Source organism: Rhizobium sp. BK176 (assembly GCF_024808055.1).
Genome location: NZ_JANUBV010000018.1, coordinates 1 through 57,166 on the forward strand (window position 1 = coordinate 1; position 57,166 = coordinate 57,166).

The 57,166-nt window shown below is 58.7% G+C and carries 53 protein-coding genes and 1 pseudogene; 26 read left to right on the plus strand and 28 right to left on the minus strand.

What is annotated here, in order from left to right; translation table 11 throughout:
* Positions 1-109: 109 nt before the first annotated feature.
* The gene (gene putA, locus FHT76_RS32320; protein WP_210281024.1) at positions 110-3,817 is read right to left on the minus strand and encodes a trifunctional transcriptional regulator/proline dehydrogenase/L-glutamate gamma-semialdehyde dehydrogenase; all 3,708 of its coding nucleotides are present in this window, start codon (positions 3,815-3,817) and stop codon (positions 110-112) included.
* 120 nt (positions 3,818-3,937) lie between these two features.
* On the opposite strand from putA, the gene FHT76_RS32325 reads away from it, so the two are divergent.
* Entirely contained in the window at positions 3,938-4,408 is a 471-nt protein-coding gene (locus tag FHT76_RS32325; RefSeq protein WP_183757515.1) for an Lrp/AsnC family transcriptional regulator, read from the plus strand.
* Between the two features lie 256 nt (positions 4,409-4,664).
* Here FHT76_RS32325 and FHT76_RS32330 read toward each other — a convergent pair whose 3' ends face one another.
* Together FHT76_RS32330 and FHT76_RS32335 are read right to left on the minus strand one after the other, a co-directional pair.
* Entirely contained in the window at positions 4,665-5,006 is a 342-nt protein-coding gene (locus tag FHT76_RS32330) for a hypothetical protein (protein WP_259130904.1), read from the minus strand.
* Between the two features lie 256 nt (positions 5,007-5,262).
* Entirely contained in the window at positions 5,263-5,469 is a 207-nt protein-coding gene (locus FHT76_RS32335; protein ID WP_259130902.1) for a hypothetical protein, read from the minus strand.
* Between the two features lie 432 nt (positions 5,470-5,901).
* Here FHT76_RS32335 and FHT76_RS41295 point away from each other — a divergent pair.
* Positions 5,902-6,561 (plus strand): annotated as a pseudogene (locus tag FHT76_RS41295) (ABC transporter ATP-binding protein); the annotation flags it as partial.
* A gap of 47 nt (positions 6,562-6,608) precedes the next feature.
* Here FHT76_RS41295 and FHT76_RS32350 read toward each other — a convergent pair.
* The 4 genes from FHT76_RS32350 to FHT76_RS32365 form a co-directional block, all read right to left on the minus strand.
* Positions 6,609-8,456, minus strand: a complete 1,848-nt coding sequence (locus FHT76_RS32350) for an ABC transporter ATP-binding protein (RefSeq protein WP_183757516.1) — start codon at positions 8,454-8,456, stop codon at positions 6,609-6,611.
* On the minus strand, positions 8,453-9,295 hold the full coding sequence (locus tag FHT76_RS32355; protein WP_183757517.1) for an ABC transporter permease: 843 nt from the start codon (positions 9,293-9,295) through the stop codon (positions 8,453-8,455). Before FHT76_RS32355 ends, FHT76_RS32350 begins: the two co-directional genes overlap by 4 nt.
* Positions 9,292-10,257, minus strand: coding sequence for an ABC transporter permease (locus FHT76_RS32360; RefSeq protein ID WP_183757518.1), 966 nt, complete (start codon positions 10,255-10,257; stop codon positions 9,292-9,294). The genes FHT76_RS32355 and FHT76_RS32360 overlap by 4 nt, the downstream gene beginning before the upstream one ends.
* A 257-nt stretch (positions 10,258-10,514) precedes the next feature.
* Positions 10,515-12,113: an ABC transporter substrate-binding protein gene (locus tag FHT76_RS32365; RefSeq protein WP_183757519.1), complete on the minus strand. Its 1,599-nt coding sequence runs from the start codon at positions 12,111-12,113 to the stop codon at positions 10,515-10,517.
* A 224-nt stretch (positions 12,114-12,337) separates the two neighbouring features.
* Between FHT76_RS32365 and FHT76_RS32370 the strand changes: the two genes are divergently transcribed.
* Positions 12,338-16,015, plus strand: a complete 3,678-nt coding sequence (locus FHT76_RS32370; protein ID WP_183757520.1) for an adenylate/guanylate cyclase domain-containing protein — start codon at positions 12,338-12,340, stop codon at positions 16,013-16,015.
* Between the two features lie 28 nt (positions 16,016-16,043).
* Here FHT76_RS32370 and FHT76_RS32375 read toward each other — a convergent pair whose 3' ends face one another.
* From FHT76_RS32375 to FHT76_RS32395, 5 genes are all read right to left on the minus strand, one after another.
* Positions 16,044-16,427 carry a hypothetical protein gene (locus FHT76_RS32375; RefSeq protein WP_259186233.1) on the minus strand — a complete coding sequence of 128 codons (384 nt, stop codon included), beginning with the start codon at positions 16,425-16,427 and terminating at the stop codon, positions 16,044-16,046.
* A gap of 563 nt (positions 16,428-16,990) precedes the next feature.
* Complete coding sequence (locus FHT76_RS32380; protein ID WP_183757521.1) at positions 16,991-17,308, minus strand: DUF6665 family protein; 318 nt, start codon at positions 17,306-17,308, stop codon at positions 16,991-16,993.
* A gap of 327 nt (positions 17,309-17,635) precedes the next feature.
* Positions 17,636-17,920, minus strand: a complete 285-nt coding sequence (locus FHT76_RS32385; RefSeq protein WP_183757522.1) for a DUF1236 domain-containing protein — start codon at positions 17,918-17,920, stop codon at positions 17,636-17,638.
* Positions 17,921-18,003: 83 nt separating this feature from the next.
* Positions 18,004-19,314 carry a hemolysin family protein gene (locus FHT76_RS32390; protein WP_183757631.1) on the minus strand — a complete coding sequence of 437 codons (1,311 nt, stop codon included), beginning with the start codon at positions 19,312-19,314 and terminating at the stop codon, positions 18,004-18,006.
* Positions 19,315-19,566: 252 nt separating this feature from the next.
* Positions 19,567-20,145, minus strand: a complete 579-nt coding sequence (locus tag FHT76_RS32395) for a DedA family protein (protein WP_183757523.1) — start codon at positions 20,143-20,145, stop codon at positions 19,567-19,569.
* Between the two features lie 169 nt (positions 20,146-20,314).
* Between FHT76_RS32395 and FHT76_RS32400 the strand changes: the two genes are divergently transcribed.
* From FHT76_RS32400 to FHT76_RS32415, 4 genes are all read left to right on the plus strand, one after another.
* Positions 20,315-21,100: a pyrroline-5-carboxylate reductase gene (locus tag FHT76_RS32400; protein WP_183757524.1), complete on the plus strand. Its 786-nt coding sequence runs from the start codon at positions 20,315-20,317 to the stop codon at positions 21,098-21,100.
* A gap of 279 nt (positions 21,101-21,379) precedes the next feature.
* A complete protein-coding gene (locus FHT76_RS32405) occupies positions 21,380-21,895 on the plus strand; it encodes a dimethylsulfonioproprionate lyase family protein (protein WP_246712669.1) in 516 nt (171 codons plus the stop codon).
* Positions 21,896-22,009: 114 nt separating this feature from the next.
* Positions 22,010-23,794 (plus strand): PAS domain S-box protein, encoded by a 1,785-nt coding sequence (locus FHT76_RS32410; protein WP_183757526.1) that lies wholly within the window; start codon positions 22,010-22,012, stop codon positions 23,792-23,794.
* Positions 23,795-24,042: 248 nt separating this feature from the next.
* Positions 24,043-24,330 carry a hypothetical protein gene (locus FHT76_RS32415; protein WP_183757527.1) on the plus strand — a complete coding sequence of 96 codons (288 nt, stop codon included), beginning with the start codon at positions 24,043-24,045 and terminating at the stop codon, positions 24,328-24,330.
* A gap of 455 nt (positions 24,331-24,785) precedes the next feature.
* On the opposite strand, the gene FHT76_RS32420 is transcribed toward FHT76_RS32415, so the two are convergent.
* Positions 24,786-25,526, minus strand: a complete 741-nt coding sequence (locus FHT76_RS32420; protein ID WP_183757528.1) for a L,D-transpeptidase — start codon at positions 25,524-25,526, stop codon at positions 24,786-24,788.
* 361 nt (positions 25,527-25,887) lie between these two features.
* On the opposite strand from FHT76_RS32420, the gene FHT76_RS32425 reads away from it, so the two are divergent.
* Positions 25,888-26,136 (plus strand): PilZ domain-containing protein, encoded by a 249-nt coding sequence (locus tag FHT76_RS32425; RefSeq protein WP_183757529.1) that lies wholly within the window; start codon positions 25,888-25,890, stop codon positions 26,134-26,136.
* Between the two features lie 198 nt (positions 26,137-26,334).
* On the opposite strand, the gene FHT76_RS32430 is transcribed toward FHT76_RS32425, so the two are convergent.
* Both FHT76_RS32430 and FHT76_RS32435 read right to left on the minus strand, forming a co-directional pair.
* The gene (locus tag FHT76_RS32430) at positions 26,335-26,667 is read right to left on the minus strand and encodes a GYD domain-containing protein (protein WP_183757530.1); all 333 of its coding nucleotides are present in this window, start codon (positions 26,665-26,667) and stop codon (positions 26,335-26,337) included.
* A gap of 218 nt (positions 26,668-26,885) precedes the next feature.
* A complete protein-coding gene (locus FHT76_RS32435; protein WP_183757531.1) occupies positions 26,886-27,170 on the minus strand; it encodes an acylphosphatase in 285 nt (94 codons plus the stop codon).
* A gap of 588 nt (positions 27,171-27,758) precedes the next feature.
* Between FHT76_RS32435 and FHT76_RS32440 the strand changes: the two genes are divergently transcribed.
* Positions 27,759-28,430 (plus strand): hypothetical protein, encoded by a 672-nt coding sequence (locus FHT76_RS32440; protein WP_259186235.1) that lies wholly within the window; start codon positions 27,759-27,761, stop codon positions 28,428-28,430.
* Here the strand turns inward: FHT76_RS32440 and FHT76_RS32445 are convergent, their stop codons facing one another.
* The 3 genes from FHT76_RS32445 to FHT76_RS32455 are packed head-to-tail and all read right to left on the minus strand — an operon-like array spanning position 28,431 to position 31,505.
* On the minus strand, positions 28,431-29,225 hold the full coding sequence (locus FHT76_RS32445) for an HpcH/HpaI aldolase/citrate lyase family protein (protein ID WP_183757533.1): 795 nt from the start codon (positions 29,223-29,225) through the stop codon (positions 28,431-28,433).
* A gap of 19 nt (positions 29,226-29,244) precedes the next feature.
* A complete protein-coding gene (locus FHT76_RS32450; RefSeq protein WP_183757534.1) occupies positions 29,245-30,108 on the minus strand; it encodes a sugar phosphate isomerase/epimerase in 864 nt (287 codons plus the stop codon).
* A gap of 26 nt (positions 30,109-30,134) precedes the next feature.
* A complete protein-coding gene (locus tag FHT76_RS32455; protein WP_183757535.1) occupies positions 30,135-31,505 on the minus strand; it encodes an amidase in 1,371 nt (456 codons plus the stop codon).
* A 221-nt stretch (positions 31,506-31,726) separates the two neighbouring features.
* On the opposite strand from FHT76_RS32455, the gene FHT76_RS32460 reads away from it, so the two are divergent.
* Positions 31,727-32,032 carry a hypothetical protein gene (locus tag FHT76_RS32460; protein ID WP_183757536.1) on the plus strand — a complete coding sequence of 102 codons (306 nt, stop codon included), beginning with the start codon at positions 31,727-31,729 and terminating at the stop codon, positions 32,030-32,032.
* A gap of 70 nt (positions 32,033-32,102) precedes the next feature.
* Entirely contained in the window at positions 32,103-32,540 is a 438-nt protein-coding gene (locus tag FHT76_RS32465) for a DUF1810 domain-containing protein (protein WP_183757537.1), read from the plus strand.
* Here the strand turns inward: FHT76_RS32465 and FHT76_RS32470 are convergent.
* Together FHT76_RS32470 and FHT76_RS32475 are read right to left on the minus strand one after the other, a co-directional pair.
* On the minus strand, positions 32,537-32,725 hold the full coding sequence (locus FHT76_RS32470) for a hypothetical protein (RefSeq protein ID WP_183757538.1): 189 nt from the start codon (positions 32,723-32,725) through the stop codon (positions 32,537-32,539). The two genes, FHT76_RS32465 and FHT76_RS32470, sit on opposite strands and share 4 nt — an antisense overlap.
* 64 nt (positions 32,726-32,789) lie before the next feature.
* Positions 32,790-33,413, minus strand: coding sequence for a TetR/AcrR family transcriptional regulator (locus FHT76_RS32475; protein ID WP_183757539.1), 624 nt, complete (start codon positions 33,411-33,413; stop codon positions 32,790-32,792).
* Between the two features lie 140 nt (positions 33,414-33,553).
* Here FHT76_RS32475 and FHT76_RS32480 point away from each other — a divergent pair, with 140 nt between their 5' ends.
* A complete protein-coding gene (locus FHT76_RS32480) occupies positions 33,554-33,760 on the plus strand; it encodes a hypothetical protein (protein WP_183757540.1) in 207 nt (68 codons plus the stop codon).
* A 77-nt stretch (positions 33,761-33,837) separates the two neighbouring features.
* Here FHT76_RS32480 and FHT76_RS32485 read toward each other — a convergent pair whose 3' ends face one another.
* Positions 33,838-34,710 carry a sigma-70 family RNA polymerase sigma factor gene (locus FHT76_RS32485; protein WP_183757541.1) on the minus strand — a complete coding sequence of 291 codons (873 nt, stop codon included), beginning with the start codon at positions 34,708-34,710 and terminating at the stop codon, positions 33,838-33,840.
* A 108-nt stretch (positions 34,711-34,818) separates the two neighbouring features.
* Between FHT76_RS32485 and FHT76_RS32490 the strand changes: the two genes are divergently transcribed.
* Positions 34,819-35,277, plus strand: a complete 459-nt coding sequence (locus FHT76_RS32490) for a carboxymuconolactone decarboxylase family protein (RefSeq protein WP_183757542.1) — start codon at positions 34,819-34,821, stop codon at positions 35,275-35,277.
* Positions 35,278-35,338: 61 nt separating this feature from the next.
* Here FHT76_RS32490 and rhaI read toward each other — a convergent pair whose 3' ends face one another.
* On the minus strand, positions 35,339-36,631 hold the full coding sequence (gene rhaI / locus FHT76_RS32495) for an L-rhamnose catabolism isomerase (RefSeq protein WP_183757543.1): 1,293 nt from the start codon (positions 36,629-36,631) through the stop codon (positions 35,339-35,341).
* An 81-nt stretch (positions 36,632-36,712) separates the two neighbouring features.
* Here rhaI and FHT76_RS32500 point away from each other — a divergent pair, with 81 nt between their 5' ends.
* Positions 36,713-36,871, plus strand: a complete 159-nt coding sequence (locus tag FHT76_RS32500) for a YqaE/Pmp3 family membrane protein (protein WP_183757633.1) — start codon at positions 36,713-36,715, stop codon at positions 36,869-36,871.
* A gap of 3 nt (positions 36,872-36,874) precedes the next feature.
* On the opposite strand, the gene FHT76_RS32505 is transcribed toward FHT76_RS32500, so the two are convergent.
* Positions 36,875-38,971: a bifunctional rhamnulose-1-phosphate aldolase/short-chain dehydrogenase gene (locus FHT76_RS32505; protein ID WP_183757544.1), complete on the minus strand. Its 2,097-nt coding sequence runs from the start codon at positions 38,969-38,971 to the stop codon at positions 36,875-36,877.
* Between the two features lie 199 nt (positions 38,972-39,170).
* On the opposite strand from FHT76_RS32505, the gene FHT76_RS32510 reads away from it, so the two are divergent.
* The 9 genes from FHT76_RS32510 to FHT76_RS32550 all read left to right on the plus strand — a co-directional run bounded on the left by FHT76_RS32510 (position 39,171) and on the right by FHT76_RS32550 (position 47,719).
* Positions 39,171-39,980 (plus strand): DeoR/GlpR family DNA-binding transcription regulator, encoded by an 810-nt coding sequence (locus tag FHT76_RS32510; protein ID WP_183757545.1) that lies wholly within the window; start codon positions 39,171-39,173, stop codon positions 39,978-39,980.
* 50 nt (positions 39,981-40,030) lie between these two features.
* Complete coding sequence (gene rhaS / locus FHT76_RS32515) at positions 40,031-41,026, plus strand: rhamnose ABC transporter substrate-binding protein (RefSeq protein ID WP_183757546.1); 996 nt, start codon at positions 40,031-40,033, stop codon at positions 41,024-41,026.
* Between the two features lie 72 nt (positions 41,027-41,098).
* Positions 41,099-42,634 carry a sugar ABC transporter ATP-binding protein gene (locus FHT76_RS32520; protein ID WP_183757547.1) on the plus strand — a complete coding sequence of 512 codons (1,536 nt, stop codon included), beginning with the start codon at positions 41,099-41,101 and terminating at the stop codon, positions 42,632-42,634.
* 10 nt (positions 42,635-42,644) lie between these two features.
* On the plus strand, positions 42,645-43,646 hold the full coding sequence (locus tag FHT76_RS32525) for an ABC transporter permease (RefSeq protein ID WP_183757548.1): 1,002 nt from the start codon (positions 42,645-42,647) through the stop codon (positions 43,644-43,646).
* Entirely contained in the window at positions 43,643-44,656 is a 1,014-nt protein-coding gene (locus FHT76_RS32530; RefSeq protein ID WP_183757549.1) for an ABC transporter permease, read from the plus strand. Before FHT76_RS32525 ends, FHT76_RS32530 begins: the two co-directional genes overlap by 4 nt.
* An 8-nt stretch (positions 44,657-44,664) precedes the next feature.
* Positions 44,665-44,985: an L-rhamnose mutarotase gene (gene rhaM / locus FHT76_RS32535; protein ID WP_183757550.1), complete on the plus strand. Its 321-nt coding sequence runs from the start codon at positions 44,665-44,667 to the stop codon at positions 44,983-44,985.
* On the plus strand, positions 44,982-46,361 hold the full coding sequence (locus FHT76_RS32540) for an FGGY-family carbohydrate kinase (RefSeq protein WP_183757551.1): 1,380 nt from the start codon (positions 44,982-44,984) through the stop codon (positions 46,359-46,361). The genes rhaM and FHT76_RS32540 overlap by 4 nt, the downstream gene beginning before the upstream one ends.
* Positions 46,362-46,440: 79 nt before the next feature.
* Positions 46,441-47,205: a fumarylacetoacetate hydrolase family protein gene (locus FHT76_RS32545; RefSeq protein ID WP_183757552.1), complete on the plus strand. Its 765-nt coding sequence runs from the start codon at positions 46,441-46,443 to the stop codon at positions 47,203-47,205.
* A gap of 322 nt (positions 47,206-47,527) precedes the next feature.
* The gene (locus FHT76_RS32550) at positions 47,528-47,719 is read left to right on the plus strand and encodes a hypothetical protein (RefSeq protein ID WP_183757553.1); all 192 of its coding nucleotides are present in this window, start codon (positions 47,528-47,530) and stop codon (positions 47,717-47,719) included.
* 95 nt (positions 47,720-47,814) lie between these two features.
* Here the strand turns inward: FHT76_RS32550 and FHT76_RS32555 are convergent, their stop codons facing one another.
* Positions 47,815-48,363: a cupin domain-containing protein gene (locus tag FHT76_RS32555; RefSeq protein WP_183757554.1), complete on the minus strand. Its 549-nt coding sequence runs from the start codon at positions 48,361-48,363 to the stop codon at positions 47,815-47,817.
* Positions 48,364-48,506: 143 nt separating this feature from the next.
* On the opposite strand from FHT76_RS32555, the gene FHT76_RS32560 reads away from it, so the two are divergent.
* Entirely contained in the window at positions 48,507-49,841 is a 1,335-nt protein-coding gene (locus FHT76_RS32560; RefSeq protein WP_183757555.1) for an aspartate aminotransferase family protein, read from the plus strand.
* 171 nt (positions 49,842-50,012) lie between these two features.
* Here FHT76_RS32560 and FHT76_RS32565 read toward each other — a convergent pair whose 3' ends face one another.
* Positions 50,013-50,477 (minus strand): Lrp/AsnC family transcriptional regulator, encoded by a 465-nt coding sequence (locus FHT76_RS32565; RefSeq protein ID WP_183757556.1) that lies wholly within the window; start codon positions 50,475-50,477, stop codon positions 50,013-50,015.
* Between the two features lie 130 nt (positions 50,478-50,607).
* Here FHT76_RS32565 and alr point away from each other — a divergent pair, with 130 nt between their 5' ends.
* A complete protein-coding gene (gene alr, locus FHT76_RS32570) occupies positions 50,608-51,732 on the plus strand; it encodes an alanine racemase (RefSeq protein ID WP_183757557.1) in 1,125 nt (374 codons plus the stop codon).
* Positions 51,733-51,761: 29 nt separating this feature from the next.
* Complete coding sequence (locus FHT76_RS32575; protein WP_183863848.1) at positions 51,762-53,012, plus strand: D-amino acid dehydrogenase; 1,251 nt, start codon at positions 51,762-51,764, stop codon at positions 53,010-53,012.
* Positions 53,013-53,513: 501 nt separating this feature from the next.
* Here FHT76_RS32575 and FHT76_RS32580 read toward each other — a convergent pair.
* From FHT76_RS32580 to FHT76_RS32590, 3 genes are all read right to left on the minus strand, one after another.
* Complete coding sequence (locus tag FHT76_RS32580; protein WP_183863847.1) at positions 53,514-53,897, minus strand: VOC family protein; 384 nt, start codon at positions 53,895-53,897, stop codon at positions 53,514-53,516.
* Positions 53,898-54,202: 305 nt separating this feature from the next.
* On the minus strand, positions 54,203-54,568 hold the full coding sequence (locus FHT76_RS32585) for a hypothetical protein (RefSeq protein ID WP_183863912.1): 366 nt from the start codon (positions 54,566-54,568) through the stop codon (positions 54,203-54,205).
* Between the two features lie 3 nt (positions 54,569-54,571).
* Entirely contained in the window at positions 54,572-56,557 is a 1,986-nt protein-coding gene (locus FHT76_RS32590) for an SUMF1/EgtB/PvdO family nonheme iron enzyme (RefSeq protein ID WP_183863846.1), read from the minus strand.
* Between the last annotated feature and the right edge of the window lie 609 nt (positions 56,558-57,166).

Below are 57,166 nucleotides of genomic sequence, written 5' to 3' on the forward strand. Positions count from 1 at the left end.
TCGTAGCGGCGGCGTGTCATCATAGCTCCTAATTCGGAAGCCTTGAATCACGCCGAACGCAATACGCCAAGAGAATTTATGAGTTTACGGCCTAGCTGCCTCGCCAGTATCACCCGATCGACATCAGGCTTGCGTTGCCCCCTGCCGCAGCGGTGTTGATGGAGGTCGACACCTCCTCGAGAAGCCAGTTCAGGCAGTAGGCATCCGCATCATGCCTGAGCTCCGCTGGCGTCGCAGATTGTGTCAATAGTAGTGGCCCTGGCATTGCTGCTATCTTCGACAGCATAGCGAGAACCCGCGCGTCCTCACCTTCGATGAGCGCTCCGGCCAATGGCTCGGAAATTGCTTTGGTTTCCTTCCAGTCAATGCGTGAGCCGACGCTGGCGGGAAGTCCTTTCAATGTTGGACGCAAGCCTTCATCGCAATCGATAACTGCGCTATTTCCGGTGGCGAGGACAACGGAAATCTGGCGGATGAGACCTGTGCTGGACCACGGCGCGCACAAGATCTTACCGCGAGGGTGAAGCGCATATAGATTACGCTCGCCCACCGGACCGGGAAGCTCCATTTCAAGTCCCAGAGCGGACTGGCTGCCAAGTTGCCGCGCGACTTCCGCATCTTCAGAAAGGCCCTGCTGTTCCAGCCATTTTGCAAAGTCCAGAAGCGAAGGATCGCTGTAGACCGAGCTGTGCTGTGGCGGAATGGGCGGAGATGAAACCAGGCGCCCGAGGTAGAGAGGCCCGCCTGCCTTGGGGCCGGTCCCGGATAGACCGCGACCGCCGAAAGGTTGCACGCCGACGACTGCGCCGATGACGTTGCGGTTGACATAAATATTGCCCGCTTTCACCTGCCTCGTCACATTTGCAATCGTTTCATCGAGGCGCGTATGAAGACCGAACGTAAGACCATAACCCGTCGCATTGATATCGTCTATCAGGCGTCCAAGGTCCTGGCGGCGCCATCGAATAACGTGAAGAACCGGACCAAACACCTCGCGTTTAAGCTGCGAAATGCTGCTGATTTCGATGATGGTTGGGGCGACAAATGTCCCCCTCTCGGTCGCTTCGGACAAATTCACACGTTCGACTTTGCAGCCTGCGCCGCTCATGGCCTCTACGTGCGCTTCGATTGTATCCTTGGCTTCGGCAGTAATGACCGGCCCTATGTCCGAGGCCAGGCGATTGGTATTGGCGATGGAGAGCTCCTTCAAAGCTCCTTTAAGCATCACCAATGTACGGTCGGCGATGTCTTCCTGCAGGCACAGAACGCGCAGTGCCGAGCAGCGCTGCCCGGCGCTGTCGAATGCCGAGGCAATCACATCACCGACAACCTGTTCGGCAAGTGCCGAGGAGTCCACGATCATGGCATTCTGGCCGCCAGTCTCGGCGATAAATGGAATCGGCTTTCCGCCCTTGGATAGTCGCTTGGCGAGCTCGCCCTGGATAATTCGCGCAACCTCTGTGGAGCCTGTGAACATCACGGCAGCGGCTTCGGGAGCTGTCACCAGAGCCGCCCCTACCCTTCCATCACCCGGAACCAACTGGACGACGTCAGTCGGGATACCGGCTCCATGCAGAATTCTAACGGCTTCGGCCGCAATCAACGGCGTTTCTTCCGCAGGTTTGGCTAGAACCGGGTTGCCTGCGACAAGCGCAGCAGCAACCTGCCCGGTAAAGATCGCCAATGGAAAATTCCACGGGCTTATGCACACAACGGGACCAAGTGGTGCATGAGAAGGACCGAGGGTGCGGCGCGTCTGCTCGGCGTAGTAACGTAGGAAGTCGACCGCCTCCCGGACCTCAGCGACGGCATTCAGCAGCGACTTCCCAGCTTCGCGAATGATGAGACCCAACAAGGTCTCCATTTTCGCCTGCATAGCGTCAGCTGCCCGCTCGAGGAGCGCGGCCCGCTCGGCAGGCTGCACTGCAGCCCAGGACGGCGCGGCTTTGAGTGCGATTGCGGCCGCAGCTCCGGCTTCCTCGATCGTTGCCTCGCGCACGGTCCCCACAATGTCCTGCCCGTCGGACGGATTGACGACGTCGCGGGACGGCGCAGCCTCCCTTTCATGGGTTGGCGCTGCCTTCCAACGTAGCGTTGCGCTTGCCTTCAGGCTCTCGGTCAGTTCCGCAAGCGTCGTTTCGTTCGAGACATCGATACCAGCGGAATTGCGGCGCTGACCGTAGAGGTCGCCGGGCAGTGCGATCTTGTCGTGCTTCAGACCAGGTACTTGCATTCCGGCGACAAGATCGACGGGATCCGCAACAAGCTCTTCAACGGAGACGCCCGGATCGGCGATCCGATTCACAAACGACGAGTTTGCCCCATTTTCGAGGAGCCGTCGCACGAGATAGGCGAGCAGTGTTTCATGTGTGCCAACCGGTGCGTAGATGCGGCAGGGACGGTTGAGGTTCTGGCGGCCGACGACCTCGTCGTAGAGCGGTTCCCCCATGCCATGAAGGCATTGGAATTCGTACTTCCCAACATGGAAGTCTGAACCGGCCATGTGATAGATTGTGGCAAGCGTCTGCGCATTGTGGGTTGCGAATTGCGGGAAGACAGCATCTGGTGCAGCCAAGAGCTTCTTTGCGCAGGCCACATAGGACACGTCAGTGTAAATCTTTCGAGTAAAGACGGGAAAGTCTTCAAGACCGTCGAGTTGAGCCCGCTTGATTTCGGCATCCCAATAGGCTCCCTTGACCAGGCGAACCATGATCCGGCGACCAGCGCGACGGGCAAGGTCAATGATAAAATCGAGCACGGACGGGCAGCGCTTGCCATAGGCCTGCACAACAAAACCCATGCCGTTCCATCCGGAAAGATCATCGTCGAGGCATAGTGTCTCAAGGATATCCAGCGACAACTCCAGCCGATCCGCCTCCTCGGCATCGATATTGAGGCCTATATCATAGGACTTGGCAATCAGGGCAAGCGTCTTAACCTTCGGCAGCAGTTCACTGACGACCCTTTCGCTCTGTGCTCTTGAATAGCGCGGATGCAAAGCAGAGAGCTTGATCGAAATCCCAGGCCCTTCATAGATACCACGCCGATCGGACGCTTTGCCGATTGCGTGGATCGCGGCTTCATAGTCCTTGTAGTACCGTTCGGCGTCGGCGCCGGTCGTTGCCGCCTCCCCAAGCATGTCATAGGAGTACCTGAAGCCGCGCTGTTCGAGTGGCTTTGCTCGTTGCAGCGCCTCGTCGATGGTTTCGCCAGTGACAAACTGCTCACCCATCATTCGCATCGCCATGTCGACGCCACGCCTGATAACCGGCTCGCCGCATCGTGCGATCAGGCGCGTGAGCGCAGCCGAAAGGTTACGATCGTTGACCGTCGCTGTGAGCTTGCCGGTTACCACCAGCCCCCAGGTTGCGGCATTGACGAAGAGGGACCGGCCGCCGCCCAGATGCGACTTCCAATCACCCTCGGCGATCTTGTCGCGGATCAGGGCGTCACGGGTAGCCGTATCAGGAATCCGAAGCAAGGCTTCTGCCAGACACATCAGCGCCACGCCCTCCTGGCTCGAAAGCGAATATTCGTGCACGAGGCCCTCAACGCCAGTACCCTTGTGTTTGGCACGGAGTGCTTCGATAAGTCGACGCGCAGTCGTCGCTGCACCCTGGCGAACTTTTTCCGGGAGTGCAGCAGCTTCCACGAGAGCCGGAACGCAAACGGTTTCTGGAATACGGTACGCCGCAGTGATTGTTCGTCGCAAATCACTTTGTGGACGCACCGCCGGTGCAAAACCCTCAAACGGATTGGCGCCACCAGTCACTAAGCTGTTGAGGTTGCTTGCCACCGTCTCGCTGGTGATCGTCATGTCTTTGCTCCAGGTAGAATCTTGACCAACACATAACAGGTCGTGCGAAGGTAATTTCACTTGAAATTGCCACCTCTGACCTATAACTGCCTAATTTAGAGGAACAGTCGAGGGAAAATCGTGAGTATAGTCACAAACGGCAGGGAAATTGACCAATTCGATCACAAGATCATCGAAGCTCTTATCGCAGATGGTCGAATGTCGATAACCGATCTTGCCAAAAAGGTGGGCCTCTCTAACACACCCTGCCAGGTCAGATTAAAGCGATTGATCGAAGATGGCTATATCCTCGGCTTTCGTGCGGTCGTCGACTTGAAGAAACTCGGGAAGAACCACGTCGCATTCACGGAGGTGAAACTCTCGGATACGCGCGAACACGCGCTGAAGGCATTCAACATTGCAGCGCGGAGGCTGCAGGAAGTGGAGGAGTGCCACATGATCGCAGGCGCATTCGACTATCTGCTGAAAATCCGCACCTCCGATATTGCCAACTATCGCCTCGTGCTCGGAGAAAAGATTTCGAGTCTCCCTTTCGTTGCCAGCACCTCGACCTTCGTCGCCATGGAGGCCGTCAAAGAAAGCGGGGCCTGAGAGAACGACCACTCTTTTGGCCGCACTATTTCCGATCCGCCAAAATCGCGCTGTCCGCGATATCACCTATTACAACTAACGTCGGCCGGCGCGCATTGTCACCTAGCTAGTTGCCGGCTCCATTCAGCCGCGATAGCAGCCAAGATCATTGACCGCTCGCAAATGCAACGGCTGCCGTTCTGCGTTTGGAAGCGCTCTTGCACGAATTGCCGCTTCACCTTGGACTTCAGGAAAGGATCTGCAGGATAGTCGTCAGTCAGTACTTAAGCTCAACTTCCTCAGTCCACCAATAGACATGCTGGACGGTGGCGCCCATCACCGTCTTCTTAGTAATTAAAACGGCTGTTCCCAATGCCGGCCCAGGCTTGAATAGTCCACCGCCCCAGGGCGATGGGAAATAATCATCGTCTGCCTTCCATTTCGACCCGGAGGGATTATCTTGGTAAGCCATTTGTATGGCGCCGGTACTTTGCTGCATAAGCCAGACCTCAACCCGTACCGGTTGATACCCGTCAACGTAACCCAACGGTCCCGTTGGCCACTCGACGAATCCAGTGGCAATATTAATTTTTAAGGGTGAATCGAAATTTGCTGGCATGAGATCGCCCTCCGATCTTCTTGCAACAACTTATTCTACTATGTCGTATCTTCCAAAATTCCACAATGGAGTATCAATCGACTTATGTGAGGTTATTTTTTCTTTACTCCGGTCGAATATTACCCTTTGACCAGCTGGGCAGCTTTCTCCATTTCTTGCGGTCAGCTGAAGTGGATAGGCAAGCGATTTTTCTCCTCTCGCCGCTCGCCGTGCAGAGAGGACCGGGTGTTTAAACCTAAGAATGTGCCTTAGTTATTCAGGCGCCGGGAGGCGGTATTTCAGCCCAATGTTCAATATCTTCGTCTCTCACCTTGATGCCAGCGCCACCGTACCAAAGCTCCATCGGCGCATGGTAGAACACAACGTTATAGTGGTACCCCCCCTCATCCTGTGAGCCGATTATAATCTGGCGACCATCTTTAACGTTAGAACGGTCTGAAATCGTATTCCAGTTCAGTTCCATGAGCTTGCCTCCCATCAGGACGTGCGCGCCAGCCCAAAAAGATTCGGCGCTTGGGATGACCTGCTGTCAAATCAATTCTGGCACCGCTAAACCGTGGTTTCTGCCGGTCCCGAGAGCCATCACTCCCGACTCGATTGGGCCGGTGACCGTTCATTTCCTGGGATCATCAGGTGAAATCACGGTTGACATGGGCCGGACAGGTGGCACCGAACACGCGAGCGGCGCCGAATGCTGTGTCGCCAAAAACCAGAAAGATATGCCCACCAATGCAGTTCGACCGACCAGACCTATGTATAGGTCAGAAGACGCCGGGAACAGGATATGCTCGTGGCAAATTATAATGGGGTAACGATGTCCAGAGTGTCGAATTTGCGTCGCGCACGCGATCCGGATGGAGGCCACAACGGGGCATTTGCCTTGGCTGCGGGAGGGCTCGCAGCCGAGCCGGCCCAGCTCTCCGGTGGCCAGCGGTAACGCGTCGCCATGGGACGGGCAGTCGCCCGGGACCCGAAAGTCGTCCTGTTCGACGAACTATTGCCCAATCTTGATGCAAACTTGCGCGTCAAGATGCGGGCCGAGATCAAGGCGCTTCACCAACGCTTGAAAACGACGATCGTCTACGCCGCGCATGACCAGATCGAAGCGATGACCATGGCTGACAAGATCGTCGTGGTCCAGGGCGGCAAGGTGGAGCAGATCGGCAGCTCTCTGGAACTCTACGACAGGCCACGCAACGTATTTGTTGCAGGGTTTCTTGGTTGAGGGAACCATCTAGATCGGCGCCAGCCCTTGGCTCGTGCTTGCAGGCGGGGCCCGCATCCGGCTTTCACGTTGCGTGCCAATTCGGACAAGAGGCCGTTCACACTCGGCATACGTCCCGAGGACATCACGCTTGGCGACCGAAACGGGCATCGAAGCCACTATCAAGGTCGTGGAGCCGACCGGTTCGGAAACCCATGTCGCCGTTGAGCTCGACGGCAGGGAACTGACATGGGTCGTGGGCGATCGCGTTGAGTTACGCGCGAGCAAAAGGTCAGGCTCCCCTTGGAAACGGCAAAGGCTCACTTCTTCGACCGACAGACCCAACAGAGGGCTGGAAACCTGAAGGAGCGCGCACCGTTCGCCGCGCTCTCGCCCCCTCAGCGCGTCAATTTGATTGTTCCGCGGGGGATCGACTTGACAAGCCGGCGTGTATATGGGTGCTGCGGGTCGCCGATGACCTTCTCTGTCGGTCCCTCCTCGACGATCTCGCCGAGATAGAGCACATAAATTCGCTCGGCGATCTGTCGCAGCACAGCGAGATCGTGCGTGATGAAGAGGTATGATAGCGCGTGTTCGACTTGCAGGCGTCGGAAGAGATTAAGCACCTGGCCCTGGACAGACACATCGAGAGCAGAGACGGGTTCGTCGCAGACGAGAATTGCCGGCTCGACCGCAAGCGCACGGGCAATCGCAACGCGCTGGCGTTCGCCGCCGGACAGCGACCTCGAACGGCGGGAAGTGTATGAAGCGGACAAGCCGACCTCGGCAAGCAGCGACACGATCCGTTCGGGTGTCACCGGGTCTGTGGCCCCCACCGACGCCCCGAGTGCCTCTGCCAATGCCTGGCCGACGCTATGTCGGGGATTGAGCGTCGAATAGGCGTCCTGAAAAACCATCTGGATGGTCCGGCGTATTCTCGCAAGGTCCCCCTTGGTCAGGGCGCGATAATCGCCAGCCGAAATGCCGTCGATTACGATGTTGCCGGAGGTCGGGTTCTCGAGGCCAACGAGACAGCGCCCGATGGTCGTCTTGCCCGAACCGGATTCGCCAACCAGCCCCACACATTCCCCAGACCTGATGTGCAATGAAACCTCCCTCACTGCGCGGACCGGCCGTCCACGGGCTCCGGAGAAAGTCTTGCTGAGCGAGTCGACACGGACAAGGCAATCCGTGGTTTCTCCGCGACTCAACGCTTTCGGCTCCTCCGACAGTGCAGTCGCGCGCCGGGCATCGATCTCACTCTGGATCTCGTCCTGACGGAGACATGCGGTGGAGCGCAGAGCGCTGAGAGCACCGAGCGGCGGCTTGCTGGCGCGGCAAACCTCGCTTGCCCAATCACAGCGGTCTGCGAAACCGCAGCGGTCAATAACGTCGGCCGCGCGGGGCACGGAACCCCGCATGGCGACAAGGTTTTGCACACGAATATCAACCGGCGGTTCCGACAGGAGCAGCCCAAGGGTGTAGGGATGGAAAGGTCGACGCTCGACGGAAATGGCGTCGCCGACTTCTAGTACCGAGCCTGCATAGAGGACGTAGACGCGCTGGCAGGTCGCGAAGGCGAGCCGCAGATTGTGGGTGACAAGGATCAGGCCCATATGACGCTCTCGCTGGATATGGCCGAGGAGCTTCATGATATCGGCTTGACTGGTGACGTCGAGCGCCGTCGTGGCCTCATCGGCAATGAGCAGATCCGGGTCGCGCGCAAGCGCGGCAGCCATCGCGACACGCTGACACATGCCGCCCGACAACTCGAATGGCAGGCGGCGCGCCACATCGGGATCCGAAATCCCGACTTCCTCAAGGCGCCTTTGCACCTCGCCCCCCCTTGCCTGACGCGACGCGAACTCCGGCCGATCACGCAGCATCTCGTCAATGTGGTCACCGCAACGCATGAGCGGGTTCAGCATCGTGAAGGGATCCTGCATCAGCATCGAAACGCGATATCCGCGTAATTTGCGACGTTCGCGCTCGGGAAGCGGCATCACGGACATGCCGTCGAAGGTGATCGCACCGGTTGCGTTGAGGCCTGGCGGCAGAAGCCCGGCAATCGCGCGGGCCGTCACAGACTTTCCCGATCCAGACTCGCCAACGATTGCTATGCTCTCGCCGCGCTCCAACGCGATGCTCACTGATGTTGTGATTGCCGCCCTGCCGAACGAGATCGCAAGGCCCTCGACCTTGAGTAGCGGCCCACCTCCGCTAGCCTCGATCGACCCTGTCTTCATCTGGCGAACCGCTCGAGCAACCAGTCGCCGATGAGGTTTATGCTGATGGCGGTGACGATGATCATGCCAGCAGGCAAAAGCAGTGCAGCGGGATTTGAGAAGAGGATATTACGGTTCTCGAAGAGCATCCGGCCCCAGTCGGGGGCACCGGGTTCGATGCCGAGGCCGAGGAACGACAAGCCGGCGAGGTTCACCAGGGCAAAGGCGAAGTCAAGGATCACATACGCAAGGATGATCGGCGCCACATTCGGAAGAACGTGCACGAACAGGATGCGCGTCTTCGAAAGACCGAGCGTGCGCGCAGCTTCTATGTAAGGAAGGGGTCGCTGCTCGAGGACAGCACTGCGAACAATGCGGGTATCGGTAGCGGAAAATAGAACCACAAGAACGGCCACCGCGGTCCAGTAGCCGCCTCCCACGATACCGACGACAACGATCGCCAGAAGCGGTCCCGGCAACGCGAGCGTGACGTCAACCCAGCGCATGATCGCTGTGTCGACCAGGCCGCCGAAATAGCCTGACACCAACCCAAGCACGGTCGCGATCGCAAAGGAGCCGGCGGCGACGATGACCGGACCGACCAGAGCTGTCCGCGCGCCGTAGATGACGCGCGAAAGCACATCGCGCCCGAACAGATCCGTCCCTGCGAGGTGCGCGAGCGATGGCGGTGTATCGCCAGTCCCGAGTCGCTGGAGAAACGGTGAATCGGGGACAATCTTATCTCCAAGGATGGCGCTGACCGCTACTGTCGCGAGAACGAGCATGGCAACGAGCACGCTAGCGGCAACGCGCGGCCGCAGCTCCTCTACACCTCCTTCGTCGGCGGCCGGGCTGCTCATGGCCGAACCCTCCCAAAGCGGATGCGTGGGTCTATCATTGCGTAAATCACGTCGACTCCAAGATTCACCAGCACGACAAAAGTAGAAAATAGCAGAACAGTCCCCTGGATCGTCGGAATGTCGCGCTTCTGGATGGCGTCAACTGTCAAGGCGCCGAGGCCCGGCAACGAAAAGGTGACTTCGACGTAAATCGCCCCTGCCACAATACCGACAATGATGATCCCCGCGGCCGTGACCAGCGAAATGAGGGAATTCCTGAGGACGTAGGCAAAAAGAATACGGTGCGGGGAAAGGCCACGTGACCGTGCAAAGGTGACGTAGTCCTGCCCCAGCTCCTCGATCATCGCTGCACGCGTGATCTTGATGACGATTGCCATGACAGATATCGCCAGCGCCAGCGAAGGAAGTGCCAGGTGCCAGGCCCGGTCGAAAAAACCATCACCTGATCCGAAGATGGGAAACCAGCGCAGCAAAACACCGAAGAGGTAGAGGAGGAAGATACCGGTGACGAAGGCTGGCGAGCTTATCCCGAAAACACCCAGCAACACGACCACCCGGTCCAGGCGCGTACCTTGGCGATAAGCCGCAACGGCGCCAAGCAAGATGCCCGGGCCGAGAACAAGGGCACTGCTCATCAAGGTCAGGAAGACGGTGACGCCTAGCCGATCCTTGATGGTCCGCGTCACCGCCCGATTGCCCTGAATGGAGACGCCAAGGTCCCCCCGGATGACTTGCGACAGCCACTTTCCGTACTGCATCGGCAGCGGGTCATCCAGGTGGTATCGGGCGCGGATCACAGCAATCGTCGCCGGGTCTGCCGCACGCGTGCCAAGCAGAGAGCGCACCGGATCGCCTGGGGCGATATGGACGAGTGCGAAGACACCGAATGAGATGATCAGAAGAAGCGGGATCGCTATTGCGAACCGGCGCGCGAGAAACATGACGAGGGTCGAAGCCGTCATTGTCGTGCCCCACGGGTCCGCCCCAAACAGGTGCAAATGCATGCATCCACTTGATGTCGGTCGTGTGGGTCAAGGCTGTGGCATTGCGGAACGACCTGCATTTCCACGAAGCAGGCGTCTGGCCTCCCCTGCAGGTCCCTCATCTGCCGCCGATCGATGATGCGCGCTAAAAAAAGGTCCATCCGCCGGTACCTTCCGTCTTCGGCCGGTGTCGATCGATGGGGAAACACCCCTCTGTCTTCTTCCGGACAGCAGCGTCACCATGCCGGGCCAAACCCTCTCATGGCCCAGGGAACATTATACCAGAAGGCGGTATAGCCGTTGAGCCTGTACTTATTGCTGAGAGCCATCGCAGAGTTGGGCCAAAATATCGGCACAAGGGGGACTTTGTCGTTGACGATCGTGAACAGTTTCTTCAGCGCCACCGTGCGTTCCGTGGGATCGGACTTCTCGGTCGCAGTCTTCAGGAGCGCATCAACCTCAGCATCCTTGAAGTTCGAACCGTTCAGTCCATCCTTCCTCGCGGTCGAACTCGAGAAGAAGAGGTAGGGATAACTGACGGCGTCGGGATAGTCAGGATAATAGGCCATGATCTGCATTCCGAGCTTCTCATGGCGAAAATACTGGGCGAGCCAGGTGTTGTTGTCGGTTTCCTCGATCCTTGCACGGATACCGATCTGCTTCAGGTTCTCGACCACGGACTGCAGGATATTGACCATGTATGGATCGGCACTCGATGCCGGGATGGAAACGTCAAAACCGTCCGGATGGCCGGATTTTGCCAGTTCAGCCTTCGCTAGCCCTAGGTCGAATGGGTACTGCGCCAAGGTAGCGTAAAAGGCGCGGACCTCCTCGGGCAACATCAGCCCTGACCACATCTGCGGCGGATTGAGAGCCGTTGCTGCCTCTCCCTTGCCTTTGAGCAGAGCCTTAACCAGGCCTTCCCGGTCGACAGCATGGGCCACGGCGCGGCGAACATGGATGTCGTCGAACGGTGGCGCCGATTGGTCCAGGATGAGTGCATAGACGCCAAGAGAAGGCGTCGTCTCGACGTTGCCGAGTGCATCCCACTGGTCCAGGTCAGAAATGGCGATATCGAAGGTACCTGCTATGTCACCGTTCTGCATGGCTAGCAGCCGGGCCTGCCGGTCTGGTATTGCCTGGAAGACGATGCGTTTAGCAAAGGGTGTCCCACCCCAGTAATCATCGCGGGCCTCAAGAACGACGCGATCGGACGGAACAAATTCGGCTAACCTGTAGGGGCCGGTCCCAAGTGGCAGCACCTCCGGCGTTCCGATGCCGTTGTCCGCAAGTTGCTCCTTCTTGAAGACGAAGCCCGCCATGTGTGCAGCGGTATAGACGAACTGTACGTCGGGACCCTTCAACTTGACAGTGACCTGGTCTTTTGCTGTCGCCTTGACGGCTGCCACCGAATTGTAGAAGGAGGCCAGCTGTGAACCGGAGTCCGGGTTCATGTGATATTCCATGGTGGCAACGACATCGTCGGCCGTTAAGGGAGATCCGTCGCCAAAGGTGACGCCACCACGCAGGTGATAATGCAGCGTCGTCGCATTCTCCTGGTTCCAGGTGTCAGCGGCAGCGAGCTCAAGGCTGAGATCGTCTCCGAACGTCAGCAGTCCCTCCTGGACGAGCGACATGATCGCCCCGACATACGTTGTCCAGGCATGTGGGATCAACAGCGTTTCCGCAACGCTGGGCAAGGCCCATGTAACCTCGCCGATCTGATCACCGGCACGTGCCGACGGTATGATCGAACGTGTTCCCGAAAGGGCGACCGCTGTGGTCAGAAGCACGCCGTTCACCATCGCACAACGTCGCGTCAAGCTGATGTCCATTTCGCTCCCCAGTCGCGCAAGGGTACATTAGGCACCATTAATGTACCTGTCTCGTTGCCGGGCCTCAAGAGGCACGTCAGGCACCGTGCAAACCAATTCGAAGCAGTGGACGAACAACGGATGGCGCCGGCCGATTCTGGTCGTCGCATTCGCAGCAATAGGCTATTGTTTTGTTCTGGAACGACGTGTGATGAAGGCAAGTCTGCCAGCAGAAGGGCGATATTATGCCATTGCCTCGGGTCGGACGAAAGCTCGCAGCAATTCTGGTTGCAGATGTCGTCGGCTATTCAGGCCTCGTCGAGGCGGACGAAAGCGGAACGCTCACCGCGTTGAAACATTTACGGCAATCCCTCATGGAGCCGTTGTTTTCCGAGCACCACGGCCGGATCGTCAAGGTCATGGGTGACGGACTGATCGCGGAATTCAACTCCGTCGTCGATGCCGTAGCTTGTGCTGTGACCATGCAGGAAAAGGTGGCCGACTGGCAAAGGCCGGTCAATTCCGAACGCCGGATCGTCTTACGCATCGGCATAAACCTCGGAGATGTCGTGGTCGAGGATGACGACCTGCTCGGCGATGGCATCAACGTCGCCGCTCGTCTCGAACAAATTTGCCCTGCCGGAAGCGTATTGATCACGGGCTCGGCCTACGAGCAACTCCCCGGCAAGATCGATGTCGATTTCGAATATGCCGGCGAGCAGCAACTGAAGAACATCAGCCGGCCTGTCAAGATCTACCGGATGGCAGCCCGAACGGCCGAGGTCAGGCCGCTGGCGCCCGGGCTGCACGAGCCGAGCACCGACATCCGAAAGACGGTCACGATCCTTTTTGCCGACATCGTGGATTCCTCCCGACTCGGGCTTGCGCTTGACCCGGAAGCGCTTCGCAACGTCCTCAAACGCTACTTTGGCGAGATCAGCGCTGTCGTGCAGCGCCATGGCGGAATCGTTGAAAAGTATATCGGGGACGCCATCATGGCCGTTTATGGCACGCCCACAGCCAACGAAGACGACGCTACGCGGGCCGTGCGGGCAGCGGCGGAAATGAGAGAAAGACTTGCCGATCTTAATCAGGAACTGGAGGCTGGGTGGGGAGTACGCCTTGTAAACCGGATAGGCATCAACACGGGTGAGGTTATCGCCAGCGCGGATTCGCGGGGGTTTCTCTCGGTCGCCGGCGAAGCCGTCAATACAGCAAAGCGGCTGGAGGAAGCAGCCCTGCCGAACGAGATCCTGATCGGCAAATCGACACACAGGCTGGTACGCGATGCGGTCGTCGTTTCACCAAGCGGCCCGCGCCTACTCAAGCACGGCGAGACCATCACAGCGCTTGTCGTTAGCGAAGTCCTCCATCACGCGCCGGGGCTTGCGCGCCGCTTCGATTCCCCTTTTGTCGGACGCGAACGCCAGCGCGTCCTGCTGGAAACCGTCTTCCAGAACGCGGTCGGCGACAGGACATGCCATATGGTCAGCGTCCTTGGTGATGCCGGGGTCGGAAAGTCACGGCTCGTACGGGAGTTCTCGCGTGGTCTTGCGGAAGACGTTACGGTCTTGCACGGCAACTGTCTGCCCTACGGCGAAGGCATCACCTATTGGCCATTGGCCGAGATCGTCCGGGAATTCACGCGGGCCGAGGGGCTGGATGGAGGTGAGCAACTCGCAGCTATGATCGAAGCGCAGCTTGCAGGGGACGAAAAGGCCAGCCTCATTGCCGAGCGCGTCGCTGGGGCGCTTGGCCTCGGCGGCGCGGTACAAGGGACCACCGAGGAGACCGCCTGGGCCGTGCGCAAGCTTCTGGAGGCACTCGCCCGATCCGGTCCGCTCGTCGTCGTGGTGGACGATGTTCATTGGGCGGAGCCAACATTCCTGGACCTGCTCGAGCACGTTGCCGACTTCTCCCGCGACGTCCCAATTCTCCTTGTCTGCATCGCGCGGCCGGAACTCTTCGACGCTCGACCCGGCTGGGGAGCGGGCAAGCGCAATGCAACCTCGATCTTTCTCGAGCGGCTGAGCGACGAGGAATGCCATACGCTCATATCCAATCTGCTCGGCGGCGCACCACTCCCGCCGGCTGTCGAATCGAGGATCTTCGGTGCGGCCGGTGGCAATGCACTCTTCGCTGAGGAGCTTGTCGCAATGCTGATTGACGAGAACCTACTGCGTCGCGCGTCCGATGGCTGGGTCACCGTGTCCGATCTCGCCGATCTGCCGGTTCCCTCGTCGATCAACGCTCTTCTCGCTGCCCGGCTCGAGCGGCTCCCATCCGTGGAGCGTTCGATCTTGAGGACCGCAGCGGTGGAGGGCGCAGTTTTCCACCAAGGAGCAGTCAGCGAACTGGCGAAACCCCTGTTAGATGCGCTCGAGGCCGGGCTGCTTGCGCTTGTGCGCCGGGATCTGATCCGGCCGGAGGCTCCGACCTTCCCTGGAGACAAGGCCTATCGCTTCAGGCATGCCCTCATCCGGGATGCCGCATATCGATCCTTGTCGAAAGGTTCGCGGGCCGAGTTGCACGAACACTTCGCCGCCTGGCTTGAACGAGCGACTGCAGACCGTCTTCGCGAATTCGAGGAATTTGTCGGCTATCACCTTGAACAGGCCTTTCAATACCGGACATCACTCGGACCACGCGATACCCGTACTGCCTCTCTTGCCGCCCGTGCAGGCGAACGGCTCGAGGCGGCCGGAAGACGGGCGCTTGTTCGCAGCGACCTTCCGGCGGCAATCAGCCTTCTCGAGCGTGTATCGCGGCTCATTCCAAGGGATGACCCACGCCGGATCGCGCTGCTTGCCGAATTGAGCGGTGCGCAGATCGAGAGCGGCCGACTGGACGATGCGGGCCGTATCCTCGACGAAGCCGAACAGCTTGCCGCCGCCTCCAGAGACCGGCGATTGGTTGCGCATGTCAGCATCCAGCGACAGTTCCTGCAACTCCTCCTCGCCCAGGAGGGCGGGGTAAAGCAAGCAGAAGAGGCCGCAATTGAGGCTGTCCCGATCTTCGAAAGTCTGGGAGACGACCTCGGTCTATGCCGTGCACACCGACTAAAGGCCTGGCTTCGTTTCAACGGCGCCCGGGGCGAGGCGGCAGCCGAAGCTTGGGAGCGCGCTGCAATTCACGCCAGGCATGCGGGCGATTGGCACGAATATCACGAAATCCTGACCTGGATTGCTTCATCGCTCTGGTTTGGCCCCACCCCTGCCGCCGAAGGAATTAGCCGCTGCGAGGCCATGCGTGTGGAAGTGACCGAAAGCCCAGTGTCCGAGGCCGCAATCCTGCGTCAACTCGCTTCCCTCAACGCAATCGCCGGCCGCTTTTCTGTTGCCCGCGACCAAATCGCAAAGAGCAATGCGGCGTACGCCGACTTCGGCCTCAGCCACACCCTTTATGTAGCATCCTCAGAACATGAAGCCGTCGTCGAACTGCTCGCCGGCAATCCTGCCGCTGCAGAAAGGAGCGCGCGCGCTTCCTACCACGCGCTTGAGGCGATGGGCGAGCGCGCCTTTCGTTCGACGATGGCGGCCTCGCTTGCAGCCGTTCTCCTGGAGCAAGGTCGTGACGATGAGGCAGAGGAGTTTACGGCCGTGAGTTCGGAGCTTGCTGCAATCGATGATCTGGTGACGCAGGTTCGCTGGCGGCGTGTGCGCGCACGTATTCTTGCCCGCAGGGCGAAAATCCAGGAGGCCGAAGCCCTTGCGCGCGCCGCAGTGGAGTTCGCCGAAAAGACGGACTTCGTCAACGACAGGGCCGTAGCACTTGTCGATTTGTCCTATGTCCTCGAGGCGTCCGGCCAACATAGCGACGCGTTCGCCGCGGCGTCAGTTGCGTTGCGTCTATACGAGCGCAAGGGAAACGTGGTTGCCGCAGCCAACACAAAGCGTCGACTGGCAGAGTTCGACAAGACGTGACAAATGGCGTACTACCGGCGAGATTGGCCTAGCCACGCTCCTTGCCGCTCGGGCGCCGCTGGACAGGACCGAAGACCGCGTCCATAGCCTCTCCGCGGGCTACCCGCTCAAGCTTTTCTTCGGCTCTGCCGATTGCCTCGGTGACCCTCTTCTGCAAAGTCCGCAGGACGTCGACCTGGGTCTTGTAGCGCTCAATGAATTCGCGCTCCTCCATGGTCATTGTATCCTCCATCTGCGTCTCGCTCGACCATTCCAGATCGGCGCTAATCCCGAAGTGTGACAACATCGAACCACCAATCATACTGGTAATGTCCATCATCATCGCGCAATGCGAGGAGCGAAATTCCGACCGCAGGACCGGGCGCAAAGCGTCCGTTTCTCCACCCAGCTTCGGGCGCGGTCCAGCGCCCACTCTGGAAGCCTGTCCAGGAACTCTGAGCGGAGCTCTGACTTGGTCCGGCCCAAACCTGCCCTGGGCCAATTCCGCCACCCTGTACGACCCAGGCTTCGACCCACCTGGGTTCGTAGTCCGGATCGATGTCGGTCATCGGACCCGTCGGCCATTCAATTCGACCTGTCTCGGAGTCAATATGCTGATTTGGATCCCAATTGGCTGGCATGACGTCTCCCCAATCGCTACCGGGCAATCCGCCCTTTAAACATGAACAAGAGAACAACTGCGCAGTAAGTATGTCCCAACTCGGTGACCAGGGCTAGGTTAAATCTCTCGCCAGAAACAGCATTATATTTCCTCCTGGATCATATCGCGCACAAGTGAACTCCGGCGAATTACTATACGCTAACAATAAGGTTACGCCGAACATTACTCCGACATACTGACGCTTTTGGACGCGCAACCCGACGTTCCGAATAAGACTCAGTCAACGGCTGAGAGCGTGTCTTGGCGTTGTTTCGTCACTCTCGACTTGATCCCCGTTCGACCGAACGGCACACGCTTAGCACCTACTTGTGGTGTCACCTGCGGGTGGCGCCAAGCCTCGCGAGGACCTCGCCGGGAATCTGGTAGCGATCGATGACATCTCCGTTGTTGCGAAGGCCGCAGATCTCCCGCTGGATGAACAGGGCCCATACTGCATCAGAAGCGTCATCCAGAAGCGTCATCCGATCAATTCGTTGAGGGCTTTCCGAAGACCATGCAGCCAAATTCGCCAACGCGGCCTCCGCCTTGCGGCCCTGTCGGCCGAGAGCATCCGCGCGCTCGGAGGCGAGCTCGTAATCAAGTGGGTTGACGAGCGAGTGGCTGGAGATCGATTGTGGCAGCCTGAGTGGCACATTGCCTCACTTCCCGAGCGGTTTGCTCGAAGCGCAACGGGTACCTGATCGACCAAGTCTAATGCTGGTGCGCCCACCAGGAAAGACAAATTGAGCAGACCTATCAATCGAGGACCTGAACCAAAGCAGCAATCAAGAGGAGCATTTTGGCTCCATCGACATCCGAGGACGCAGCGGCGCAGCTGCCGAGGAGCTCCTCAAGGGCTGGCGGTATCTCGGAATGTAACCGGATACAAACAGGGGCGTTGGCCCGCAATACTTACGTTGCGAAAGGCCAACGCAAACAACGTTCAACTTGAATGTCACCTATCGTCGCGAACATGCTGATTAGTTGATGACTTCGATGACGCGGTGGGTATGGGGATCGACGATCACGCGTTGTTTGTTGATTACTGTGTAAGCGTATGCATCATTGCTGGGGATCGTGTGAACTTCGATGGAGGACGGCAGCTCTGTTCCGACAACGATATCGCCGTCATACGTCACCGACGGAACCTCTTGCTCGGTAATGTAAGTCCTTACCTCGCCGGGCACTGTCACGACGGTGGTTTGTGCCATTGCCGGGACACTCAACATCATTGCCGCGATTGCTGCTGTAACATGCACTTTCATAATTACCTCCAATGTTTCTGGAGCGATGAACTCCATCCTCGCTTGAAGGTTCCGACGACACCAGCAACAAGTGTGTTCGGATATTAGTGCAACATCTGGTGCGACCCCTCGTCCGGCGCGACGATTGCAGTCAGCAGCAGTTTGTCGATCCGTCGCCCGTCAAGGTCGACGACCTCGATACGCCAGCCATTCATAATGAAGCTCTCGCCGACCTCGGGTAGATGCTTCATTTCCTCCAGCACAAGACCCGCGACTGTCTGATAGTCCCTGTCGCCATCAATCTGGAAATTCATGAAATCCGCGAACTCGTCGATTGGCGTCCAGCCGGATACGAGGTAACTGCCGTCGTGACGACGCACAATGGCTTGCTCGCCGATCGAGTCTTCCTGGACGGCACCCAGAATTGCCTCCAGGATGTCGCCGGAGGTAATCACCCCCTCGAAGTGGCCATATTCGTCATAGACCAGTACCATGTGACAGCTTGATCGACGAATTGCCTGAATGACGTCCAGTGCGCCTGACAGATCCGATACGATCGGCACCTGCTTAACGAGCGTCCCGATTTCGACATGACCCGAGGATGCCAAGGCGTCATAGAAGTCCTTGGTCAAGAGCACGCCGATAATCTCGTCCGAGCTATTCTTGCGTACCGGCAGTCGCGCCTGCGCGCTCAGGCGGAGTTGCTCCCGGATCTCCGGGAAACTGTCTTCGACATCAATCACCTCCACCTCCCGGCGCGGTGTCATCAAGGCACGTGCGTTTCGGTCGGCCAACCTCATCACCCCGGAGATCATCGCCGACTCTTCCGTCTCGATGACACCGGCGCTGTGCGCTTCTGCCAGAACAGTCTTGATTTCCTCGTCTGTGACGACATCGCCCGACTTGCCTGCCTGGCCGAGAAGGCGAAGGATTGTCCGTCCTGATGCGTCGAGCAGCCAGACGAGCGGCGCGGCAAGCCGGGACAGGAAAATCATCGCCGGTGCGACCTTGCTCGCCACGGTCTCCGGCGCACGAAGCGCAATCTGCTTTGGCACCAGTTCGCCAACAATCAATGAGAGATAGGTGATCGCGACAACGACCGAGCCGACGCCAAGCGCATCAGCAGCTGCTGGCGACAGACCCTGCGTACCAAGCCAGCCGGCCAGTCGAGCGCCAAGCGTCGCGCCCGAGAATGCACCTGATAGCACGCCGACCAGCGTGATGCCGATCTGCACTGTCGACAGAAACCGCCCGGGCTCCTCGCCAAGCCTCATAGCCATGGCGGCCCCGCGACTGCCCTGGTCGGCAAGAACCTTCAAACGAGCCGGCCGCGAGGAAACGACGGCAAGCTCCGACATGGCGAGAACGCCATTCAAGATGGTAAGAATGGCAACGATTGAAATTTCGAGAAGCAAAAATGGAAACCCTGTAACGTCGAAGCTACGCGAAACATAGGCATTCTCAGACAGAACACCAGCGGCAATCCCGTCGCGGTAGCTGTTTCTTTTGCTCAACGCCCACAAGGGAAGGCAGGCCACCGGCGGCAACTTGCTTTCCCGCGTGTCAGGCTTTCCTTGGTACTCCCTCTTCCTGATTTGCAAAATCGGTCTGTTTTCTTGGGAGGCCATATCCAGTCGGCCGGACACCGAGGAGCCAACGCGGGCGTCTCAGCCGCCAAGGCGTGCCGAGCGCCGCGTCATTTCCTTGCGCGCGACATAAGCGCCGAGCGACACAAGCAGGGCGCCGGCGACGAGCGCGATCAACAGGTGCACATGCAGTTGCAAGCGTCCGAGCATGGCTTCGATGGCCTGCCCGGCCAGGAACCCGGCGCCTGTTATCATGATACCCCAGGCCGATGCGGCAATCGCGTTGAGGCTGACAAATTTCCAGCCCGGAACGCTGGATACACCGATCGCAACAGGACTGATCGTGCGAATCCCGTATATGAACCGAAAGGCCAGGATAAAGCTTGTCGGACGCGCTTCGAGGAGGCGAGTCGCCCCGGCGATCGGTGCCGAGTCAAGAAGCCTCTTCACATAGGACCATTTCGCTGCGTGGCGGCCCAACAGGAAGAAGATCTGGTCTGCGGTAAACGAACCAAGACTTGCCGCTAAGGCAACCTGCCAGTAGGCGATGAGGTGGCGGTGGGCAGCGATTCCGCCGAGAAAAGCCGCTGTTTCGCCTTCGATACCAGCGCCAAGAAACACGGCGAACACGCCGTAGTCACCGATCAGCTTTTCCAGCAATGTCTGACCTCCAGTGTTCCACGGACGCAATCTGCATTGGATTCATTCTGGCGGCAATCTGTCCGCTCTACATGCAAGAGCTATAGCTTGCAGGCCATCCCGCGAGACTGTATCCCGCCAGTCAGGTGCGATCCCATTGGACGCATCGTGGCACCTGGGGAGGACGGCAATGAAGATTGAGAAGATCGGTTTCATCGGAACCGGGACGATTTCCGAGGCCATGATCAGGGGACTGCTGGCAGAATCCCCCGCTCTCTTGCATGTCATTGTTTCGCCCCGAAGCGCCGAGATTTCGCAACGTCTCGCCGCCGAATTCGCAGAGGTCTCGATTGCGGCAGACAACCAGTCGGTCATCGATCAGAGCGATATGGTTGTCCTGGCATTCCGACCTCAAATTGCACAGGACGTCATGAGTGAGCTGAAGTTCCGAACCGGGCAATCCGTTCTCAGCGTCATTGCGGCGACCGATCGCCAGACCCTTCTCGGATGGATTGGTGTGGAAGTTCAACTCGTACAGGCCATTCCATTGCCTTTCGTCGCACGTCGCGAAGGTGTGACCGCCATCTTCCCGGCAGATAACGACGTTGCAGACCTTTTTTCCGTTCTTGGGACCACAGTCGAGTGCGACACGAAGCAGGAATATGATCTTCTGGCTGCGGCCAGCTCGCTGATGTCGACCGTTCTCGGGATCATGGACATGTCGGCTGCCTGGCTTGAAGATAATGGCCTCGCCGCCGACAAGGGACGCGCCTATATCGCGGCGTTATTTACCAGTCTGTCGCAAACCGCCATGCGTTCCGACGTCCCGCTTGTCGACCTCAGTCGCGAGTTCGCGACCAAGGGTGGCCTGAACGAACAGGTATTGTCCGATTTCAAGGCAAAAGGCGGACATGACGCGTTGATATCGGCACTTGATCGCGTCCTGAGGCGGATCAAGGGCGACACCGACACTTGACAGCGGGCCCTATGTCTTAGCGATCATTTCGGATACACCAAAATAACGGTGGTGCGGTTTGCTTTTTGATCGCATCGGGATAAGGATCCGGAGGCAAGCAGGGAGTTTCGAGATCCAATGTCAAAGCCCCGGTTGAGAAGGGAAGCTGACCTCCTTCTGCATCGTGGAACAAGAACGGCAAGTGGCGACTATGCCCTGAGCCGTTCACGCAGGCCTGCCAATGTCCAGCGCGTTATCGGCGCGTTGGGTAACATCCTGATGTCGGATGCAGCTCCTTTCATGGAAAAATTCGTCGCCGGCAAGGTATTTCACCTCCTGCAGGAGCCCGGCGCCGTCGCGATGAAGCCGGCTAGCCCTCTGCCCTTGGCGCCGCAGTTGCAATTCGCGCTACGCAACCTGGCCTCCAGGGGGGAGCCTTACGCCGAAGCTGCCGCCGCCATCACCGATGTCGCCAGGAGCCTGGAATGGGTCGCCAGCAAGACCGGCCCGTTTGCCAGCATCAACATCGAGCATACCCACGCTCATGCGGTAATCGCGGGCATGTCTGGCATGGAGGAGCGCAGCGACGTCGCTCTCGGTCTGACCATCATGGCACCCTACAGCCGCTTCCCCGATCACATCCAGTTTCGGTCCCGCGTCTTTCTCTCGCTGTCCGACTGCGAATTCTCATGCGACGATAAGGGATGGCAACGCGGCACGGTCGGTTCGATCTTCTTCAATGAAGCCGGCCATAACGTCGCAATGCGATGCACGTCACGGCCACTCCTGGCGGCCTGGTGCCACGTCGAGAAGTGAAGAGGCACCTTAATTTTCCCCTTGACGTTTGGCCATCAAACCTCTGAATTAAAAGGCCATCGGGTGGAGGAGAAGCCCCTGCACAGCAACGACGCATCACCCGGATCCGACGAGATGTCGGGCCGCATCTACGGTCAGGGCCTGGCCGATAGCAGTCTGGGTCCACCAAGCACATGGCCGCAGTGTCTGAAGTCGACTGTCGATCTGATGTTGCCGTCAAAGGCTCAGATCGTTCTCTTCTGGGGCGAGGATTTCATCGCACTCTACAATGACGCTTACGCCCCGACCATCGGCACCAAGCATCCGCGCGCACTTGGTCGCCCGGCGCGCGAATACTGGGGAGAGTTGTGGAGTGACCTGGAGCCTCTTTTGCGTCGCGTCCTCGATTTCGGAGAAACGGTCTTCGCCAAGGACCGCCCCTTCTACATCGAACGTCACGGCTATCCCGAAACCGTCCATTTCGACATTTCCTACTCGCCGGTACGCGATGAGACAGGCAAGGTGCGCGGCGTATTCTGTATAGTCAACGAGACCACTGAACGAGTCAGGTCTGACACGGCACTGCGCGAGAGCGAGGAGCGGTTCCGCGCCATATTCACACAGACTGCAGCCGGGATCGGGCAATCCGATCTCGCCGGCAGGCTGCATCTGGTAAACAGGCGGTTCTGCGAAATTGTCGGATATTCGGAAACTGAACTGTTAAAGATGCGGGTGCAGGACATAACGTTCCCGACCGATCTCGAAGACTACCTCCGTTCGTTCAGGCAAATGATCGAGACCGGCGAGAGCTTCGACATCGAGAAGCGCTACGTGCGCAAGGATGGAAGTCTTGTCTGGGTCGCGAATTCGGTTTCGCCCCTACGCGACGAGCACGGAGAGATCAAGCAGGCCGCCGCGGTTGTTGTCGACATCACCGAGCGCAAGCGCGCCCAAGAGGTGGAGCGTCGTCTTGCGGCCATCATCGCCTCCTCCAACGATGCCATTCTCAGCATCGATCTGAACATGCGGATCACGAGCTGGAACAGTGGCGCGGAAAAACTCTACGGCTACTCGGCACAAGAAGCCATTGGACGTTCTGTCATGATCCTTGTTCCGGACGACAGGATTGAAGAAGAACCTGCGATCATCAGGCAGGTCAGCGCCGGATTGAGGGTCGATCCCTACGAAACAAAGCGCCGGCGCAGTGATGACGGGCTGGTCGATGTCCTGCTCAGCGTGTCCCCGATTTTCGACGCCTATGGCAGGACGATCGGCGCAGCGAAAATTGCGCACGACATCTCTGCCCGCAAGGAAGCAGAGCGACTTCAGACGGTTCTTGTCGGAGAGCTCAATCATCGGGTCAAGAATGTGCTTGCAACCGTCATGGCCATCGCCCGACAGACGCTTGGGCGTGAGACGGCGAACCGCGCAGGGGTGGATGCATTCGAGGCCAGGATCTCCCTGATGTCGAGGGCTCATGACTTGCTGATGCACGGGAATTGGGAACAGGCAGAGCTGGAAGCGGTGGTAAAGCAAGCCCTGTCGCCCTATTCGCGCGAGAAGATTTCAATATCAGGCCCAAGCGTTCGCCTGGTGCCCCGTGCGGTCGTTTCGATCTCGCTTGCATTGCACGAACTGGCTACGAATGCGGCAAAGTATGGAGCGCTGTCCATGCCGGAAGGACAGATATCCATTCACTGGTCTGTCACCAATGACGAACCGCATAGACTCACCCTGCGATGGCAAGAAATGGGCGGACCAAGGGTCAGCGAGCCTACCCGAAGGGGATTTGGCTCCCGCCTGATCGAAAGCCTGCTTGCGGCTGAACTGAAGGGCGAGGTGAATATCACCTATGATCCGGCAGGCTTGATATGTGAAGTCAATGCCGTTGTAGACGACGATGGGATCCCAAGCGCCTGAACCAACCGTCGCGATAGCGGACCGCATCTCGATAAGCTCCCGTGCCGCTCTTCGAGTGAGGCGGTTGTTTGCTGTTTCAGGCGGTGTTTTCCTCCACTGCTTAACGCTGACGTTTGATGGTATTGTTGTCCCGCTCGCCTCGCGGGACGACCTGGGTGGCGGGATGGTAAATCCTCTTTCGCGCTGAAGGTGTCCTGAAATAAACCTTCGAAATCATCCGCCTGTCATCGAGACGGAGGCAGAAATGCATGCAGTTGTTTCTGGTTCAGGTGGTACCTTTCCAACCTTGCCGCATCGCTTTGGCGGGTTTCATGCTTTCCATTTGTGCAGTGGAAGCATGGGCGGCCCCGATTCTCATCGTTTGTATAGGAGCCGATAACACAGCCGGGAGAGGAACAGGCCGGCGGCATCCTGGCGGCGTCGCCAGAGATCAGGCCTTCCCGTTGAACTGGAACGTCTTCTTCATGGGCGTGAGGTTGATTCCCATGTCGTCAACGCTGGTGTTCCGCACAGCACAAACGCCGGTGGCAGGTTAGACGCGGATGTGCCCACCGGGGCCGGCTTGTCATTATCGACAGGGCCAAGGGAAATGACAAACAATAAAGTGGCCTAAATACCAAGGAATACGTCGCCGAGATCGGATTAAGTGCGCGTCACATTCCACTGATCCGATTACCTGGAGGTGGGCGAACCTTCAGCGCGTATCGTGATCCTGTGGCCGTCATCGCACCGCGGAAGGTCATGAAGAGGTTGCCGAGTATTTGTTGCCGCAGGCATTAAGGGCCCTGGGCAGTAGTTAGCGTCACGGTCACCCGAAGGTCCGCCCCATTGTTCGGCGGCCACGAACGATTTTCATACCCGTTGCCGCCGTCTCAACAGTTGCGTCGTCCTGGTCTAACCCTAGGGGTTCCTGTTCACCAGTCATGTCGAAATGCCCACTGGGGGATGCTCGGTCCGGACGCGCGGCTCGCTTTCACTCATCGCTCACGACCTATTTCACGAGGAGCGGTGCCTTTCCGCGGACACGGTCATAGAGATCGATGACATCCTGGTTGAACATCCGAACGCACCCAGATGACGCGTTCTTTCCGATCGTTTGCCACTCCGGAGAGCCATGGATGCGATAGAGCGTATCCTTGCCGTCCTGAAAGATGTAGAGAGCACGCGCGCCGAGTGGATTTGTCAGGCCGGGCTTCATGCCCCCCTTCCAATGTGCGAGCTTTGGATTTCGCGCAATCATCGAAGGGGTGGGCGTCCACGTCGGAAACTTCCTCTTCCACTGGATGATCGCCCGCCCCTTCCAGGCACGACCCTGCGCGCCCAGACTTACCCCGTATCGCATTGCGCGTCCGTCCTCGAGAACGAGGTAGAGAAATTTCCTCTCGGTGTCGACGATGATTGTGCCCGGTGGCTCGTCCGTTGCGTAGTCGACCTCCTGGCGCAGATAGTCGGGATGAACCGCCCTAGGGTCGATCGCCGGCCAGCGAAACTCCTGATCGTCCAGCTCAGCGTAGGCGATCGAATAGTCTGGCTTCTCAGGAGGCCGATCCGTCGGGACGACGGTTGACTGGGCTGCCGCCGCCCGGCTTGGCTCAAGCGCTGAAAGACTTGCTCCGGTCGGGGGAGTGTCGACGGATGCGACAAGGCGCTCCGAGGGGATTTGCGTACAAGCCGCAAGAAGGGAAGCGCCGGCCGCCACCAGGAGCGGTCGGATCAAGAACGTGGCATGCAACTTCAGGGGTTCCGATTCGAGTTTCGAGAGTGCGAGCCAGTCCTACTCGCCGACACCATGGCCGAAATGTGGTTCCAGCGGGCACAATTGCGCGAGCGGCGCGTCTGGACCACATACTGTTTCAGGAGAGCAACAATCAGTCCGGAACGGCCTCCCGGGATTGACCCGGACAATCAAGTCCTCGCTGTCACTCGCAAAATGGGAACGGTTTCCAGCCGGTCCGCCTCGAGACCGAAGGCATCGACCGATGCCGCAATGCCTCGAGATCTCAGAAGCTTTGTCTGCGACCGTACCTTGACCGTCTCATTAACTTCTCGGTCATCCGCGGGCTAATATACGCTAGACGCAATGAGGTGTGCCAATGGACAGCAGATCGACCCATAGAAAAAGAACGTTTATCGGAGGAAAGGTACTCTTTAACGGCGGCGGGAGTGTACTGGACTGCGTTGTAAAAGACTTGTCCGATGGCGGCGCGCGACTGGCTGTCGAAGCAGCACTCGCGGTTCCTCAGGAGTTCGATCTGAGATTGTCTGACGGCCGTGTGTTTGAGTGCACCGTCAGATGGAGGCAATTCGGCTCCCTCGGCGTACGTTTTGCACCAACCATGTAGCCGTGGCCCTGCAGCCGGATCGCCGATCCTTGCGGGCATGATGGGCCGTCATCAAGGGTCGAAAGGCTGCTCGTCGCGAAGCGAAAGATGGAGCCAGGACAGCGGAAATTTCGACAGCCGGGATCGATGGATGCCACAAAACGAACCGGCAGCGGATTCAACGTCCGCTGCCGACGGTGGTTCGGTGAGTTGGCTGCCTCATCTTGCCGGGGATTTGTAGGCAGATACGATTTTGCCCGCCTTTTCCTGGGCGGCCTTGAATTCCGAACCCGTGTATGCTCGCACGGTTTTGATATTTGTTACTGCTCCCGACGCTCCGATGACCAGGAGTGCGGGGACCAGGTCAGCACCGTCAGGAAATTCAGCGGTTACCATCCAGTCATTTTCTCCGGTCGTAATGTAGAAAGAGTGTAGTTTTCCGCCTGCTGCTTCCATTATGGCTCGCGCCGCCACCTCCCGGTCAGATGGATCGGCGATCATTCCTTTCGCTGCCGTCGTTGAATAGCACCCTGTGATGATGAAGAGTGGCATAAGGAATCCTCCCTCAACAACCGGGCAGATCGGCCGATCTGCCGCGCACCCAATATCTCACATCCGGGCGTTTGCCGCGACAGTTAAACCGGAGTCAATCTCACAGCGCGGGACGTCATGTGGTGCAGGAGGTCGCGCGTCGCCGTCTCCTCCCTCGAACCATCGCGCGACAAATGGATCGGTGTAGCCACGCAGGTGACGGAACCGACGACTTCAAGTCACACCGTGATCTCGAAACTATCTGGAACAGTCTCGGGCCGGGCCTTTTCGACATCGACGGCATCGACAGACGCCCCCGGCGGCCCTTTCCAGAAATCCTTCAGCATGCTCGAAACGGCGGTTTCCTCTCCGGCAATAAGGGCCATGACCGAGCCGTCGTCTTCGTTGCGCACCCACCCCTTCAAGCCCAGTCGACGCGCACGATCCCGCGTCCATACGCGAAAACTGACCCCTTGGACGCGACCGGTTACCCGGACCCTCATCACCATGGAATCTGCATCCATATCGGTCTCCCATCTTCCTGCCTGAGGGCAATATGGCGCTGCCACGCAGGATGTCAGCACGAGGCGCACAGACCGCTGCGCCTCACGTTAATCATTTACCGAATTCCTACGAATTTAGACGGCCTTATGGTTCCGAGCTGCTGGTACAAATAAGAATCGGCTCTATATTCGTAAGTGCTTCAACATGAAGGGATCTCGATCATGCGCAGGCTTATCGCAGTGACTTCAGTGCTCCTTTTCGGTTTTGCTGGTTCGGCCTTCGCGCAAGCGAGCATGGGAATGGACAGCAGCGGCCGCTTCGATGGTTCTCCGCCATTGGGAACATCTCCCGACACCGAGGGCACAGGCGGAGGAGGTCTTTCTATCCCGATCGATTTTGGCACGACCACTATATATTCAGACCAGATCAACTGGACCGTTTGCCCTGGCGGCCAGCGCGTGGAAGCCCAGCCTGGAACCCGTGCAGCCAATCAGGCCTGCCGGAATCTCCAGTAGTCATTGCCCGTACACTGTCCCGCGAGCCGAGATGCGGTTCGCGGGACCGCCATGCTGTGCTAGGGAGTGGCACGCAACGCGAGATACGAGAACATGCTTCCTTGGATTCAACTTGATTCGGCGCCGATCCCTGGCGAAAGCGGCGAATTGCGTCTGAAGCGACGCGGCAGCGAGTTTTCGATCATGCTTGGGTCAAACGAGCTGATGAACAGCCGCCTCAGTGGCTCCGAAGAAGCGCTGGCAACCCTTTCCCATAAGAAGATCAGCAATCATCCGCGCCCGACCGTCCTTATCGGCGGCCCCGGCATGGGCTTCACACTGCGTGCCGCCCTTTCAGTTTTGCCTGAAAATGCGTCGGTCGTGGTTGCCGAACTTGTGCCGGCGGTCGTCGATTGGGCCCGCGGCGCGATGTCAGAGGTCTTCCAGGGTTGCCTTGATGACCCCAGGGTTACCGTCCATCAGGGTGATGTAGGTGAACTGCTGCGGGAGCGCAACGCGAAATTCAATGCCATTCTGCTGGACGTCGACAATGGGCCTGACGGGCTAACGCGCCGTTCCAATGATCGCCTTTACGACAGCGCCGGACTGCGCGCGGCGAGAAATGCCCTTCTGCCTGGCGGGGTTCTCGCCGTCTGGTCATCAGGACCCGACGCCAGGTTCACCCGTCGTCTGTCTGATTGCGGGTTCGTCGTCGAGACGATAAACACACGCGCCAATGGCAAGCGCGGAGGCGCGCGTCACGTCATCTGGCTAGCGGTGAAGTAGTCAACCCGAAGCCTGAACCCGCCTGGCCGCAGCAATCGCGCTTGCCGCTCCTGCACGCAGTTGCTGCGTGTCGGCGCCTGCGATGACGAAATCGAAGCCCATCTTCAAGAGCTCGCCTGCCCGCTCGCCGTTGCTGCCGAAAACGCAGGCGAACTTGTCATGAGCGCGGCATCGGGCGATCAGGTGCTTCAGAACGCCGTCGACTTCGGGCGTATCCGGTGCCACCGAGGTGCCCTGCGAGAGTGCAATCGACAGGTCGGATGGCCCGATGAAAATGCCGTCGATTCCCTCAACGCGCGTGATTTCGTCTGCGGCATCGAGCGCGGCCCGCGTTTCGATCATGGCGATGGCGACAGTTGTATCGTTCGCTGTCGTCAGATATTCGGCTGCGGGAAGTCCCGTATGGTTCAGGGCCAGCGTCGGTCCCCAGCTACGCTCACCAACCGGCGGATACTTGGTAGCCTTCGCGAAGGCGGCCGCATCCGCCGCCGAGTTGATCATCGGCGCAATGATCCCAGAGGCCCCCGCATCAAGGAGGCGGGAGGCAGCGGCGAAATCGCCGACAGGAATTCGCGCGAGGACCGGCTTGCCCGCAAGTCTTCCCTGACCGATTCCAACGGCAGCCGACCCCAGATCCCAGACGCCGTGCTGCATGTCCAGCACGATTGCATCGAATTCTTCCTGCGCCAGATGATTGACAAAAAGTGGGTCGGGAATACCGATCCACGCAGAAATCAATCCGCCTTCGCCGCTTCTGATGCGCTGTGCGAAGCTGTCGATCGTCCTGCCACTCATTCCATGCTCCTTTCGCGGTTCAGCCGACCGCGCGCCGCCTGTCCAGTTGAAACTCCTCGATAAACGCCTTTTCGAGCCGGATGCCATCCCACTCGTCTGCGTAGAACGTTGAATCGTAGATCAACGTATATGGTCCGTCGTAGCCTGCCACCCGACACGCTTCCAGAACTTTGCGATAATCATCGCCATCGAGGCCGGACGAGTTGAAATTGGCCTTGGCGTGGCAGAGTTCTGCCCGCCGCATAATGTCGCGAAGACCTTCGTACTTGGCCGGCGCTGCCCAGTTGCCGAGGTCGCCATTGAGACCGACCTTGCCTTCCAGCGTGTCAAGCAGCCAGTTTGTTTCCGTAGGGGATGGCAGGAGATCAAACCAGTTCTCGGTGACAACCCGAACCGCGCTATTGCCGGCCTGTCTTGCAAGCCACCCGAGGTGCCCCGCCGAGCGCTCCAGATTTTCGCGTAATGGCGGCTGCTTGCCCGCAATCACCCGAATGTTCCTGGCGCCAAGCACCTCTGCGATCTCGAGCCAGCGGGCAATCCATTCGATGTCACGTTTCGCTGTTTCCGGATGGCTCGGATCCCCATCCTCGACAAGAAGCGTCTGCAGCATGATATCAGCTTCCTGAAGGGCCGCCTGCATTTCCTGGAGATAGCCTCGATCCAGGCTTGGCAGATGAAACGAGCATATCTCGATCCTGCCGATACCGTTGCTTGCGAGCTGCTGTGGGATTTCGATCAGCGATGAACGTCCCGGTTCATAAGGCTCCTTGCTGTCCTGGCTCTTGTCTGGATCGGGGCTGTAGGGATAGACGGTTCCCAACAACCGATGCAGCGACCACGTCGAAACTGCAAAGCGTCCATTCTCCAGCGTTCCTTCAGTCATGTTCGCCTCCTCGCAATGCCAATCGGTCAACTCAGGTCTTTGCGGATGATCTCCTCCGCAGCAAGGGCGGCACCGAGGACTGCTTCGTCCTGCCCTGCCACGGCAGAGAGCAGGAGACCGACGGGCATATTGGCGTCACCAGTCCCGCAGGGGATCGAGACGCCACACCAATCGAGGAAATTGCCGAGCATTGTGTTGCGCAAGGTCTGGCCGTTGGTTGCAAAGAACAGCTCGTCGTCGGCTTCGAGTGGTGCAATTGGCGGTGCCACATGGGCAACGGATGGGAAGGCGACGAGGCTGGACCCCACGCGACGCGCGACATCGGCAATCAGCCGCTCGCGCGCTTCCAGGATCGTAAGATAGTCCGCAAGCGTGATCTTCTCGCCGAGCCTCGTGCGCACGACGACACGTCGATCCATGTCGTCGGCGGCCGGCCCGGCCAGCCGTTCGCGATGAAGTGCAAAGGCTTCGGCAGTAACAAGAGCGCCATATCGGGTCATGAGCCCCAATATGGCATCGAAGGCCGGTATTGTGATCCGGGTGATCGACGCACCCGCGGCAGCAAGCCGATCAAGCCCTGCTTCAAAGGCTGCAACAACCCCGGATTGCGCGCCATCGAAGACGACGTTGTCCGGCACGACAATTTCAAGCCCGGCGACCGGTCGAGCCACCATCAGCGGGAAAGGCGTTCCACGCAAGGCTGCGTCAATCCAGACGGCGTCCTTCACCGTTCTGCATAGCGGGCCAAGGGAATCCAGGCTCTTTGCCAGTGGGTAGACGCCATTCATCGGGTAGCGACCGCGTGTCGCCTTGTATCCGACGATACCGTTGAACGCCGCAGGAATGCGAACGGATCCCCCGGTGTCGGTGCCCATGGCGACCGGCACGAGCCCGGCAGCCACCGCGACTCCGGCGCCGGATGACGAACCGCCCGGGATTCGCGGCACGTCACGACTTATTGGGTTTTCGGGCGTGCCAAAATGCGGATTGAGGCCAAGGCCGGAAAAGGCGAACTCGCTCATGTTGGTGCAGGCGATTGAAATCATCCCCGCCTGCTTCAGCGCTGCCACCACCGCTGCGTCGGTCTGTGCGGCCGGGCCGGTCGAAAGGACGGTAGAGCCGGCCGTTGTCGTGCGACCCTTGATGTCGAAGAGGTCTTTCCACGCTATCGGTATGCCGTCCAGCATCCCCCGCGACCGCCCTTCCCTCAGGCGTTTGGACGAGACCATGGCCTCCTCCAGCGCTCGGTCCCTCAGGACTGCCGTGAAAACTGCCCTATCCGCATAGGCGTCGATACCATCGAGCACGGCTTGTGTCACCTCGAGGGGATCGACGGCTGCAGTTTGAATGAGAGTGGAAAGCTGCGCAACTGACATCGCGCCAAATGAGTGTGCCATGGGCTATCCGCAATCTGAATGTCCTGCTGACCTAAGCCGAATTTTGTCGACGCGCCAAGCCCCATAGGTCAAATCAAACCGATTGGTTCGATTTTATGAACACTGCGTTTGCGTATTCACTCTTCAATCCGCGGCCTGAAAATCACAAATGCGTCGTGCGTGCTGTCTGCGGCAGAAGACGATCGTATGCCGATGCGCGCTTCAGTGTAGGAGTTAACAAAATGAAAGATGGTGAGACTTTGAACACGGCGCGCGGCGACGTGGTGCATCACCACGCAACGGAAGACGAGTTGAACGGCATGGGTGAACGCGAATATGTCGAGCATGTCAATGCAAACGCACCTTCCTTATCAAACCGAGTGATAGTCCTTGCAGCCTTCGTGCTCCTGGGCGTTGCCGGGTTGACGGTCCATTATACAGCTCCGATGGCATCCCTCGATCCGGCAACGGTCGGATCAATCTCAGAAACACTTCCATCGGCGGATTACTGCCGCGAGCACAGTCCATACCCCGACAGGTCCTGCTAGCGGCCTGTCGCAGTCCGGGCATGGACAAGGATCCCTGGCGATATAGTTATGCGTAAAGGGAGGGTCGTCGATGCCCGGCAAAATCGATTACAACCTTGAGCGCTTCGTAGACGCACAGAACGGCTTCTACGAGCGAGCGTTGTCCGAGTTGAGAGCCGGACGTAAGCGTTCCCATTGGATGTGGTTCATCTTTCCCCAAATGGCCGGACTGGGTACTTCCACAATGGCCGAGAAATATGCGATCAGGTCTGCCGAAGAGGCTACCGCCTATCTTGCCGATCCCGTCCTTGGAAGCCGGCTGCAGCGCTGCGTCGATGCAATCCTCGAAATCGAGGGCTTGTCTGCGCACGACATGTTCGGATCCCCCGATGATCTGAAGCTCCGCTCGTCCATGACGCTGTTTGCAGCCATCAGTGACCACGGCTCACCGTTCCACAAGGTCATCGAGCACCTCTATGACGGGGAGTACGATCAGCGGACCATACAACTGCTTAACGCCGGCAATTAGCGGGCATTCAAGTGTTCCAGGGTGTCGATTCCAGTGCCGATCTCGGTGAGCCGCTTCCGCAACTCCCGATCCGTACCGTCGTCGATCTCCTCGTCGCCGAAGCAATCGCGTGCCTCATAGAGCTCAAGCTTGGCTTCGAGCTCGGGGCGCTTTTGGTACAGACGATGAAGGTAGGTATAATTCATGCCATCCTCCCCACCTCGTCAGGAGAGCGAGAAGAAAGATGGTTCCCACCGACACGCCGCCTGATCACGCAAAGGCGGTGATGGCGGCGTTGCAGGCTTTGGAGAAGTGATTGCAGCATGTGTCGTTGCCCATTGCCTGGCGTGTCACGCGAGCCCCCTCAAGAAGCAGGGTCAGCGTATCCGCCAGGAGTGCCGGTTCGCGCGCACCGGCTGCAAGACAGAGCTCCTCGAGCCGGTCGCGCTGTTCAGCCTTATGGCGCTCTATCACACCATAGGCCGGATGCCCCTCGCCTTTGAGCTCGATTGCCGCATTCGCAAGATCGCAGCCGACGTGCTGACCGCAAAGGCTCTGGGTACGGGCTTCAACCCACGCCCTGAGCTGGCTCTTCGGGTCGCCGGGATGAACCGCCTCAAGGTCGCGCCAGATCGCCTCTGCCTTTTCTGAAGCACGTCGCAGCGTTTCGCAGACGAGTTCATCCTTGGAGCCAAAGTGGCGATAGAGCGTCATTTTGTTCGTTGAGGCCGCGTCTGCGATTGCATCTACGCCGATGCCGCGGATGCCGTGCTCACGAAACAGCAGGGTGGCGGTCGACACGATACGTTCTCGCGGTGGGAGTTTCTCGTCGACGTTGGCGGGAAATTGCAGGGCCAATGATTCAACTTTTTTTGCGGACAAGGTCCTTGACATCCATGTGACCGATCGGTAACAAATGAATTGTTACTTACCGGTAACACCACTCCTCAGCGAAGTCAACGAGACTTCATGCCGCAGTCACATGGCGCCGACGGAGTGGAACACGGGCTACTGCCCACGAAAGGAGGCAAACCATGAGCAAGACCAGAGAAGAATTGACGATTACCGAAGCCCTTCGCGACCCCCTGATCGCCATGGTGCTCCGTGCCGACGGCGTGAAACTTGACGATTTCAGACGTCTCCTCGAGACGGCAGCTGGGAAGCGCGAACAGCGGACTCCTGTGGGCAAATTTCTGAAGTCGATTTCGAACGATCCGGCTGCCATGTGCAGCTATTGCTGAATGTTTCCGGGCGGTTCCCTGCCCCTGTGAGAGTCGCCGCTGCCGCAGCGGCGGCTCTTTGTGTTTGGGCTCACCTGTCAGAACAACTCGTATTCCAGGTTTGAGAGGTAGGCTGGGTCTGCTACGGCATCAATGCCAGCAATCCTTTCCCCCTCGAACGTCATAAGCAGGACGACGCGCAGTTGTCCGCCGACCACAACGACAAATCCGAATTCTCCATCAATTTTTGCCGGCTGCGCTGCCTGGGCCCGACCCTTGAACGTCTCGGCAACTGCATCCGCGCCGCGCAGTTCGCGAACGGAAGGATTGTACCGGATTGCTGCAGCATCTGGGGTGAAGACCACCTGCGGGTCGAGGATCGACAAAAGTGCCTTGATGTCACCGAGCCGCGAGGCTGCAAGGAATGCATTGATGATCTGCTTCTTGCGTGTCGCGTCCGCCTCCGGCATGTCCGTCCTGCCCTGAACGCGGCGGCGGGCGCGACTTGCAAGCTGTCGTGTTGCCGCCGATGAGCGGTTGAGGATCGGCGCAATGTCGTCGAACGGGAGATCGAACATATCGTGTAGCACGAAGGCGACGCGTTCGGCTGGCGCGAGTGTTTCCAGGATCACCAGGAGCGCCAGGCCGACGGAATCTGCAAAGGCGACCTCGCGCTCCGGATCGACCGATTTCGACGTGTCTGCGACGCGTTCGTGCACGGGCCCGTCGAACGGCTCCTCGCGCCTCGCCTTTCTGGAGCGTAGCATGTCCAGGCAAATGCGTGCGACAACGGTCGTCAGCCAGCCGCCGATGTGGCCGATAGCACCGGCATCAGAGCGGCCGAGCCGCAGCCAGGCCTCCTGAACCGCGTCGTCCGCATCCGTGCGCGAGCCGAGTATGCGGGAGGCCACGGCGCTGAGGTGCGCCCTGTTCGCCTCGAATTCCGCCGCCAGCCAATTTTCTTGCATCACTGTCACATTCCTCCAGCCTGTTCCGTCAACTCCATGACGAACCAAACCCGGCCTGTGTGACAACACGGCCGGCGGCGTCATTTCGAAAACACATCAAGGAGAAACGTGATGCAAGCAAGAATGGGAAATCCAGCGGTTGTCGTTCCTGACGCGATGCAGGCCCTGCAGGCTCTGGCTGCCGTCCCCGCCAAAACAGGTTTGTCGCCAATCCTTCTGGAACTGGTCAATCTGCGCGCCAGCCAGATCAATGGATGCAGCGTCTGCATTGACGGACATCCGCGCATCGCCAAGAAGGCGGGCGAAACCGATGAGCGGCTTTTTGCCGTCAGCGCCTGGCGTGATACTCCTTATTTCACGCCGGCTGAACGAGCAGCCCTGGCGCTGACCGAGGCGGTTACCCGCATCAGCGATCGCGCCGACCCGGTACCCGATGATATCTGGAATGAAGCCACGCAGCATTTCGACGGCAAGAGCCTCGCAGCGCTCGTCATCGCCATCGCCAACATCAACGTCTGGAATCGGCTGAACATCGCGACCCGGCAGATAGCCGGCGAATGGAGGCCCTAATGTGAACCGGGTCGCTGTCGCGCCGACAGCGGCCCTTTGAAACGGCCGTGGAACGTGGCGATCAGATGATGCCGCCCCCCCCGGCGGCAGAAGCGGGCCGTTCGGCAGTCACCTTCTTGCGATAGCCGCTCGCCCGGTAGGTCCCGACCGGATCGATCGCACCACCGGCCCGCCGGCGTGCCTCCGAAAGGATCGGCTCGACGTCAGTGCGATAGGCGCGCTTCAGCGTTTCCGTCGCCATCAGCGCGTCGTTTTCGTCCTGGTGTCCAGTCAGCGCCTTGCGGTCGACCAACAGCGCCTGGGCGTAGGCCCGACGGATTTCGTTGGCACTGTTGATGAGGCTTTCGAGCGGATCAGTGACATTGTGCGACTGGTCTATCATATGCGCCGGATTGAAGTCGTTGACCCCACGCTGCTCCGCCTCAACCAGTTCATTGAAAACCAGGAACAGGCGGTAGGGCTCGATCGCACCGGCATCGAGGTCGTCGTCCCCATATTTGGAGTCGTTGAAATGGAAGCCGCCGAGCTTGCCGAACTGGATGAGCCGGGCGACGATCATCTCGATGTTGGTGTTCGGTGCATGGTGGCCAAGGTCGACAAGGCATTGAGCCTTCGGACCGAGCGTCTGGGCGATCAGGTAGTTGGTTCCCCAGTCCTGCACCACCGTCGAATAGAAAGCCGGCTCATACATCTTGTGCTCGGAAAACAGCTTCCAATCGTCCGGCAGCGCCTTGTAAATGTCAGCCATCGCCGCAAGGTAGCGCTCGAATGCTTTCGTGAAGTTGCTCTGGCCCGGGAAATTCGAGCCGTCGCCGATCCAGACGGTCAGTGCCTTGGACCCGATCGCCTTTCCGATCTCGATGCATTCGATGTTGTGTTCGACGGCCTGAGCACGGGTCGCCGCATCCGTGTGGCTCAGTGAGCCGTACTTGTAGGAATGCGCCTGGCCGGGTGAATCGGAGAAGGTGTTGGAATTCATCGCGTCGAAGCCGAGGCCAAGCGCATCGCCCTTCGCCTTCAGTTCCCTCGGATCGGCCTTGTCCCACGGGATATGCAAGGACACGTTTGGTGTCGCGCGTGTCAGCTCATTGATGACGGAGCAGTCGTCCAGCTTGTCGAAGATACCGCGCGGCTCGCCGGTGCCCGGAAAGCGGGCAAACCTGGTGCCACCGGTACCGACACCCCAGGATGGAACGGCGACGAAGAACTCGGACACCTTGCGTGTTATGGTTTCGATGTCGACGCCGCGCCGCGCCAAATTGGCCCCAAGGGCCTCGTAGTCCGACTGGAGCGCTGCTGCACGCTTGTCATTTTCCTGCGCGATAAGATCCTGCGCGATCCTGGTATCGGCCATTCTTTCCTCCCTTGCCGCAACGAACCAACGGCTCCTGTCCGCGTTCACCTGCGTGGAATGCTACTCATGAACGAGGCGGCCGTGGACATCATTCGAATTCTTCTCGCGATCATCCTGCCGCCTCTAGGCGTCTTTCTGCAGGTCGGTCTCGGCCTGCACTTCTGGCTGAATATTTTGCTGACGCTCTGCGGCTACGTTCCGGGGATCATCCACGCAATATGGGTGATCCTGCGGAAATAGCGATCAGCGCGGGAAGCTCTGCGCATTGCCAGCATCGACGTTGATGATGTTGCCGGTGGACTTTGCCGAGAGATCGGATGCCAGGAAGTAGATTGCCTCGGCGATGTCCTCCGGGAAGACATTCAGCTTCAACATTGAACGCTTGCGGTAGTGCTCCTCAAGTTCCCCGATCTCGATCTTGGAGGACGCTGCACGCTGTTCGCGCCACTCTCCACTCCAGATCTTCGAGCCACGAAGCACCGCATCCGGATTGACGGTATTGACGCGAATGCCGGCTTCTGCGCCCTCGAGCGCCAGGCAACGGGCAAGATGGATCTCGGCGGCCTTTGCCGTGCAGTAGGCGGCCGCATTCGGCGAGGAAGCCAGGCCGTTCTTTGACCCGACAAAGACGACATTGCCCCCGAGGTTCTGCCTGCGGAACAGACGGAAGGCCTCACGCGATACAAGGAAGTAGCCAGTTGACAGGATATCCATGTTCTTGTTCCACATCGAAAGCTCCGTGCTTTCGATCGGCGCCGACGAAGCAATGCCGGCATTCGACACCAGGATATCAATTCCACCGAACTCGACGCAGGCTTCGGCGAATGAGGATATAACAGCATCTTCGCTGGTCACGTCGAGCCTCAGGCTGCGGACGGCGTCACCTCCGAACTGCTTCGAAAACTCGACTCGCGTGCTTTCGAGCGCGTCTTGATCGATATCGGCCAATACGACGCAGGCACCCTCTCCGATCAGTCGGGTGGCTGTCGCGCGACCAATGCCGCCGGCGCCGCCGGTGACGAAGGCAACTTTCCCTGCAAGGCTCTTCGGCTTCGGCATCCGCTGAAGCTTGGCCTCTTCGAGGAGCCAGTACTCGATGTCGAACGCTTCCTGCTCGGGCAGCCCCTGATATTCCGAAACCGTTGATGCCCCCCGCATGACATTGATGGCATTGACGTAGAATTCACTGGCAATGCGAGCCGTCGCCTTGTCCCGTGCGAATGACAGCATTCCAACGCCTGGAACAAGGAATATGACGGGATTTGCGTCGCGCATGGCTGGCGAATTGTCGTGCTTGCAGTCGTTGTAGTACCGCGCATAGTCGGCTCGATAATCCTCGAGCGCCTTGTCAAGGCCAGAAACGACGGCATCGATATCCGGCTTTGCCGGATCAAACGCGACGATCAACGGACGGATCTTGGTCCGCAGGAAGTGATCGGGGCAGCTCGTACCGAGGGCCCCAAGCGGCTGCAGGTTCCTGGAATTTACGAATTCGAGGACAGCATCCTGGTCATCGAAGTGACCAAGCTTGCGCTCAGCCTGGCCAATCCGGCCGCGAATTTCAGGCATCAGCCGGGCGGCGATGGCGCGACGCTGGTCAGCCGGCAGACTCTCTGTCGATTGGCCGCCGAAGATCGCTTTGCCCTCGGTCTTTTCGGCAAACCATCCGATCGCTTTGTTGATGATATCGAGCGTCAGCTCGTAGCAAGCCTTTGCATCATTTGCCCATGTGAAGAGACCATGGCTCTCCAGCACGACACCGCGCGCGTTCGGATTTGCCCTGACGAACTCTTCCAGGTCGAGCCCGAGCTGGAAACCGGGGCGGCGCCACGGAAGCCAGCCGATGTCGTCACCGAAGATCTGTTTCGTCAATTCCCGGGAGTTTTTGGAGGCAGCAATCGCGATGATGGCGTCCGGATGCATGTGGTCGACATGCGTGAACGGTACGAAACCATGCAGCGGTGTATCTATGGACGCTGCGCGGCCGTTGAGATTGTAGGTGCAGTGCGGAAGGAACCCAACCATGCGATCTTCATCCTCGACCCCCTTGTAGATCCCTTTGAGCGAATCGAGCTTGTCCTGGTAGAGAGTCGCAAAGCCGTCGAGCTTGATGGTGCCGACATCGCCGCCAGAACCCTTGACCCAGAGGATCTTGACGTTTTCGCCGGTCAGCGGGTCGGTCTCCATGACCTTGGCGGAGGTGTTGCCGCCGCCATAATTGGTGATGCGCTTGTCGGCGCCGAGCAGATTGGAGCGATACAGCAGCTTTCCAGGCTCATCGAGGCCTGCCGCGTATGAGTCGTCCCAACGGTTATCAAGAAGCCGGACGGTTGCCGCCATGTCATCCTCCCATGTGAAATTTATTGGTGCGCGAACGAACTGTGCGCTCCCTTGTGCTGACGATATCGCTCATGAAAGCAGACATTGTCAATCGAAAACGATCAAATCCGATTATGTTGCAGCGCAATATGAAATTATATGATCGTTTTTGATTGACAGATTTTCATAACTGCGAAATAAGCAGGTTAGGAGGAACCCCATGCACGAACGCGAACGCCATCGCATCATCTTGAGCGCCGTTCAGGAAAAGTCGGTCGTCACAGTTCAGGATATCTCTGAACTGACCGAAGCTTCCGAGGCGACGATCCGGCGTGACATTGCAGCGCTGCATGTGCAGGGAAAAATCCGCCGCGTCCGCGGTGGCGCAGAGGCCGTGCATCCGCCGCAACTCGGAAATCTTGCGGGCCGCCCTTTCAGAGTTTCGGAATCGGTCAACATCGATAAGAAACGCTCAATTGCCCGAGCAGCTGTCGATCTTTGCGATCCCGGTGACGCCATCATCATCAACGGCGGGACGACCACGTTTCAGATGGTGCATTTCATGGCCGCGCATCGCATGCAGGTCATGACCAACTCGTTTGCAATCGCCGAGCACCTGGTCAAGCATTCAAAGAACACGGTTACCGTTCCCGGCGGTGTGATCTACCGCGAGCAGAGCCTCATCCTGTCACCATTCGACAATGATGCGATCCGCAATTTCTACGCCCGACGTTTCTTCATCGGTGCGCAGGGCGTTGGCCCCCTTGGGGTTATGGAATCGGATGCGCAGATCATACAAAGCGAGCAAAAGCTGATGCACCAGGCCGACGAGCTCGTCGTCATGGTCGATTCCAGCAAGTTTCATCGCCGGTCGAGCCTCATTCTGTGTCCGCTTGAGCGTGTTTCAACGATCATTACCGACGACGGCGTTCCAGAGGAGTCCGTTCGGATGATCGAGGATGCAGGCATCAAGCTCGTAATCGCGAGCACGGTTTCGCAAGCGAAGGGGAATTCCTCGTCGGTCGCTTGAGTGGCGCCGCAAGGATGTAGCAAGTCTTATTAACGTGGGAGGATGAAAGCATGAAACTCGCAAAAACACTGGCAGTGGGCGTCGCCTTTGCCGTCGCCCTGATGGCAGGCGCAGCAAGCGCCAAGGACGTCAAGATCGGTCTGGTCGTGAAGTCGCTCGGCAACGGCTTCTTTGAAGCCGCCAACAAGGGCGCGCAGGAAGCTGCCAAGGAGCTGGGCGGCGTGGAGGTGATCTACACGGGCCCGACCTCGACGACCGCAGAAGGCCAGATCGAAGTCATCAACTCGCTGATCGCCCAGGGCGTTGACGCGATTGCCATCTCCGCCAACGACCCGGACGCCGTTGTACCGGCACTCAAGAAAGCCAAGCAGCGCGGCATCATGGTCATCTCCTGGGATTCCGGTGTCAACAAGGACGGCCGCATCCTGCAGCTCAACCCCTCGTCCAACGAGCTGATCGGCAAGATGTGCCTGACGCTCGCCAAGGACCATCTTGATGGCGGCAAGGGCGACTTCGCAATCCTGTCTGCAACCACCACCTCGACGAACCAGAACATCTGGATCGACCAGATGAAGAAGCAGCTCAAGGACTTCCCGGGTCTCAACCTTGTTACGACAGTTTACGGCGACGATCTGTCTGACAAGTCCTATCGCGAAGCCGAAGGCCTGCTGAAATCCAACCCGAACGTCAAGGTCATCGTCGCACCGACGACGGTCGGCGTTCTGGCTGCCTCCAAGGTTGTCGAAGACAAGGGCCTCATCGGCAAGGTTTACGTGACCGGCCTTGGCCTGCCGTCTGAAATGGCAGGAGCGATCAAGTCGGGTGCGACGAAGGAATTTGCCATCTGGAACCCGATCGACCTCGGTTACTCCGCAACGCAGATCGCCTATCACCTCGTAAAGGGTGATGCGACCGGAAAGCCGGGCACGGAAATCGAAGCTGGCCGCATGGGCAAGATCAAGATCGACGACAAGGGCGAAGCCGCAATGTCCGATCCATTCGTCTACAACGCTTCGAACATCGACCAGTTCTCGAAGGTTTTCTAGTCGCACTCCAACAAGCAAAAACCCGGCGGTTCGCGCCGCCGGGACTTTTCACCTGAACGCTGGTAAACGCTGATGAACACTGCCCTCCAACAATCCGTCGCGGGTATCAAGGCGGACGAGGTGCCCGCGATCCTGGAAATGCGCGGGATTTCGCAGATCTTCCCCGGCGTGAAGGCGCTCGATAACGTCAGCATCGCGCTCTATCCCGGCAAGGTCACTGCCCTGATCGGCGAAAACGGTGCCGGCAAGTCGACACTCGTCAAGATCCTGACAGGCATTTACCGGCCGAACGAAGGCGAGATCATCGTCGATGGAAAGGTCATGACCTTCGCCAGCGCACAGACCGCCATCGACGTCGGCGTGACCGCCATTCATCAGGAGACCGTTCTTTTCGACGAACTGACGGTTGCCGAGAACATATTTCTCGGCCATGCGCCGCGAACAAGGCTCCGCACGATCGACTGGAAACTGATGAACAGTCGCTCGAAGGAATTACTGCATTCCCTTGAAAGCAATATCGATCCGACGATCCGGCTGAAGGATCTCTCGATTGCGCAGCGTCATCTTGTTGCCATTGCCCGGGCACTCTCGATCGAGGCGCGCATCGTCATCATGGACGAACCGACGGCGGCCCTCTCGCGAAAGGAAATCGACGACCTGTTCCGCATCGTCAAGGGGCTGAAAGCGCAAGGCAAGGCGATCCTCTTCATCAGTCACAAGTTCGACGAGCTCTACGAAATTGCCGACAACTTCGTGGTCTTCCGCGACGGACGTGCAGTTGGCCACGGCCAACTCAAGCAGACGCCCCAGGATGATATCGTTCGACTTATGGTTGGTCGCGATGTCGAGAATGCCTTTCCGAAGATCGATGTGACGATCGGCGGCCCGGTGCTTCAGGTCGAGAAGTACTGTCATCAGACAGAGTTCCGCGATATCTCCTTTACCCTGCGCAAGGGCGAAATCCTGGGTGTCTACGGGTTGATCGGTGCTGGCCGGTCCGAGCTCTGCCAATCTCTCTTCGGTATTACCACGCCCGCCTCGGGACGACTTTCGCTCGAAGGTCAGGAAATTGCGATCCGCTCGCCACTCGACGCGATCAGCGCAGGTATCGTCTATGTTCCCGAGGAGCGCGGTCGTCACGGACTGGCGCTGCCCATGCCGATCTACCAAAACATGACTCTTCCCTCACTCGCTCGCACCTCGCGCAAGGGCTTCCTGAAAGCCGCGAACGAATTTGCACTGGCGCGCAAATATGCCGAGCGCCTGGATTTGCGCGCTGCTGCCCTTTCGGTTCCTGTCGGGACCCTGTCGGGAGGAAACCAGCAGAAGGTTGTGATCGGCAAATGGCTCGCCACCATGCCGAAGGTGATCATTCTCGACGAACCCACCAAGGGCATCGACATCGGCTCGAAGGCTGCCGTGCACGGCTTTATCAGCGAACTCGCCGCCGAAGGGCTGTCGATCATCATGATCTCGTCCGAGCTGCCTGAAATCATTGGAATGTCCGACCGGGTCCTGGTCATGAAAGAAGGCCTGATGGCCGGTCTTTTCGAGCGCAGGGACCTCACGCCGGAAACGCTGGTTCGCGCCGCGACCGGAAACGCTTGAGGTAATCGGAATGTCCAGACTTCTGAAAAAACGAGAAACCCTTCTTTTCGTCATCATTGCGGTCATGGTCGCGATCTTCTCGACGAGAGCCCAGGATTTCGCTACGCCCGGTAACCTCGCTGCTATCTTCAACGACACGTCGATTCTCATCATCCTGGCGCTCGCGCAGATGACGGTCATCCTGACGAAGTCGATCGACCTTTCAGTCGCCGCAAACCTGGCCTTTACGGGCATGGCCGTTGCGATGATGAATGCCGCCTACCCTGACTTGCCCCTGGTCGCCCTGATCCTAGCTGCGATCCTGATTGGAGCATTTCTCGGTGCCATCAACGGCTTTCTCGTCTGGGCGCTTGAGATCCCGCCAATTGTCGTGACCCTTGGCACGCTAACGATCTACCGCGGCATGGCCTTTGTCCTGTCGGGCGGAGAATGGGTCAATGCCCACCAGATGACGCCGACGTTCCTGAATGTGCCGCGCACTGTTGTCCTCGGCTTGCCGGTTCTCAGCTGGGCTGCGATCATCATCGTCTGCCTGATCTACGTCCTCCTTAAACATACCCCGTTTGGCCGCTCCACCTATGCCGCCGGAGGCAATCCGACGGCGGCGGTCTATGCCGGCGTCGACGTGGGCTGGACGAAATTCCTCGCGTTCGTCCTGTCGGGCGCGCTTGCCGGCCTCGCCAGCTATCTCTGGGTGTCCCGTTATGCGGTTGCCTATGTGGATATCGCCAATGGCTTCGAGCTTGACAGCGTTGCTGCCTGCGTCATTGGCGGGATTTCGATCGCCGGGGGTGTCGGATCAGTCATTGGCACGGTGCTCGGTGCGCTTTTCCTTGGCGTCATCAAGAATGCGCTACCGGTGATCGGTATCTCGCCGTTCACGCAAATGGCGATTTCAGGCACCGTCATCATCCTGGCCGTTGCCTTCAACGCAAGGCGCGAACGCAATCGTGGTCGCATCATCCTTCGAGACAAGGCTGCGGGAGAGACCCCAGCAGAGGTTGCAGCATGAGCACCGTCCTTTTTACGCCGGGTGAAAAGCGGGTCATTCCCGATCGCCTCGGCACACCGTTCAAGCGCGTCATTTCGAGCTGGGAGGTCTTGCTCTTTGGCGTCGCCGTACTGATTTTCATCTTCAATTGCGTGGCATCGCCCTACTTTCTTGATGCCTGGAACCTCTCGGATGCGACCTTTAACTTTACCGAAAAGGCAATGATTGCCTTTGCGATGGCGTTGCTGGTCATCGCCGGCGAGATCGATCTGTCGGTCGCCGCCATCATCGCACTTGCCTCGACCGCCATGGGTGCGGCCGCCCAGCTTGGCGTCGGCGCGCCCGGGCTCGTAGTCATCGGCATCGTCGTCGGGCTGGTCTGTGGCATGTTCAACGGCTTCCTCGTCTCGGTCATGAAACTGCCGTCGATCGTCGTGACGATCGGGACGATGAGCCTCTTCCGCGGGATCTCCTACATCGTCCTCGGAGACCAGGCCTACGGCGGTTACCCGGAAGAGTTCGCCTTCTTCGGCCAGGGCTATGTGTTCTGGGTGTTCTCCTTTGAATTCGTCCTCTTCATCGTGCTGGCGATCGCATTCTCGATCCTGCTGCATGCGACGAATTTTGGCCGCCAGGTCTATACGATCGGCAACAATGATTTCGCCGCCCGCTTTTCCGGCATCCCCGTCGAGCGGGTGAAATTCATTCTCTTCGTCCTGACTGGCGTGATGAGCGGGATTGCCGCGGTCTGCCTGACGTCGCGGCTCGGCTCGACCCGTCCCTCTATCGCACAGGGTTGGGAGCTCGAAGTCGTTACCATGGTGGTTCTCGGGGGTGTTTCCATTCTCGGCGGCTCCGGCAAGATCGGCGGTGTCGTAATCGCTGCCTTTGTCATGGGCCTGGTGACCTTCGGCCTCGGACTTCTCAATGTTCCGGGTATCGTAATGTCTATCTTCATTGGCCTGCTCCTCATCATCACGATCGCGATTCCAATCGTTGCACGACGCATCAAGACCATGAGCTCGAAGTGAGTGGACAAATGACGATCGAAAAGCACGCCTTCAAGATGACGCTCAATCCGGGAATGGAAGCCGAATACAGGAAACGGCATGACGAAATTTGGCCGGAGCTGGTCGAATTGCTGCATCAATCCGGGGCGAGCGACTACTCGATCCACCTCGATCGGGAGACAAATACGCTGTTCGGCGTGCTGAGCCGTCGTGCCGACCATACGATGACGAGCCTGCCCGACCATCCCGTGATGAAAAGATGGTGGGCGCATATGGCTGACATCATGGCTACCAATCCTGACAATTCGCCGGTCCAGAGTGATCTCGTTACCGTCTTTCACATGCCATGACCACGCAGGATTTCAGATACGTCGCTGTTTTCGATATCGGCAAGACCAACGCCAAGGTTGTAGTGCTCGACAGTGCATCGGGTGCGGAAATCGCGGTGGCGAAGACACCGAATACGGTCCTGAGGCACGGTCTCTATCCACATTATGATGTTGACGGTCTCTGGGCCTTCGCGATCAGGGCGCTCCGATCCTTTGCAAAAACACCGGGTTTCGATGCAATTTCTGTCACGACGCACGGGGCATCTGCAGCTCTCCTCGACGCAACCGGCACTCTTGCCATGCCCGTGCTCGACTACGAGCACGACTATCCCGAAGAGATCAGCAAAGCCTATGCGCGCCTGCGCCCTGCCTTCGAGGAGACCTATTCACCGCATCAGATGATGGGGCTGAATGTTGGAGCGCAACTGCATTACCAGAAGACCAACTTTCCTGACGAATTCGCAAACGTTGCGACAATCGTCACGTACCCCCAATACTGGACGGGGCGACTGGCTGGCGTCTTTTCGAACGAGGTGACATCACTCGGCTGCCATACCGACCTGTGGGATCCCCGTCACGGACGATATTCCTCGCTCGTCGATACGCTTGGCATTCGGGAGCTGATGGCACCGATCCGGTCTGCCTTCGACCCGCTCGGCATGGTCCTCCCTGGTGTCGCGCGGGAGATTGGCCTGCGATCGGATATTCCCGTCTATTGCGGCATCCACGATTCCAACGCCTCCCTGCTCCCGCACCTAGTGGCTCGTGCCGCGCCGTTCGCCGTCGTATCGACCGGAACCTGGGTCGTCACGTTCGGCGTTGGAGGTAACTTCGATCGTCTCGATCCCGGCCGCGATACGCTTGCCAATGTCGATGCCTATGGCCGCGCCGTTCCTTCGTCACGGTTCATGGGAGGCCGCGAGTTCGAAACCATATTACGCGAGATCGGAAGTACCAGCGAAGAATATGTTCGCCGCGCCGTCGAGCACGTGATTTCGGAGGGCGTCATGCTGCTTCCCAATGTCGTGTCGGGCTCCGGTCCGTTTCCGGGCAAAAAGGGCAGATGGCTCAACGCCGAGGGCGCCAGCGCCGAACAACGCTACGCGGCCCTGTGCCTGTATCTTGCTCTGATGAGCCAGACCTGCCTCGACCTCGTCGTCGCAGACGGCCCCGTCATCGTCGAAGGGCCGTTTGCCCTCAACGAAACCTATCTCGTCCTGCTTGCAGCGCTGACCGGGAGGACAATCGTTGCAATTCCCGGATCAACGGGCACGAGCCAAGGCGCGGCGCTGTTGACCGGCATCACCCCCCACCCCGGAACCGAGCGCCGCATCAAGCCGGCCACAATTCCCGGGCTTCTGGACTATCGCCAGAACTGGTATTCTGCCCTGGCATAACTGTCTTTCCATCGAGGCTCTCGCGCCAGCCTTTCTCGGCCGATAAACTCGCGACTCAGATCAAAATGGAGAAGACCACATGGCAGATCCAGCCACCACATTCGATCCACGTGCCCTTGCATCGAAGCTTCACGCGCTGCATCGCGCCGGAGACCAGGCGCCGACCTCGGCTTTCGTCCTCCCCACTGATCTTCGCCATGCAATGGACGTGCAGAATTTTCTGGCAGCCGATGAGGCGATCTCCAGTAATGCTTGGAAGGTAACCGTGTCACCCGATGGGCAGGCGGTCACAGCTCCTCTCCACCCCTATGTTCAGGGTGATTCCGGCGCGCAGATCCCGTGGAAGCGGGGTACGAAGTTCGAGGCGGAGATCGCCGTCCGTCTGGGGCATGATCTTCCGATCCGTGCTGCTGCGGACTACACACGTGCGGACCTCGTCGAGGCAATCGCTGCGGTGCATCTCGGCGCAGAATTTCTTTTGAGCGCCATCGAGGAGAGCGGGAAGGTTTCATTCCTGCTGTTCCTCGCGGACCGCCTCGGCAACAGTGGCTATGTGCTCGGCCCGAACGTTGCGAAATCTGTGATCGACACAGCCAGTGGCACGCCGCTTCTGGTGACGTTGAACGGCCAATCGATCTATGACGCTCCCGCCCAGCATCCAAAGGGCGACGTCCTGTCTTGGCTCCTGGACTATGCGAATGACAAGCTGCGGCCAGCGACATCGCTCAAGGCCGGCGCTGTCATCACCACAGGCACGCTTTGTGGTGCGATCGAGCTTCTTACACCGGGTGACATTGAAATTGTGCTCGATGGAACAACCCGTTTGGGCATGACGATCTCCTGAGGAGAAGAAGATCATGGACGATCGGCGGCTTTAGTCCGCCGCTTGGGCGGAAACGCGATGAAATCAGGGATAGTGGCAAGCAACCCGCCGTGATCGGCACGGCGTGGTATAGGTCGACGGACAACAGTCGACAACCAGAGCCGCGCCGGGTCTCGATCATCAATCGCGACAATGCTGTCTCCGCATCCACGTCGGCGCTGGAGGCAGGGTGCAAGTCGCAGAACACGGCAAAACTTCGTCTCGTGGCTCGATTGCGCCTTGGTCTGGTTGTAGACTGGGTCTGCAAAACGTTCGGTTCAACCTGTTACAATTGGGAAGATACATGCCGAATTTCATCGTAATAACAACGACGCTGGTGACCGCAAGAGATCAGCAGGAAGCCGCCGAAACAGCATTCGCCAAAATCGTCGGGGCCGCAAGCTCAGCCTTCGACGTCAAGACCGAGGAAGGTGAGACAACCCGCGTGGCATTGACGGTAGACCAGCGCAAGAAGTTGCTGAAGACGACCCCCTGATGATGCGGTTGCGCTGATGCTGACTCGAACGGCGCCGCGCTTGATTGAACCGGCGAGCAGTGAATGCCGCAGCTTCCGCTCGCTAACCATTTCCCTCAAAAGGTCGGCGGTGTGCATGCGCTTATCACCTCGCAGGCGACGGGACCGACACATCGGAAACTGTGTGGCCTGCGACTTTCGAAATAATAGGCGTCACCGGGCCCCAGGATACGGCGCTCGTTATCCACGGTAACCTCAAGCCGGCCTGACAGCACGATTCCCCCCTCCTCCCCCTCATGAACCAGCGGGACCTTCCCGGTGCCGGCTCCCGGTTGATAGCATTCCTTCAGAATCTGCAGGCTGCGACCGAACAGGTTTTCTCCTACCTGGCGATAGGAGATCGCACCCTTGCCGATCTCCACCAGCTCCTCTGCGGCATAGAAAGCCTTCCGTGGCGCTTCGGGTTCAAAGGCAAAGAACTCGGCAAGGCCGATCGGGATACCGTCCAGAATCCGCTTCAATGCCCCGACGGAAGGATTTGTGGAGTTGGATTCGATAAGCGAAATCGTGGAATTCGTCACGCCTGCCCGCTTCGCAAGCTCGCGCTGGGAGAGGTTGTGTGCCGTCCGGACAAAGCGAAGTCTATTTCCGATATCGACAGACACGCAGTTCTCCTGTTTCAGGTGTTCTATATACCGAAACATGTCGACTACATCGATCGGAAAAACAAGGCGTTAAATTTTCCTAGAAAAGGACTTGTTGGAAAATAAAAAATTACGCAATCCAGGCTATCTCAACGGAGGCAGCAATGGATCACACCCCCAAGTCAAATCGCCCGGCGCTCGAAAATTTCTGGATGCCTTTCACGGCAAATCGCCAGTTCAAAGCGGCTCCGAGACTGTTGGCCGGCGCTGACGGCATGTATTACACGGATGTGGATGGCAACCGGGTTCTCGACGGCACCGCAGGCCTTTGGTGCTGCAACGCCGGACATGGCCGCAAGAAAATCACACAAGCCGTTGAACGCCAGCTTTCGACGCTCGATTTCGCTCCCACCTTCCAGATGGGTCATCCAATTGCATTCGATTTTGCAACGAAGCTCGCAGCGATCGCGCCGGGCGGACCGTCTGCGGGCCTTGATCGTTTGTTCTACACAGGTTCCGGTTCCGAATCCGTCGATACCGCGTTGAAAATTGCGATCGCCTATCAGCGTGCCATTGGACAAGGTACCCGGACCCGGGTGATCGGCCGTGAAAAGGGCTACCACGGAGTCGGCTTTGGCGGCATCTCCGTGGGAGGTCTCGTCAACAACCGCCGCGTTTTCCCGCAAATCCCCGCCGACCACATGCGGCACACACTCGACCTCGACCGCAATGCCTTCTCGAAGGGGCTTCCCGCTCATGGTGTTGAACTCGCCGACGATCTCGAACGCCTGGTTCAACTGCATGGTGCGGAAACGATCGCAGCGGTGATTGTTGAGCCAATGTCCGGCTCGGCGGGCGTAATCCTGCCACCAAAAGGCTATCTCGAACGTATTCGGGCCATCGCCGACAAATACGGCATACTTGTCATTTTCGATGAAGTTATCACTGGCTTCGGCCGGCTCGGAAAGCCATTTGCTACGGATTACTTCGGAGTCATTCCCGACCTCGTGACGACCGCCAAGGGCCTGACAAACGGTACCATCCCGATGGGTGCCGTGTTCGCCAGCCGCAAGGTCTATGACGGCCTGATGACGGGCCCGGAAAACGCAATCGAGCTCTTCCACGGTTATACCTATTCCGGCCACCCTGTTGCCTGCGCAGCTGGCATCGCCACACTGGAAATATACGAAGAGGAAGGGCTCCTCACCCGCGCTGCCGAACTCGCAGGCGAATGGGAAGACGCGCTGCATTCCCTAAAGGGTCTGTCGCACGTGATCGACATCCGAAACCTCGGCCTCGTCGGCGCGATCGAACTGGCTCCTCGAAACGGAGCCCCGGGAACACGCGCCTACGATGTTTTCGTTGACTGCTTCAACAAGGGCCTGCTGATCCGGGTAACAGGGGACATTATCGCCCTGTCACCACCGCTGATCGTCGAAAAGGAACAGATCGGCACCATTGTTTCGGTCATCGGCGATGCCTTGAAGCGTGCAGCCTGATGGAAGGGGACTCCCTTCTTGGGGCTGGCCCCCTTCCATAGTGCCTTGCGGTTCGTTCGTCTGAGAGGCAGCGGTACTGACCGTCCGGATCCGGACGGGCCCTGGACAATCCTGACGGGTCAGAACGCCAGAAGATCAGCCAAGAGCACACTCTCGGCCACTCCCCGTTTCCTACGCTCTGTGCTTCGGCCGCGCGCCGAGCACATCGCGTATCGAAAAACTCGAGTGAATTCGGAGAACGCCCGGCATTCTGGCGAGGATATCCTTGTGTATCCGCTCGAATTCGACGGCATTGGCGACATCGACCCGCAGGAGATAATCGGAGCCTCCCGTCATCAGGAAGCATTCCCTGATCTCAGGATGCTTGCGGACTGCGGCCTCGAACTTGTCGAGGTGGTCTTCTGTTTGCCGTTCCAACGTGATGTTTATGATGACCGCGATCGTTGCTTCGGCATTGCCCGTATCAACAAGAGCCGTATAGCCGCGGATGACACCAGAGCGTTCCATGATCTTGATGCGCCGCAGGCACGCGGACGGCGAAAGGCCGACCTCTTCAGCGAGCTTTGCATTGCTCATGCGCGCATCGACGCGCAGGAGCCTAAGAATGTTGCGGTCGATCGCATCAAGAGCGGCCATGGTGATTTCGTGCAAATGTTGATCGAAAATTCGATCTAGCCGAAAATATTGCAATCATCCAGCACAAAACGCTCTGCAATTTCATCGATTATTTCATAGTCTGCCCTTCAACAATGGGGACATTATGAACATGGGCGGGAATGATGCGCGCGTCGGATCAGCCTCTCTGCAGCATTCACAGAGCGGCTATCTTACCATCGACCTCGGTGCGCTGGGGCGAAATTATGATCAGTTGTCCTCTGTTGTGGCTCCGGCGAAGGCCGCAGCAGTCGTAAAGGCGAACGCCTACGGCCTCGGCGCGAGGCAGGTTGCGAACGCGCTTTACGAAAGAGGCTGCCGCAATTTCTTTGTCGCGCAGTTTCCTGAAGCTTTGCTCCTGCGGGAATTCATCGCCGAAGACGCTGACATTTTCGTGTTGAACGGCCTGCAGCCTGGAGATGAGGGCGCATGTGCCGAGGCCGATATCGTTCCCGTCATCAACAGCCTGGAGCAGTGGCATCAATGGTCGAGCGCAGCGCGCAGCGCAGCGCGCAGGCTGCCCGCGGTTCTGCAATTCGACACCGGAATGTCGCGGCTTGGGCTGCCTCCCTACGAACAAGCTCAACTCGCGGGCCTGATCGGCGTCTCCGAGATCGATGTCCGCTTCATCATGAGCCACCTGGCCTGCGCGGACGATCTCGGCTCCTTGCAAAACGCTGATCAATTGCTTGAGATGCAGCGGCTGTCCGACGATTTCCTCGGCCACGACGTGTCCTTCGCCAATTCAGGCGGTGCCTTTCTCGGCCGCTCCTACCACGGCGCGCTCGCACGGCCTGGCATCGCTCTTTACGGCGGCGCGCCGTCTGCTGGTACGAAGAACCCGATGGAGCCGGTTGTCAGTCTCGACGTTGCGGTCGTCCAGACACGCGTCGTGCCATCCGGCACCAAAGTGGGCTATGGTGGCGCCTTCGTTGCAGGCCGCGAAATGCGGTTGGCCACAATAGGAGCGGGTTATGCGGACGGGCTTCCACGCAGTCTCAGCGACCGCGGAGCGGTTTACTACAATGGCATCCGCCTTCCGATCGTCGGTCGGGTTTCGATGGACAGCATCACCATCGATATCTCCGCCCTGCCTGCAACGTCGATAACCCACGGCACGCTCGTCGAGGTCCTCGGCCCCAATCAATCTCTGGAAGACCTGGCGCGGGATGCCGGCACCATTTCCTACGAGATCCTCACCGGTCTCGGAACCCGCTATCACAGGCAATATCGCTGACCCGCGGGGTCTGCAGTTTTGGAACGATCATGAAAGTCATTGTACTCGGAGCCGGCATCGTCGGCGTTACGTCTGCCTATCAGCTCGCCAAGAGCGGCCATGAGGTCACGGTCGTTGACCGGCAACAGGGACCAGCGCTTGAAACCAGCTTTGCCAATGCTGGTGAGGTGTCCTTCGGCTATTGTTCCCCCTGGGCCGCACCCGGTATTCCGATGAAGGCGATGAAATGGCTCTTCATGGAGCACGCACCGCTCATTCTTCGACCCAAGGTGGACGGGGCAATGCTCTCCTGGCTCGTGAAGATGCTGTCGAATTGTACGTCCAGGCGTTACGCCATCAACAAGAGCCGCATGCTTCGGCTCGCTGACTACTCTCGCATTTCCATCGCGGAACTACGGGCAGAGACTGGGATTACCTATGACGAACGCATGCAGGGTACATTGCAGCTCTTCCGCACGCAGGCCCAACTCGATGCATCGGGCAAGGATGTCAAGGCGCTTGCAGCCGATGGCATTCCCTATGAGGTTCTAGACCGCGACGCCTGCACGCGGGTCGAACCCGCGCTCAAGCATGTGCGCGAAAAGATCGTTGGCGGGCTTCTGACGCCAAAGGATGAGACAGGTGACTGCTATAAGTTCTCTGGCGCGCTTACCATGAAAGCGAAAGACCTCGGCGTGAACTTCCTCTGGGACACGACGATCAAATCGTTGGATGTTGAGGGCGATCGGGTGCGCGGTGTGCTTACCAGCAGCGGTTGGCTGGCTGCCGATGCCGTCGTCGTCGCCATGGGCAGCTTCTCCCCACTCCTGCTGAAGCGACACGGGATAAAGCTGCCCGTCTATCCGGTAAAAGGCTACTCCCTTACGATTCCGATCACTGATGCCACACGTGCCCCGGAATCCACGGTCATGGACGAGACCTACAAGATTGCCATCACCCGCCTCGGCGATAGGATTCGCGTCGGCGGCATGGCAGAGATTTCCGGCTACACCAACGATCTTGGACAGGCCCGTCGTCTTACTCTGGAACATTCCGTCATGGACCTCTTCCCGGGCGGAGACGCGCACAACGGTTCATTCTGGTCTGGCCTCCGGCCGATGACACCAGATGGTACGCCAGTGATTGGTGCGACCAAGATCGCCGGACTCTTCCTGAATACCGGTCACGGCACACTGGGATGGACGATGAGCAGTGGTTCAGCGCGCGTGATCGCGGACCTGGTCTCGGGCCGCAAGCCAGATATCGACGCTACCGACCTGGCGATAAGCAGGTACCACTGACGCAACGGGAGAGAGTTCACGTCCTGAAGAGCGGAGAGGACCCCAGTCGCATATGTTCCCCTGCGGCAAAGGCGCATGGCGAAAAATTGCCGCGCATCGATCAGCCGTGGAAGATCATGTCCATCGGAATGCGCGATTGGGCGCATCGGTCATAATCCGTGCACGTTGGTATAAGTTATCGTGCCACATGCATGGCACAGCACCAATCGCCAGTTCCCTTTCGGGATGGGTATCGATGTCACCAAGGTGGTCAGCGATGCGGTGGCCATGCGGTCAAGAGCCCCGCGCCATCCCCTCCGCACGCGCCTTACCTGACCGACGTGCCGCAGAAACTGACGGCGGCATTGCGCTCCTGACGATGAACCAAAACCGTCGAGGCCAATGAAAGCCACGCAGTCCGCTGTTGGCCCGTTGCTTTGGAGAGAAATACCGAGGTGGGTCATAGAGAGAAGCTGGTCTTTCCAATCAAACCTCTTGGACCGAAGATAGTCGCGCTTTCGTCTAGTTGCCCGATGGCTGAAACAACTCCACAGGATTGCCCGCGGGGTCGTCGACAAGGATCTGCTTGCCTCCAATTCCGGTAACGATTTCGTTGCGAAATCTGGCGCCCGCGGCACGCAAGCGTTCGACCTCGTCTTCAATGTTCGCAACTTCTAGCTGAATGCGGTTCCATCCGCCGGGTGCTGGCCTGCGTCCGTCCGGCATTGGCTGAGACGCTCCGCCTGGCCCCGTCGTTCCATTCAAGAGAAGGCGAAGATCCCCCTTTTTCAGCATCGCGAAGCTGGGAGCTGGATGCATGCCGAGTGCAAACCCGAGTGCATCCTTATAGAAGGCAATCGCCGCATCGACGTCTTCGACAATATAGCGAACGCTGACGGTAGACATATCAAATCCTCCTTCAGGTGACGCCAAGCGTGGTGACAGGGGATCCTTCGACACGACCGTTGCGACTTTATTCCAGGCCGCAACTGGAAAGAAGACCGCCATCACCGTCGTCACCCAGCGATGCTCGATACTCGCGCTATTCTTTTCACCGCGCAAGACGCCCGGCCGTCAAGCCCACTCGCTTCAATCCGACTGATGCTCGATCGGATGATTCATGTCGAAGCCGGTCGTGGTCAGACATTACGCACGGCACGTCGCAGAATGGTTGTGGCGCCGACAGAGGAAAGGGAAATCGGGGCGAACAGCTACGAACCGGAATTCGGCTTCGCTGGTGCAGCGCTGCCATTGTTCCGTTTGAACGTCATCTTTATGGCCCCACGCCCGCCGCCGGTAGCACCGCTTCCCAGCAGGCTGACTTTTCCCTCGGCTGTTATTTCGACCGAGAGCTCGACTTCGTCGAGTGTGACTGCAGGCGTCGCCCGATCGAACACGTATTCGACAACTTCGACCAGATTGGAAAATTGCTCGCGCAGCGCGTCTGCGCTGACCGCGACCAGCTTCATTCCCGTACTCGCGATGGACGCGCCGAAGCCGCCGCCAATGTCATCCCCGCTCCTGGCGCCGACCTGAATAGGAACGGTTTCAGTTTTGATGAATATTTCCTTGTCCATCAATCAATCTCCCTCAAGTTCACAAACCACACGCAAGCCCACTCGCCCCTCCCAGCCACTCGTCGTCTCCGCCATCCGATCGCGTGAAGCAGAGCGACAAAGGGCCGGATTGTGGGACCAGGCCCCTCCCCTGAGCACCCGCAGGTCGGTGCCTCCGCTCCGGAACGGTCCTCCGTCATCGGGCAGCCGATCAAGGTCCGGTGCCCAGTTGTCGAGGCAATGTTCCCACACGTTGCCGTGCATCTGGAAAAGACCGAACGCGTTTGGCGGATAGGTGCGGACCGGCGTCGTCTTGCCCAGGAAACCACCTGTCGGTCCATCTCCATAACCACCATCCGGATATTTCACGCCGTCATAATCGAGGCTCGATACGTCGCGTGTGAAGCTCGAGCCGCATACCGCGCCGCCCGTGCCACAATAGTTGGCGAGCGTGTCGGTCAGGGTGGGGCCAAAATGAAACGCCGTCGTTGAACCCGCGCGACAGGCATATTCCCACTCGGCTTCCGTCGGGAGCCTGTATAGCCGTCCGGTGATAGCGCTTAGCCGCGAGCAGAACTCGGTCGCATCCTGCCAGCTTACGGTTTCCACCGGAAGATCGTCACCTTTGAAGGAGGACGGATCGGACGATATCGGCCACTCGACCGTTTCGGAATGAAGGTCCTGGACGGCAAGCCATTGTTGCTGGCTGACAGTCGTTCTGCTGATCGCAAACGGCCTGACACGCATCGGCGAAGCCCGTAGTCTTTCCGAAACCTTGTTGGGAAACTCCCCGATTGCGGATCCCATCGGGAAATCTCCGCCTGGCAGAAGGCTTAGCTCCATGCTGGCGTTGTGACCGATCGGCTCGACAAAATAGCTGATCTTGCGGCGTGCAATTGGTTGCGGATTCCCGCGCGAATCCACGGTCTCAACTGTCACGAACTCTGTCTGTCTTTCGAAAGGTTTAGGGCGCCGGCCTCCGATCGCCTCCCATGCTCGCCAGCCACCGATGCCTCCGGCAACGACCAGGCCACCGCCTGCGATGGTGAGCACTTGCCGGCGCGTGATCGATTGCCACCATTGTTTTTTCTCACCGCGCTCCCTGAGGTCTTCGCCAACCCGCTTGATTCCAGCCCGAGCGTCCATATCGGCCGGATCGACCGCCAGGATTCGCCACCACAGCTGCTCTGCCAAGAGAAAGTCGTCGTTTGCCTCGGCCTGAAAGGCGTCGAGCTTCAATGCTTCAATGTCTTCAGCGCGTGCAGCCGCCGGCAGGAGAATGAAGTTCCGTTTCGACAATGGTTCGGCGAAGGTGCATGGGGTCTGGACTGGCTTTCCGTGCAGTCGGCAGATCTCCGGCACTCGTGTCTGGAGGTAATTGTCCAGCCGTTCGACCGTCGCACAGCTGCTCTTGCCCTGTAGCTGAAGCGCTTCGAGCAGGCCATACGTAAAGGCGCCGTGCGCTAGTTCTTCGATCTCGTAGGAAAATTCTGCCGCCGAACAGGAACTCAAGGTCACAGTGCCCTTGAGCTTTTCGAGGCCAGCTCCCTCGCCGTCACGCGAGCCTTCGTTGCGGCACGCATCGAGAAGCAGGATAACGTTTTCCGCGCCGCTTCTGCGCAACCGTTCGACGACGTACCTGACGGGTATTGCGGTCTCCTCGACATTTCCCGGATCAACGTCCAGGGGAAGCAGGTAGTCCTGCTCTCGTACCCGCTTGCCATGACCAGCAAAGAAAAACCAGATGTTGTCGCTCGGCTGCAGAAAACGCTCTTCGAAGCGGACCCGAAGGAACCGCCTCAAATTGATGAACGTCGGGCTCGACTGCAACGGCTGGCCAAAGTCCGCGGTGATCGGCGGTGCGTCCTCGGCAAAGGAATAGACACCTTTGAACCCAGCCGCCTTCCTGAAGAAGTCGGCAATGGCCTCAGCGTCCTGCCTCGCATACGCCAGAGGCTTGATGTTGTCATAACGGTTGATGCCTACGCAGATTGCCCAATTCTCACTCATGTCCATCGACACAGTTTGCGTGGCATTGGCGATCCTCAGTTCATGGGACTGGAATTGTCGCCGCCCATTGGCGACGACGAACCACCCATCGGCGAATTTCCGCTGTCTGGCGAACTTGTTGATGAACTTCCTGACGACGTCGACGAGGATGACTGACTACGGTTTCTGCTGTCATTGCTGTTGCGGTTGCCCTCAAAGCCACGCGGCTCATTCGTTCTGCAGAACGTTCCGTTGAAAAAGGCGATCAACGTATTCTTGCATTTGATGGTCACGATTGGCGGGCGCTCGTCAGCCGTCCCATCGCCGACGCTTTGGCCTGGGACCTGGGCGCCAAGACCAGCAACAATGACCAGACTTGCAACCATTGATGTGCTTACGCTCGACAACATAGCCCCCATCCGCAGATCTATCTTAGCTTAGTCTAATATATCAAAAGGTGGTAGTACATAATTGTCGACCTAACCTGGTCGTGTACCAGACATCAGCAAAGGCCGTCAGACTGCAGCGTCAATGAGGGCAACGCCACAACGGCACTCCGGGCCGGACAGCTTTACATTTTGCACACGATGCCTCGAAGCTGCTGATATGTAGCGGCGATTTATGCTATCT

What these genes read in the sequence shown, in the direction of transcription:
- FHT76_RS32385 (WP_183757522.1), bottom strand. Translation starts at nt 17,920, where the DNA reads ATGAAAGTGCATGTTACAGCAGCAATCGCGGCAATGATGTTGAGTGTC.
- FHT76_RS32350 (WP_183757516.1), bottom strand. Translation starts at nt 8,456, where the DNA reads ATGAAGACAGGGTCGATCGAGGCTAGCGGAGGTGGGCCGCTACTCAAG.
- FHT76_RS32400 (WP_183757524.1), top strand. Translation starts at nt 20,315, where the DNA reads ATGAAGATTGAGAAGATCGGTTTCATCGGAACCGGGACGATTTCCGAG.
- FHT76_RS32425 (WP_183757529.1), top strand. Translation starts at nt 25,888, where the DNA reads ATGGACAGCAGATCGACCCATAGAAAAAGAACGTTTATCGGAGGAAAG.
- FHT76_RS32575 (WP_183863848.1), top strand. Translation starts at nt 51,762, where the DNA reads ATGAAAGTCATTGTACTCGGAGCCGGCATCGTCGGCGTTACGTCTGCC.
- FHT76_RS32525 (WP_183757548.1), top strand. Translation starts at nt 42,645, where the DNA reads ATGTCCAGACTTCTGAAAAAACGAGAAACCCTTCTTTTCGTCATCATT.
- FHT76_RS32540 (WP_183757551.1), top strand. Translation starts at nt 44,982, where the DNA reads ATGACCACGCAGGATTTCAGATACGTCGCTGTTTTCGATATCGGCAAG.
- FHT76_RS32445 (WP_183757533.1), bottom strand. Translation starts at nt 29,225, where the DNA reads ATGAGTGGCAGGACGATCGACAGCTTCGCACAGCGCATCAGAAGCGGC.
- FHT76_RS32510 (WP_183757545.1), top strand. Translation starts at nt 39,171, where the DNA reads ATGCACGAACGCGAACGCCATCGCATCATCTTGAGCGCCGTTCAGGAA.
- FHT76_RS32360 (WP_183757518.1), bottom strand. Translation starts at nt 10,257, where the DNA reads ATGACGGCTTCGACCCTCGTCATGTTTCTCGCGCGCCGGTTCGCAATA.
- FHT76_RS32365 (WP_183757519.1), bottom strand. Translation starts at nt 12,113, where the DNA reads ATGGACATCAGCTTGACGCGACGTTGTGCGATGGTGAACGGCGTGCTT.
- FHT76_RS32335 (WP_259130902.1), bottom strand. Translation starts at nt 5,469, where the DNA reads ATGGAACTGAACTGGAATACGATTTCAGACCGTTCTAACGTTAAAGAT.
- rhaS (WP_183757546.1), top strand. Translation starts at nt 40,031, where the DNA reads ATGAAACTCGCAAAAACACTGGCAGTGGGCGTCGCCTTTGCCGTCGCC.
- FHT76_RS32545 (WP_183757552.1), top strand. Translation starts at nt 46,441, where the DNA reads ATGGCAGATCCAGCCACCACATTCGATCCACGTGCCCTTGCATCGAAG.
- FHT76_RS32520 (WP_183757547.1), top strand. Translation starts at nt 41,099, where the DNA reads ATGAACACTGCCCTCCAACAATCCGTCGCGGGTATCAAGGCGGACGAG.
- FHT76_RS32330 (WP_259130904.1), bottom strand. Translation starts at nt 5,006, where the DNA reads ATGCCAGCAAATTTCGATTCACCCTTAAAAATTAATATTGCCACTGGA.
- FHT76_RS32435 (WP_183757531.1), bottom strand. Translation starts at nt 27,170, where the DNA reads ATGGATGCAGATTCCATGGTGATGAGGGTCCGGGTAACCGGTCGCGTC.
- FHT76_RS32585 (WP_183863912.1), bottom strand. Translation starts at nt 54,568, where the DNA reads ATGGACAAGGAAATATTCATCAAAACTGAAACCGTTCCTATTCAGGTC.
- rhaM (WP_183757550.1), top strand. Translation starts at nt 44,665, where the DNA reads ATGACGATCGAAAAGCACGCCTTCAAGATGACGCTCAATCCGGGAATG.
- rhaI (WP_183757543.1), bottom strand. Translation starts at nt 36,631, where the DNA reads ATGGCCGATACCAGGATCGCGCAGGATCTTATCGCGCAGGAAAATGAC.
- FHT76_RS32355 (WP_183757517.1), bottom strand. Translation starts at nt 9,295, where the DNA reads ATGAGCAGCCCGGCCGCCGACGAAGGAGGTGTAGAGGAGCTGCGGCCG.
- FHT76_RS32465 (WP_183757537.1), top strand. Translation starts at nt 32,103, where the DNA reads ATGCCCGGCAAAATCGATTACAACCTTGAGCGCTTCGTAGACGCACAG.
- FHT76_RS32480 (WP_183757540.1), top strand. Translation starts at nt 33,554, where the DNA reads ATGAGCAAGACCAGAGAAGAATTGACGATTACCGAAGCCCTTCGCGAC.
- FHT76_RS32450 (WP_183757534.1), bottom strand. Translation starts at nt 30,108, where the DNA reads ATGACTGAAGGAACGCTGGAGAATGGACGCTTTGCAGTTTCGACGTGG.
- FHT76_RS32590 (WP_183863846.1), bottom strand. Translation starts at nt 56,557, where the DNA reads ATGAGTGAGAATTGGGCAATCTGCGTAGGCATCAACCGTTATGACAAC.
- FHT76_RS32490 (WP_183757542.1), top strand. Translation starts at nt 34,819, where the DNA reads ATGCAAGCAAGAATGGGAAATCCAGCGGTTGTCGTTCCTGACGCGATG.
- FHT76_RS32565 (WP_183757556.1), bottom strand. Translation starts at nt 50,477, where the DNA reads ATGGCCGCTCTTGATGCGATCGACCGCAACATTCTTAGGCTCCTGCGC.
- FHT76_RS32470 (WP_183757538.1), bottom strand. Translation starts at nt 32,725, where the DNA reads ATGAATTATACCTACCTTCATCGTCTGTACCAAAAGCGCCCCGAGCTC.
- FHT76_RS32370 (WP_183757520.1), top strand. Translation starts at nt 12,338, where the DNA reads ATGCCATTGCCTCGGGTCGGACGAAAGCTCGCAGCAATTCTGGTTGCA.
- FHT76_RS32415 (WP_183757527.1), top strand. Translation starts at nt 24,043, where the DNA reads ATGCAGTTGTTTCTGGTTCAGGTGGTACCTTTCCAACCTTGCCGCATC.
- FHT76_RS32410 (WP_183757526.1), top strand. Translation starts at nt 22,010, where the DNA reads ATGTCGGGCCGCATCTACGGTCAGGGCCTGGCCGATAGCAGTCTGGGT.
- FHT76_RS32430 (WP_183757530.1), bottom strand. Translation starts at nt 26,667, where the DNA reads ATGCCACTCTTCATCATCACAGGGTGCTATTCAACGACGGCAGCGAAA.
- putA (WP_210281024.1), bottom strand. Translation starts at nt 3,817, where the DNA reads ATGACGATCACCAGCGAGACGGTGGCAAGCAACCTCAACAGCTTAGTG.
- FHT76_RS32530 (WP_183757549.1), top strand. Translation starts at nt 43,643, where the DNA reads ATGAGCACCGTCCTTTTTACGCCGGGTGAAAAGCGGGTCATTCCCGAT.
- alr (WP_183757557.1), top strand. Translation starts at nt 50,608, where the DNA reads ATGGGCGGGAATGATGCGCGCGTCGGATCAGCCTCTCTGCAGCATTCA.
- FHT76_RS32550 (WP_183757553.1), top strand. Translation starts at nt 47,528, where the DNA reads ATGCCGAATTTCATCGTAATAACAACGACGCTGGTGACCGCAAGAGAT.
- FHT76_RS32560 (WP_183757555.1), top strand. Translation starts at nt 48,507, where the DNA reads ATGGATCACACCCCCAAGTCAAATCGCCCGGCGCTCGAAAATTTCTGG.
- FHT76_RS32440 (WP_259186235.1), top strand. Translation starts at nt 27,759, where the DNA reads ATGCTTCCTTGGATTCAACTTGATTCGGCGCCGATCCCTGGCGAAAGC.
- FHT76_RS32505 (WP_183757544.1), bottom strand. Translation starts at nt 38,971, where the DNA reads ATGGCGGCAACCGTCCGGCTTCTTGATAACCGTTGGGACGACTCATAC.
- FHT76_RS32455 (WP_183757535.1), bottom strand. Translation starts at nt 31,505, where the DNA reads ATGGCACACTCATTTGGCGCGATGTCAGTTGCGCAGCTTTCCACTCTC.
- FHT76_RS32475 (WP_183757539.1), bottom strand. Translation starts at nt 33,413, where the DNA reads ATGTCAAGGACCTTGTCCGCAAAAAAAGTTGAATCATTGGCCCTGCAA.
- FHT76_RS32580 (WP_183863847.1), bottom strand. Translation starts at nt 53,897, where the DNA reads ATGTCTACCGTCAGCGTTCGCTATATTGTCGAAGACGTCGATGCGGCG.
- FHT76_RS32405 (WP_246712669.1), top strand. Translation starts at nt 21,380, where the DNA reads ATGGAAAAATTCGTCGCCGGCAAGGTATTTCACCTCCTGCAGGAGCCC.
- FHT76_RS32460 (WP_183757536.1), top strand. Translation starts at nt 31,727, where the DNA reads ATGAAAGATGGTGAGACTTTGAACACGGCGCGCGGCGACGTGGTGCAT.